Annotated in this window: 40 protein-coding genes, 1 tRNA gene, 1 other RNA gene and 9 pseudogenes (1 of these 51 running past the window's edge); 16 read left to right on the top strand and 35 right to left on the bottom strand. The window is 49.0% G+C overall.

The features are described from left to right. The 3 genes and pseudogenes from JCM15908_RS14355 to ssrA all read left to right on the top strand — a co-directional run. A pseudogene (locus JCM15908_RS14355) lies at positions 1-2,307 on the top strand (DUF4922 domain-containing protein); it begins 1,475 nt to the left of the window's first position. A gap of 86 nt (positions 2,308-2,393) precedes the next feature. Further along, positions 2,394-3,698, top strand: coding sequence for an MFS transporter (locus tag JCM15908_RS05395; protein WP_025002577.1), 1,305 nt, complete (start codon positions 2,394-2,396; stop codon positions 3,696-3,698). Positions 3,699-3,899: 201 nt separating this feature from the next. Beyond that, positions 3,900-4,300, top strand: a transfer-messenger RNA (tmRNA) gene (ssrA, locus tag JCM15908_RS14350). A gap of 189 nt (positions 4,301-4,489) precedes the next feature. On the opposite strand, the gene JCM15908_RS05390 is transcribed toward ssrA, so the two are convergent. From JCM15908_RS05390 to rlmN, 10 genes and pseudogenes are all read right to left on the bottom strand, one after another. Continuing rightward, positions 4,490-4,566 (bottom strand) — tRNA-His (locus JCM15908_RS05390). Positions 4,567-4,656: 90 nt separating this feature from the next. Beyond that, a complete protein-coding gene (secG, locus tag JCM15908_RS05385; RefSeq protein WP_025002576.1) occupies positions 4,657-5,043 on the bottom strand; it encodes a preprotein translocase subunit SecG in 387 nt (128 codons plus the stop codon). Between the two features lie 8 nt (positions 5,044-5,051). Then, entirely contained in the window at positions 5,052-5,837 is a 786-nt protein-coding gene (locus JCM15908_RS05380) for a DUF8458 domain-containing protein (protein WP_025002575.1), read from the bottom strand. 24 nt (positions 5,838-5,861) lie between these two features. Beyond that, positions 5,862-6,325, bottom strand: a pseudogene (locus tag JCM15908_RS12495) (LptE family protein). A 55-nt stretch (positions 6,326-6,380) separates the two neighbouring features. Beyond that, positions 6,381-7,610 carry a sigma-54 interaction domain-containing protein gene (locus JCM15908_RS05370; RefSeq protein ID WP_025002574.1) on the bottom strand — a complete coding sequence of 410 codons (1,230 nt, stop codon included), beginning with the start codon at positions 7,608-7,610 and terminating at the stop codon, positions 6,381-6,383. Between the two features lie 480 nt (positions 7,611-8,090). Beyond that, entirely contained in the window at positions 8,091-9,092 is a 1,002-nt protein-coding gene (locus JCM15908_RS05365) for a lysylphosphatidylglycerol synthase transmembrane domain-containing protein (protein ID WP_025002573.1), read from the bottom strand. Positions 9,093-9,266: 174 nt separating this feature from the next. After that, complete coding sequence (locus JCM15908_RS05360) at positions 9,267-10,403, bottom strand: PdxA family dehydrogenase (RefSeq protein ID WP_025002572.1); 1,137 nt, start codon at positions 10,401-10,403, stop codon at positions 9,267-9,269. Between the two features lie 174 nt (positions 10,404-10,577). Then, complete coding sequence (locus JCM15908_RS15370) at positions 10,578-10,916, bottom strand: DUF4837 family protein (RefSeq protein WP_051530763.1); 339 nt, start codon at positions 10,914-10,916, stop codon at positions 10,578-10,580. Next, positions 10,901-11,521 carry a DUF4837 family protein gene (locus tag JCM15908_RS14095; protein WP_159101311.1) on the bottom strand — a complete coding sequence of 207 codons (621 nt, stop codon included), beginning with the start codon at positions 11,519-11,521 and terminating at the stop codon, positions 10,901-10,903. The genes JCM15908_RS15370 and JCM15908_RS14095 overlap by 16 nt, the downstream gene beginning before the upstream one ends. Beyond that, a pseudogene (gene rlmN, locus JCM15908_RS12485) lies at positions 11,508-12,547 on the bottom strand (dual-specificity RNA methyltransferase RlmN). The gene JCM15908_RS14095 and the pseudogene rlmN overlap by 14 nt, the downstream one beginning before the upstream one ends. A 653-nt stretch (positions 12,548-13,200) precedes the next feature. Between rlmN and JCM15908_RS05335 the strand changes: the two are divergent. Continuing rightward, positions 13,201-13,779, top strand: coding sequence for a leucine-rich repeat domain-containing protein (locus JCM15908_RS05335; protein WP_025002570.1), 579 nt, complete (start codon positions 13,201-13,203; stop codon positions 13,777-13,779). 284 nt (positions 13,780-14,063) lie between these two features. Then, positions 14,064-15,545 carry a hypothetical protein gene (locus JCM15908_RS05330; RefSeq protein ID WP_148295530.1) on the top strand — a complete coding sequence of 494 codons (1,482 nt, stop codon included), beginning with the start codon at positions 14,064-14,066 and terminating at the stop codon, positions 15,543-15,545. Positions 15,546-15,755: 210 nt separating this feature from the next. Here the strand turns inward: JCM15908_RS05330 and JCM15908_RS12480 are convergent. Continuing rightward, positions 15,756-16,258, bottom strand: a pseudogene (locus JCM15908_RS12480) (NimIJ family nitroimidazole resistance protein). Positions 16,259-16,561: 303 nt separating this feature from the next. On the opposite strand from JCM15908_RS12480, the gene JCM15908_RS05320 reads away from it, so the two are divergent. After that, positions 16,562-16,867, top strand: a complete 306-nt coding sequence (locus JCM15908_RS05320; RefSeq protein WP_025002568.1) for an MGMT family protein — start codon at positions 16,562-16,564, stop codon at positions 16,865-16,867. Positions 16,868-17,345: 478 nt separating this feature from the next. Here the strand turns inward: JCM15908_RS05320 and JCM15908_RS05315 are convergent, their stop codons facing one another. The 5 genes and pseudogenes from JCM15908_RS05315 to JCM15908_RS05295 all read right to left on the bottom strand — a co-directional run bounded on the left by JCM15908_RS05315 (position 17,346) and on the right by JCM15908_RS05295 (position 26,243). After that, a complete protein-coding gene (locus JCM15908_RS05315) occupies positions 17,346-17,696 on the bottom strand; it encodes an MmcQ/YjbR family DNA-binding protein (RefSeq protein WP_025002567.1) in 351 nt (116 codons plus the stop codon). A 65-nt stretch (positions 17,697-17,761) separates the two neighbouring features. Then, positions 17,762-20,349, bottom strand: a pseudogene (gene clpB / locus JCM15908_RS12475) (ATP-dependent chaperone ClpB). A 325-nt stretch (positions 20,350-20,674) separates the two neighbouring features. After that, the gene (locus JCM15908_RS05305) at positions 20,675-23,467 is read right to left on the bottom strand and encodes a response regulator (RefSeq protein WP_234396384.1); all 2,793 of its coding nucleotides are present in this window, start codon (positions 23,465-23,467) and stop codon (positions 20,675-20,677) included. Positions 23,468-23,762: 295 nt separating this feature from the next. After that, positions 23,763-23,921 carry a hypothetical protein gene (locus JCM15908_RS14795; protein WP_159101310.1) on the bottom strand — a complete coding sequence of 53 codons (159 nt, stop codon included), beginning with the start codon at positions 23,919-23,921 and terminating at the stop codon, positions 23,763-23,765. Positions 23,922-24,926: 1,005 nt separating this feature from the next. Continuing rightward, positions 24,927-26,243, bottom strand: a complete 1,317-nt coding sequence (locus JCM15908_RS05295) for a UDP-N-acetylmuramoyl-tripeptide--D-alanyl-D-alanine ligase (protein ID WP_025002564.1) — start codon at positions 26,241-26,243, stop codon at positions 24,927-24,929. A 294-nt stretch (positions 26,244-26,537) separates the two neighbouring features. Between JCM15908_RS05295 and JCM15908_RS12470 the strand changes: the two are divergent. Beyond that, positions 26,538-27,574: pseudogene (locus JCM15908_RS12470) on the top strand (YeiH family protein). Positions 27,575-27,699: 125 nt separating this feature from the next. Here JCM15908_RS12470 and JCM15908_RS12465 read toward each other — a convergent pair. After that, a pseudogene (locus JCM15908_RS12465) lies at positions 27,700-28,627 on the bottom strand (hydrogen peroxide-inducible genes activator). Positions 28,628-28,982: 355 nt separating this feature from the next. Here JCM15908_RS12465 and ahpC point away from each other — a divergent pair. After that, entirely contained in the window at positions 28,983-29,549 is a 567-nt protein-coding gene (gene ahpC, locus JCM15908_RS05280) for an alkyl hydroperoxide reductase subunit C (RefSeq protein WP_025002563.1), read from the top strand. Positions 29,550-29,668: 119 nt separating this feature from the next. On the opposite strand, the gene JCM15908_RS12460 is transcribed toward ahpC, so the two are convergent. From JCM15908_RS12460 to JCM15908_RS05265, 4 genes are all read right to left on the bottom strand, one after another. Beyond that, positions 29,669-30,256 carry a DUF4249 family protein gene (locus tag JCM15908_RS12460; RefSeq protein ID WP_234396383.1) on the bottom strand — a complete coding sequence of 196 codons (588 nt, stop codon included), beginning with the start codon at positions 30,254-30,256 and terminating at the stop codon, positions 29,669-29,671. Between the two features lie 260 nt (positions 30,257-30,516). Beyond that, positions 30,517-31,482 (bottom strand): TonB-dependent receptor, encoded by a 966-nt coding sequence (locus tag JCM15908_RS15070; RefSeq protein ID WP_234396382.1) that lies wholly within the window; start codon positions 31,480-31,482, stop codon positions 30,517-30,519. Beyond that, positions 31,431-32,540: a hypothetical protein gene (locus tag JCM15908_RS15065; protein ID WP_234396381.1), complete on the bottom strand. Its 1,110-nt coding sequence runs from the start codon at positions 32,538-32,540 to the stop codon at positions 31,431-31,433. Before JCM15908_RS15065 ends, JCM15908_RS15070 begins: the two co-directional genes overlap by 52 nt. A 119-nt stretch (positions 32,541-32,659) precedes the next feature. Continuing rightward, positions 32,660-33,979 carry a hypothetical protein gene (locus JCM15908_RS05265; RefSeq protein ID WP_025002562.1) on the bottom strand — a complete coding sequence of 440 codons (1,320 nt, stop codon included), beginning with the start codon at positions 33,977-33,979 and terminating at the stop codon, positions 32,660-32,662. A gap of 342 nt (positions 33,980-34,321) precedes the next feature. On the opposite strand from JCM15908_RS05265, the gene JCM15908_RS05260 reads away from it, so the two are divergent. Continuing rightward, on the top strand, positions 34,322-34,639 hold the full coding sequence (locus JCM15908_RS05260; protein ID WP_025002561.1) for a heavy metal-binding domain-containing protein: 318 nt from the start codon (positions 34,322-34,324) through the stop codon (positions 34,637-34,639). Positions 34,640-35,169: 530 nt separating this feature from the next. Here JCM15908_RS05260 and JCM15908_RS05255 read toward each other — a convergent pair. The 6 genes from JCM15908_RS05255 to glpA all read right to left on the bottom strand — a co-directional run bounded on the left by JCM15908_RS05255 (position 35,170) and on the right by glpA (position 42,691). Continuing rightward, positions 35,170-35,922, bottom strand: a complete 753-nt coding sequence (locus JCM15908_RS05255; protein WP_025002560.1) for a hypothetical protein — start codon at positions 35,920-35,922, stop codon at positions 35,170-35,172. 31 nt (positions 35,923-35,953) lie between these two features. Continuing rightward, positions 35,954-36,700 carry an MIP/aquaporin family protein gene (locus tag JCM15908_RS05250; RefSeq protein WP_025002559.1) on the bottom strand — a complete coding sequence of 249 codons (747 nt, stop codon included), beginning with the start codon at positions 36,698-36,700 and terminating at the stop codon, positions 35,954-35,956. Between the two features lie 173 nt (positions 36,701-36,873). Next, a complete protein-coding gene (gene glpK, locus JCM15908_RS05245; protein WP_025002558.1) occupies positions 36,874-38,361 on the bottom strand; it encodes a glycerol kinase GlpK in 1,488 nt (495 codons plus the stop codon). A 114-nt stretch (positions 38,362-38,475) separates the two neighbouring features. Next, positions 38,476-39,729, bottom strand: a complete 1,254-nt coding sequence (glpC, locus tag JCM15908_RS05240) for an anaerobic glycerol-3-phosphate dehydrogenase subunit GlpC (RefSeq protein WP_025002557.1) — start codon at positions 39,727-39,729, stop codon at positions 38,476-38,478. Between the two features lie 28 nt (positions 39,730-39,757). Then, positions 39,758-40,981: a glycerol-3-phosphate dehydrogenase subunit GlpB gene (gene glpB / locus JCM15908_RS05235; protein ID WP_025002556.1), complete on the bottom strand. Its 1,224-nt coding sequence runs from the start codon at positions 40,979-40,981 to the stop codon at positions 39,758-39,760. Positions 40,982-41,077: 96 nt separating this feature from the next. Next, positions 41,078-42,691 carry an anaerobic glycerol-3-phosphate dehydrogenase subunit A gene (glpA, locus tag JCM15908_RS05230; protein ID WP_025002555.1) on the bottom strand — a complete coding sequence of 538 codons (1,614 nt, stop codon included), beginning with the start codon at positions 42,689-42,691 and terminating at the stop codon, positions 41,078-41,080. A 621-nt stretch (positions 42,692-43,312) separates the two neighbouring features. On the opposite strand from glpA, the gene JCM15908_RS14580 reads away from it, so the two are divergent. The 4 genes from JCM15908_RS14580 to JCM15908_RS05205 all read left to right on the top strand — a co-directional run bounded on the left by JCM15908_RS14580 (position 43,313) and on the right by JCM15908_RS05205 (position 46,611). Further along, positions 43,313-43,570 (top strand): hypothetical protein, encoded by a 258-nt coding sequence (locus JCM15908_RS14580; protein WP_148295528.1) that lies wholly within the window; start codon positions 43,313-43,315, stop codon positions 43,568-43,570. A gap of 369 nt (positions 43,571-43,939) precedes the next feature. Beyond that, complete coding sequence (locus JCM15908_RS05215; protein WP_025002552.1) at positions 43,940-44,725, top strand: DeoR/GlpR family DNA-binding transcription regulator; 786 nt, start codon at positions 43,940-43,942, stop codon at positions 44,723-44,725. Positions 44,726-44,795: 70 nt separating this feature from the next. After that, positions 44,796-45,950 carry a hypothetical protein gene (locus JCM15908_RS05210; RefSeq protein WP_025002551.1) on the top strand — a complete coding sequence of 385 codons (1,155 nt, stop codon included), beginning with the start codon at positions 44,796-44,798 and terminating at the stop codon, positions 45,948-45,950. Further along, complete coding sequence (locus tag JCM15908_RS05205; protein WP_025002550.1) at positions 45,943-46,611, top strand: NigD1/NigD2 family lipoprotein; 669 nt, start codon at positions 45,943-45,945, stop codon at positions 46,609-46,611. Before JCM15908_RS05210 ends, JCM15908_RS05205 begins: the two co-directional genes overlap by 8 nt. Positions 46,612-46,680: 69 nt before the next feature. On the opposite strand, the gene JCM15908_RS05200 is transcribed toward JCM15908_RS05205, so the two are convergent. From JCM15908_RS05200 to holA, 8 genes and pseudogenes are all read right to left on the bottom strand, one after another. Then, positions 46,681-47,568: a DNA-methyltransferase gene (locus JCM15908_RS05200; protein ID WP_025002549.1), complete on the bottom strand. Its 888-nt coding sequence runs from the start codon at positions 47,566-47,568 to the stop codon at positions 46,681-46,683. 4 nt (positions 47,569-47,572) lie between these two features. Further along, positions 47,573-48,349 (bottom strand): type II restriction enzyme, encoded by a 777-nt coding sequence (locus JCM15908_RS05195; RefSeq protein WP_025002548.1) that lies wholly within the window; start codon positions 48,347-48,349, stop codon positions 47,573-47,575. Next, positions 48,336-49,157 (bottom strand): type II restriction endonuclease, encoded by an 822-nt coding sequence (locus JCM15908_RS05190; RefSeq protein WP_025002547.1) that lies wholly within the window; start codon positions 49,155-49,157, stop codon positions 48,336-48,338. The genes JCM15908_RS05195 and JCM15908_RS05190 overlap by 14 nt, the downstream gene beginning before the upstream one ends. Continuing rightward, positions 49,141-50,118, bottom strand: a complete 978-nt coding sequence (locus tag JCM15908_RS05185; RefSeq protein ID WP_025002546.1) for a DNA adenine methylase — start codon at positions 50,116-50,118, stop codon at positions 49,141-49,143. Before JCM15908_RS05185 ends, JCM15908_RS05190 begins: the two co-directional genes overlap by 17 nt. Before the next feature lie 440 nt (positions 50,119-50,558). Beyond that, a pseudogene (locus JCM15908_RS12450) lies at positions 50,559-51,463 on the bottom strand (dihydroorotate dehydrogenase). A 41-nt stretch (positions 51,464-51,504) separates the two neighbouring features. Continuing rightward, on the bottom strand, positions 51,505-52,275 hold the full coding sequence (locus tag JCM15908_RS05175) for a dihydroorotate dehydrogenase electron transfer subunit (RefSeq protein WP_025002545.1): 771 nt from the start codon (positions 52,273-52,275) through the stop codon (positions 51,505-51,507). Between the two features lie 346 nt (positions 52,276-52,621). Further along, positions 52,622-53,092 carry a helix-turn-helix domain-containing protein gene (locus tag JCM15908_RS05170; RefSeq protein WP_025002544.1) on the bottom strand — a complete coding sequence of 157 codons (471 nt, stop codon included), beginning with the start codon at positions 53,090-53,092 and terminating at the stop codon, positions 52,622-52,624. Between the two features lie 814 nt (positions 53,093-53,906). Next, on the bottom strand, positions 53,907-54,932 hold the full coding sequence (holA, locus tag JCM15908_RS05165) for a DNA polymerase III subunit delta (RefSeq protein ID WP_025002543.1): 1,026 nt from the start codon (positions 54,930-54,932) through the stop codon (positions 53,907-53,909). Between the two features lie 185 nt (positions 54,933-55,117). On the opposite strand from holA, the pseudogene JCM15908_RS12445 reads away from it, so the two are divergent. The 3 genes and pseudogenes from JCM15908_RS12445 to JCM15908_RS05150 all read left to right on the top strand — a co-directional run bounded on the left by JCM15908_RS12445 (position 55,118) and on the right by JCM15908_RS05150 (position 57,493). After that, positions 55,118-55,566 (top strand): annotated as a pseudogene (locus tag JCM15908_RS12445) (type I restriction enzyme HsdR N-terminal domain-containing protein). A gap of 165 nt (positions 55,567-55,731) precedes the next feature. After that, the gene (locus tag JCM15908_RS05155; protein WP_025002542.1) at positions 55,732-56,565 is read left to right on the top strand and encodes a DnaJ domain-containing protein; all 834 of its coding nucleotides are present in this window, start codon (positions 55,732-55,734) and stop codon (positions 56,563-56,565) included. A gap of 184 nt (positions 56,566-56,749) precedes the next feature. Then, on the top strand, positions 56,750-57,493 hold the full coding sequence (locus tag JCM15908_RS05150) for a peptidylprolyl isomerase (RefSeq protein WP_025002541.1): 744 nt from the start codon (positions 56,750-56,752) through the stop codon (positions 57,491-57,493). Positions 57,494-57,671: the final 178 nt, after the last annotated feature.

Genomic DNA, 57,671 nt, shown 5'->3' with positions numbered 1-57,671 from the left:
TGCCAACGGAAAGGAGGAAGAAGGAGGTCGCCTCGACCGTTTTTTTCGTTTGCAGTTAGCACAATGGCAGGATGCCGCACAAAGATTCGACAATCTCCAACATGTACAGGTGCGACGGCTGAACAACCTCAGCGTGCAGTTCAATCCGGAACGGATTGTCAGCACGGGAGCAAAGACAGATAAGGCTGCGATTGCACAACGACCATGCTTCCTCTGTGCCAAAAACCGGCCACAGGAACAGATGGTACAGCCTTTTGATGATTGTTTTGACATTCTCGTCAATCCATTCCCCATCCTCCCCCTCCATTTCACCATTCCGGCACGACAGCATCAACAGCAGGCCATCCGGGGCTACTACATGGAGATTCACCGACTACTGGCTGCCTACCCCGACCTGATGGTATTCTATAACGGGCCAAAGTGTGGGGCCAGTGCACCTGACCATCTGCATTTTCAGGCAGGAACGAGCGGTATATTGCCTTTGCAGAAAAACTGGACGCAATTCAGCAAGCGTACAGAGACGCTTTGGCAGCTTAACAATGAGGAGTACATCGCCCGGCTGACGGACTACTCCTGCCCCGCCGTCGTCGTCAGAAGCCGCAGCGAGCAGACCGACAGTCTGCTGTTCCAAAAGGTTTATGATGCCCTGCCGATGCAGGATGGCGATACCGAGCCAATGATGAACATTGTGGCATGGCGCGATGGGAGCGACTATATCTCAGTAGTTTTCCCACGCCGCAAGCACCGTCCCGACTGCTACTATGCCGAGGGCGATGAACAATACCTCGTCAGTCCCGGTGCACTGGATATGGCGGGACTGACCATTACGCCCCGACAGACCGACTACGAACGTATGACGGCACAGCGACAGGAGGAAATACTGCGTGAGGTTACTCTGACCGAAGAGCAGATGACGGCCTTTACCCGTCGCCTTTCCTCCAAAAACAGAACGGAAACAAGCCACGAACCGACAATAACGGTCGGCATAGTGAGTGCCGACGAGCTGCATTTCCGCCTCAATGAAGCCTATACCGTCTCCCCGTCTCCACTTTCTCCACTCTACATGCTGCAACAGCAGGCCATTCTTCCGACCTCCTCTCACACCGTAACCTTTGCTGACGGACAACTGCAATGGGACGGGAAAGCCTATACAGAGCTGTATTTTGCTCCCCAAACGCCCGATGCCTCCTTTACAATTGACGACGTAACCATCGGTGTCAACTTTCATTGGGAGCGGAAAGAGGCACAGACTTTCCTCGGTGCACTCCGGCTGACGGTGGCAGACGGAAAGGTGCTTGCCATCAACGAGCTTCCTGTAGAAACCTATCTGACAAGTGTCATTTCCAGTGAAATGAGTGCGACCTCATCGTTGGAGCTTCTGAAAGCCCACGCTGTGATTTCCAGAAGTTGGTTGCTTGCCCAAATGGAAAAGCGGAAATCTCCCAACAGCTCTACTAACAAGAAAGTATCCATTATCCGAACTGACGACGAACTGACCCGATGGTACGACCGCGAAGACCATACACGTTTTGACGTCTGTGCTGATGACCATTGCCAACGCTATCAGGCATCACCAAAGCGGCCAATCCACATGTTGCCGAGGCAATCCTACAGACCCGGGGCGAAGTAATATATGCCGACGGAGCTATCTGCGATGCCCGTTTCAGCAAGTGCTGTGGCGGTGCAACAGAAGAGTTCCAGTATTGTTGGGAGAATATACGGAAACCTTATCTTGTCGCTTTCGCTGACAGCAAATCGGCAACTCGCCTACCCGACCTTGCCAATGAGGAAGAAGCACGCCGTTGGATTCTCGCTGCTCCTGCTGCTTTCTGCAACACCCATGATGCCAAAATATTGCGGCAGGTACTCAACGACTACGACCAAGAGACACTGGACTTCTACCGATGGACGGCAGACTACACCCAAACAGAACTTTCCCAACTCATAGCGAAGAAGACTGGTATCAACTTTGGCAGCATTGTTGACCTCATTCCACTTTCGAGAGGAAAGAGTGGGCGTATCTATCGCCTGAGAATCGTCGGTTCAGAACATTCGCTCGTCATTGGCAAGGAACTTGAAATCCGACGTGCGTTAAGTACATCGCACCTTTACAGCTCTGCCTTCGTAGTAGAAAAAGGCAATGTTGTTGATGGTATTCCCCAGTCTTTCCACCTCACGGGAGCTGGATGGGGACACGGTGTAGGCCTCTGCCAAATTGGTGCAGCCGTAATGGGCGAACAAGGCTATCGGTACGACGAAATCCTTCACCACTATTACAAGGGCGTAGACATCAAGGAAGCATATTAGGCAAAAGACCACGACAGACTTAACACCTCCGGACGACTGGAGAAATAAAACCGTTCTGGAGTCCCGAACAAATAACAACAACTATAATGGCAGAAGAAATCATCAACGGAATACCCATTCCCAACTGGCGCAAGAGCCATTGGTTGTGGCTGCCCACGCTCTATCTGACGCGTGGACTACCTTATGTGGTGGCCCTGTTGGTGTCGTTGGTGTTCTTCAATCGGATGGGGCGGTCGAACGGGACAATAGCCCTAAACACGTCGTGGCTTCTGATTCCTTTCATTCTCCGCCCTTGGATAGGACGCATAGTGTCTGCCTACCTGTCTAAAAGAGTTTGGATTCTGCTAATGGAAGCCATTATCGGACTGGGATTGGTGGGCATCAGCCAGGCTATATCATCGCCTCATTGGTTTCTCCTTACCATGCTTGGATTTCAAGGAATAGCCATTGCCGGAGCCTTACACGATGTGGGCATATCCCGTTTTTTCAATACGTGTATGAAAAAACAACACAACCACAGAATCTCCAACGTTTGCGTGCTCTGCTATCTCTTATCTATAGTCTTCTTTTTGGGCGTTCCTGTCATGGTCGCAGGTAACTTGGAAGTGCTCAACCGAGGTGTCCGCACATCATGGACAACCACTTTCCGCCTGTTGGCAGCAGGTCAGTTTCTCCTCCTCATCTACCATGCCATTATCCTGCCACAGCCCAAAGACAAGCCATCCATACCACTGCGGAACGGACTGACAAGACGCTGGTGGCGCGAAACAAAGGCAGGATTCATGGCACACCCCCACTATCTGACTACGCTGACATTCCTTTCGCTCTACCTGATACCCGAAGGAATGTTTCTGCGCATTGCCCCTCTCTTCCTGATAGACCCCGGAAGCAATGGCGGACTGAGCCTATCGCCTCAGGAATTAGGTCTGGTGCAAGGGTCGGTCGGAGCTTTCTCACTCATCTTTGGCTATTTTTTCGGCGGGATGGCTATATCGCGCTATGGGCTAAGACGATGCCTTTTCCCTATGACGGTAGCCCTCACAGTGCCCAAACTGCTGTTCATCTACCTTAGCTACAACTTTGTCTCCACCCTGTCCATTATTAATATATGTGTCATCATAGAACAATCGGGACTGGGCTTTGGGATAATGGCATACGGAACATTCCTCACATCATTCACACAGGGAAAGTATTCCATCTTCAAACATTCACTTGGAATGGCTATTGCCGCCTTTTCGCTGATGACATCGGGATGGTTTACGGGCTTTTTACAGGAACAAGTGGGCTACCGCCACTTCTTCGTCCTCGTCGCCATTGCCAATATTCTTCCATTTATTGTAGCCTACCATACACAGGCCTGTCTTGAGACAGAAGCCGGAAAAACATCTTAGCCTACTGCCATCATCATTTTCCGGGTATTCCGCTTTGTCCATACCAAATATGAAATAAATAAAATAACACGCCGATTATTTGGTAATTACGAAAAGATGGGCTATATTTGCAAACCAGTTTTTAAAAAACTGACAGAGGAAGAAATATGTACAAGCAGGAAGAACTCCTCGCCCAACATTCTGAACTCCTCTATTCATCATGGGCTTGTTTGGATTTGACGGCAAGACGAGATGGTACGTAAGCACGCGGAGCGTCGGTGGCTGGCTCCTTAATCTCAGTTATCAAAAAATTAATTGGCGAAAACAATTACGCTCTCGCTGCCTAACCGAAGTACAGTAGGTTACTGGCTTTATCCGGCTATTAGATAGTTGGACGAGACATTGCTCCGAGGATGTTGTTCCGAATCCGGAGATTAAGCGATGCAGGTTAAATCGGAAATAGTTCGGCTGTGCCTCGCCGGTCGGATGAAATTTTAGAGGATAAGACATCGGTTGGTGGTTCAGGTCTTGCCGATGTACGAAAATCGAAGGCTGAAATAAACGTGTAGAAAGCGTATGGTTTCCTTGTGCGGACGTGGGTTCGACTCCCACCAGGTCCACTTCTTATTACTCTGAGCAAGAGATAGTACGAAGAGAAGAAAAGCATAATTGCCGTAACTTGTATAAGTTACGGCAATTATTTGTTTTTATCTGTTCTGTCTCAGATAACTTGTAACAAGTATTCTGCCTTTTTCGGAAGAATACAAACAGGCGAAAATCCTTTATTTTTCGGATTTCCGCCTGTTTTTCAATGGGGTGGAAGGTGGGACTCGAACCCACGACATTCAGAACCACAATCTGACGCTCTAACCAACTGAACTACGTCCACCGTATTACTTGCTCTTAAAAAGCGAGTGCAAAGATACGGGTTTAAGTTGGTTCTTCCAAATAATTCCCGTACTTTTTTTCGTCTTATCCGTTATTTTGCCGGAGCAGATGGAGCTGCCGGAGCTTTTTGAGCACCACCTTGAGCAGCAGGAGCAGCCTGCTTCTGCTGACTTGCACCAAAGTTAGGCAAGTTGTTAGGATTGGTTGTACTGCCTTCGGTAGCGGCCTTCTCTATAACACTCCCGTCAGTAGTAGCAGAAGGAACAACGTATGCCGTAGCCACGCTGATAACTACCATTGCAACAGCCAGACCCCATGTAGCTTTCTCTATAAAATCGGTAGTCTTACGAACGCCCATAATAGCATTGGAAGACGAGAAGTTAGAGGAAAGGCCACCACCTTTTGATTCTTGAATCAATACAATGCCAATCATCAGGATGGCTGCAATGACGATAAGGATTATTAATAACAGGTACATTTCGTGTATTATTTTTTATTATTGTTTATTATCAATTTCTCCAAAAAACGGATTTGGTCTGCAAAGTAACGATTTTTTTTCGGATATACCAAATTTAATCGCTGAATTATTTCCAAAGCCTTTGAATATCTTCCCTGTTTGATATAGATACGTGCCAAGGTCTCGGTAAAGTATCCAGAATCTTCGCTTTCGGCATCTTCAACCGGCTCTTCCAACTCCGGTTCGTATTCCGTCTCTTCCTGAAGGGTCATCTTTCCCCCTTCCTTGATAATAAAGTCATCAATAAGACTCTGACCTTTCATTTCCGGTGCATCCTGCTCCTGTTCGTTCTCTGTTTCCAACAGATAGGCCACATAGTCTACCGTGGCATCGGCAGGCGTCGGCTTCCGATGCTTTTCTTCAGGCTTTGAATCGTCTTTGGGAATCTGCTCAAGGAAACTGTCTATGAGCGATACGGTACGGTCGGAAGTCTTTTCTGCGTTCTTTTCAGGCTCAACTGACTGACGAAGTGGAGACGCAGACGACTTTTGCGACTTGGACTCACGCTTCGGCTGTGGACGTAACTGGTAGTGGGCGGCTTCAACAAGATTGAAAAGTACCCGGCGGTCGGTAATATAGACCGATGCACGGCGCAGTTCCTCGTCGAAGGTTGAATCATGGAGCAGGAAAAGATTCTGCAACAACAGTAACCGTGCCGGCTGATAATAAGGATAGAGCGCGAGAAGGCTCCGGAGGTCGTAAAGGGTCTCCTTGTTCAGCTCTTCGGGATGATTAATGAGATACGCTATATCCATAATTTGGGCAATGACTATTAATGATTACCAGTTGGCAACCGTGGCATTGAAGATTTGATCGGTCAAATCCTTGACCATCTGCCGTACAAGCTCTTCCTGCACGCTGTTCAGACTCTTTGTGCTCTCATAGCTTGCGGTAGCCGTAAACTCTCTTTCAAAGTCTTCGTTATGATTGGTATTGTTGACGAACCGTACGCTGACCGTCATTGAAAGCTCGGTCTGGGCGGAATATCCTTCGCTTGATACGCTTTTGTTACGTTGCTGATACTGTGTAATCTCGCCTTCTATCTTCATGTCTCCATTGCGTTTCACCTGCTGGAGACGCGTATGATTGGCAAAGATGTCTTTCAACTCGTTGTTGAACATCGGAGCATCGGCCCCCAGACATAGGTGGCACGGATAGGAAAGTCGGCTATCTGTATGGTATGTACCTTGGTATAGTCTATGCTTGCCCCGTTAAACTTGTAGCTGACCGAGCAGGAAGCCATGCAGAGAAGGCAGACGGCACAGGCAAAGCCTGCCCCTTGCAAGCGAATGAAGCGTTTAAGCATTGTCAAGTCCATACAATTTGATTCTTCTGTATAAGGTTCTGTCGCTGATACCGAGTTCCTGTGCGGCTTTCTTCCTGTTTCCGCCGTTGCGTTCAAGAGCTTTCTCTACCATCTGCTTGCCCACATCGTTGAGATTGAGGGTCTCCGGCTCGGATATTTCTTCAGCCTCGGCATCTTCTACCAAATCCACCTGCCGCTTTATAGGGGCAGCCGGCAGCGTGTTCGACGATTTGGAGGGAATGGGCTGAAAGCCCGCCGCCCCGTTCAGCTGCCGGCTCTCTTCCAGCTGCTTGCGCACGTTGTTGAGGTCGCGCCGCAGGTCGCTGACGTTTCCGCGCAGCTCGTAGAGTATCTTATAAAGAATGTCGCGCTCGCTTTCGTAAGTGTGGCTGCCCCCTGCTCCCTGCACGACTGCCAGCTGCGTCGTCTCCATATCCCGGGGAATGAAGTGCGTCAGCATCTCGGCCGTAATCTCGCGCTGCTCACTGAGGACAGACATCTGCTCGGTTATGTTCTTCAGCTGGCGTACATTGCCGGGCCACTTATAATGGAGCATTATCTGCTTGGCATCCTCTGCCAACGTTATTTTAGGGAGACGGTACTTGTCTGCCATTTGCAGCGCAAAGAGGCGGAACAGAAGCAGAATGTCATCGCCGCGGTCGCGAAGTGGCGGCATCTGAATAGGGATGGTATTGAGACGATAGAACAAATCTTCGCGGAACTTCCCCTCGCTGATGGCCTTGCGCATGTTGACGTTGGTTGCTGCCACGATGCGCACGTCGGTCTTGCGGATTTCCTGACCGCCTACGCGGATGTATTCGCCCGTTTCCAGCACGCGCAGAAGACGTGCCTGCGTAGCCATAGGCAGCTCCCCCACTTCGTCAAGGAAGATGGTGCCCTTGTTGGCAATGCCGAAATAGCCCTCACTCTCGCCAACGGCACCCGTAAACGAGCCTTTCTCATGTCCGAAAAGTTCGCTGTCAATCGTTCCTTCCGGAATGGAACCGCAGTTGATGGCAAAGTATTTCTCACGGCGGCGGGGTGAATTGTCGTGTATGACACGCGGAATAATCTCCTTACCGACACCGCTCTCTCCGATAATGAGCACGGAAAGGTCGGTCGGTGCCACCTGCAGGGCGACATCAAGGGCACGGTTCAGTCCGCTATGGTTACCTACTATATTGTAGCGTTGCTTGACGCGTTGGAGTTCTTTATCGTTCATTATGGCTGACAAAATTACCGATTTATTTCGAGAAGTCTGCAATTTTGGCAGTTTTTAACAACGACTGCGCGAGTCCGGGATAAAAACAAACTCTCAGGCTGTGGGCAAGAAACACTATCGTATCCGCACACCATACCACACTTCACAGACAACAAACGCACCATCCTTTAGGATATAATAGATAATGGCAAAATTACCAACCGATGGTAATCGAATTACCAACCGATGGTAATCGGATTACCAACCGATGGTAATTCAATTACCAAGCGGTGGTAATAAACTCCGGCCAAAGAGGTTATCTACGGCATCCCGCTTCCTGATTTCTCTAAAGACTTTTAGGGACTAAACGGATATATTCTCCCCGTTATGCTATATGCGTTCCGGCTTCTTCCGACTTGCCTGATCCTACCCGCAGGCATGGCAACGGAACTTTCCCCCAACTCTGCAAACGACGAACGGGGATACACAGGAAAGCCTACTTTAACTGTGTCGCTTCTCCAACTTTATCAGCAGCAAGCCGATGGCAGTCCATATCAGCTCGCGGATGCGGACAATGAGTGCGACGAAGATGCCGGCACTCGCAGTCAGCCCCAAAGCCGAAACCGACATCAGGAAACCTCCCTCCCGGCCGCCCAGCTGCAAGGGCATGAAAAAAAGCATATTGGCAAAGAGCGTCGTAAAGGCTATGACAAGAATACAATCAATATAGTTGACACTTGGAAACAACACCAACAGGATGAAGAACACTTCCAACGCGCTGCAGATACGGCAGAGCAGCTCGCTCAGGACAACCAGCACGAAAGTCTTAGGGGTTTGGTTGTGCAGGGCAGCTATCTGCTGGTCTATCTTTCCCAATTGCCCGGAATGGGCCTCAATGTATCCCCGTGCCCATCTCCTTACGCCGGGAATGTGGCGCAGAAGGTTCATCGCACGGACGGCAAGTCCCTTTCTGTAGCCCGAAAGAAAGAACCATATCGCTGCCAGACAGAAAGTTCCGACCAGCGACAACAGCGTGCCCATCAGCAGATTTACGGGACGCGTGAGAACAAAAAGCGCACACGAAAGCAACCAGAACCAAAAATGGCTGAATATGTGTGTCATCACGAAGAGCAATACCGACGAGGCGGCTCGCTCCGTGCCTATCCGCGGAGCAAGCTCCATGATGCGGTAAGGCTCTCCGCCCATCAGTCCGCCGGGAGTGGCATAATTGAGCGCAAAGCCCGACACGGAAATCTTGTAGAGCCACCAGAACGGTATCCTCACACGTACTGCCCCCTCCGCCTTTTCCTGACTGCGGATAATGATATACCATGAAGCCGTATTGAAAATGTAAAGGAACGCCCAAAGCGCGACAACGGCAAAGAACCAGTAGCCGGCATGCTGCAGTCCCTGCCACACCTCGGCAAAGTCGAGCTGCGTAACCATGACCACGAGCACGACAATACCGAAGATAAAAAAGGCGTTCTGATACTTCTTGTCCATAGCAATATCCCGATAGCAGTCCCGGAAACGGGAAAGTGTCATTGAAAATGTATCTTCCGCAGAGACGGATGCCCCCGCTTATCCGACAGACCCGATAAATGGAAGCAGACAGACGGGAGCATCTGTCCCTACAGTTACGTAGTTTCTGCGTGCGGAGAAGTCCGCGCGGCAATTCTATTCTCCGCTCTTCTGCTCCTCACGGTGATTGTTGCGCGGTGTGCGGTCGTCTCTGCGCTTGGGTATGGCGAAACGCACCTTGTCGCTTTCGTCCCGTTTCTCCTTATAAAGCTTGGGCAGCGGATTGTCCATCGGCTCGTCATATTCTTCCCGGTGGCGGAATATGTCAATGGCAAGATAGATAGCATGGCGGAGGGGCTGCTCGTCTGCAATGCCCTTTCCGGCTATGTCGTATCCTGCGGAAAGTTCCGGGGCGGTGCGGACAAGGGGAAGTCCTGCCAGATAGTTGACACCGTCGTTGCAAGAGAACGAACGGAACGGTGTAAGGCCTTGGTCGTAATACATTGCCAAGACTCCGTCAAACTGCTCTACGGAGAAGTCGCCGAAGAACTTGTCTGCGGCATACGGGCCGAACGCCTGAACGCCATTCTCCGACAATTCTTCTATGGCAGGGAGAATGACTTCCTGCTCTTCAGAACCCAACAGACCGTTATCGCCTGCCTTCGGATTGAGGGCAAGCACGGCTATACGTGGATTGGATATGCGGAAATCGCGGCGCAGTGCGTTGAAGAGCGTAGTGGCTTTCTGCCTGACGCTCTCTGCCGTGACAGATTCTGCCACCTGCTTCAGCGGCAAATTGCGCGTTGCGAGTGCTACGCGCATCCGCTCGTTGACCAATAGCGACAGTCCCTGCTCCTCAACCTCAAGATGGTCTTCTATGTAACGGCTCTGCCCGCTGAAATGAAACTGCTCGTTGTTGTCCATCGGAGCTGTAACCAAGACGTCGTAGGCTCCCTCACGATAGTCGGCCAAGGCACGGTCGATGGCTTTCAGTCCTGCCGTACCCGATTCCTCGGTAGGCTGTCCGAGTTCTACCTTTATTTCCTCGTCGAACACGGGCAGGAAGTTCACCCGTCCGTCCTTCACCTCCGACGCATCCGCCACAATGGTAAAATTGGCTTCTATGCCGAGCGCGTTGCGGTGATAGGTCGCAACTTTGGGCGAGCCATATATTATAGGTGTGCAAAGCTCGAGCATCTCCGGCTCGGCAAAAGTCTTGAAGATGAGTTCATATCCTATGCCGTTGGTATCGCCGTGTGTGATGGCTACGCGGATTTTTCTATTTTCGTTCATTGTTGTTGAGTTTATGTTGAATGGACAGAGACCTGTCCTATTTGTTTAATATCTTATCAATGTTAAAGACTGCCGGTATAAGAACCTCTTTCCCAGCCCTTTGCCAATCGGAAGAATATTATCCGATAGTCCTCCACTGCCGTTTCAGAATGACGGACGGAACCTATCCATTTCCTACATGTTGGGCTTTTGAATGGTGTAGAGGGCCGCTTCCAGCCGTCGGAGGAGGTTCCGCTTCTTGCTCCCGGGAGCGAACAGGAAAGCCTCAACAACCAACTGGCGGTTGCCCTTGGCAAGTTTCGTGGGCAGATAGGCTACGAACGGCCCACCCATGACATCGTTCCGCATCTCCCACAAGCCACGGTAAGTGGTGGACAATCCGGGCCTGACCTCTTCCCGCTCCACTATCGCTGTCGAGACGTACATTCCGGCCCGTTCTCCGGGAATGTTCCGCTGCATCACGCTGTCGCGCTGCTGCCGGAAATTCTTCTCCTTATTTATAGTATAGAGCATATACTTGCCATTCCCGTATTGGCATTGTTGGATAGCCAAAGGAAGTCCTGCTCCCGTTTACTTGAAGTCATATCGGCAGGAACGAGCATCGAAACGCCGAATGTCTTCCGTATCTTCTGCATGGCTTCCTCATTATGGTTTCGTTCCAACTGCTTCTGTATTCTATTCAGTTCTGCCCGGACAAGGAAATTAGTCAGCCGATAGCCGTTTCTTGCCAAAAAGCGTCTCAAATGCTCCATGGAAGGTGTGGTAATGCGGACAAAAGTCTGTGGCGAAGCAAAGACATCCTGCTTGCTCTGCAAGGCGGTCGTCCTGTACTGCCGTGCGTTCACATCCACTTCCACGATGTTCCGTGCCAGTCGGGCTATGCCGTTCAATCCCCTTTTGCCGGTATGCGACACGTCCATCTGCGGTTCGTCCTGCGGCAGTCCCGACATAGGCTCTGACAGAAGCGAATCAATGATTTTACCAGTGTCGCCCACCAACAGAACCTCATAGGGCCGTCCGCCGCTGTCGGGGAGTCCATTGCCCTGCCGACAGGCTGCTGCCGTCAGGGCAACAATAACCGGCAACAGCAGCCGGAGAAGTGGTCTACGCCCTGACATCGCCTGTTTTCTTCGCCGTAGAGAGGAGTCCGCAGGCAGCATAGATGTCCTGCCCCCGGCTCGCACGTATGGTGGTGAAGATTCCGTGCCCCGTCAGGTAGTCGCGGAAGGTCTCCATCTTCTTCTCGTCGGCCTCATGCAGCGGCACGTCCGGTATCTGGTGGAACCGAATCAGATTGACACGGCAATACAATCCCTTGAGCAGCTTCACGATTTCCTTGGCATGGGTCATCGAATCGTTCACTCCTCCGAAGACGATATACTCGAATGAGAGGCGACGCTGATGCGAGAAATCATAGTTCTTCAGCAGTTCTACCACCTCGGCTATCGCCATTCCCCGTTCGGCAGGCATCAGTTCCGCACGCTGTTCAGGTATGGCAGAGTGCAGACTGACGGCTACATGGCAGTCGCTCTCTTCAAGAAAACGCTTCAGCTTCTTCCTTATGCCGACACTGCTGACCGTGATGCGCTTGGGCGACCAAGCATAGCCATACTGCGCTGTCATGATTTCCGTTGCACGGAGCACGTTGTCGAGGTTGTCCATCGGTTCGCCCTGCCCCATGAAAACTATGTTTGTCAGCTTGTCGCACTCGGGCAGGGAATGTATCTGATTGAGAATGTCGGCCGCACTGAGGTTTCCCTCAAAGCCCTGCTTACCCGTCTGGCAGAAAAGGCAGTTCATCTTGCAGCTACCTGCGACGATACGCAGAGCGTGGCACGGTCGTCGTCGGGAATATAGACCGTCTCCACAAACTTTCCGTCGTCGGTTGGGAAAAGATACTTTATTGTTCCGTCTACAGAACGTTGTACGTCGATGGCCTCCCTGCAACCTACCGTATAGCTTGCCGAGAGTTTCTCGCGGTTAGCTTTCGAGATATTTGTCATCTCGTCAATCGACTTCACATGCTGTCCATAGAGCCATTTCGCCATCTGCCCCCCCGTGAAGGCAGGCATGCCGAGCGACTTGGCAACTTCTTTCAGCTCTCCAAGTGTCATCCCCAACAAGGATTTCTTTTCAGCTTCCATTCTCGTTCTCAATGCTTTGTTGCTGCAAAGATAACTAAAAAATACATAACACCCGTGGTTTCCTCCTCATTTTTACACCTCCTCCCCCACATAATAGTATCTCGTAATCCGATTACAAGTCTATAATCTTTCTAGCATAGAGGCAAAAAATAATGCGGACAAAAACAACCCTTATATTAGATAAAAGCCTTTTTATACTCAATACTCAAAGATATGAAACTCCTTGCATTTCGGCAGAACAGAATCTGGCAGGCAGAGTTTTTTATACTTTTCTTTAGAAAAAAAATCTTTTACTTGATATTTTACAAAATAATTTGTACCTTTGTCTTATCAATAATGACGCAAGTATTATATCTACGCCATCTTAAAGACCGAGATTTACTAAATTTATTTTCTTAAATTATGCAGCCTATGAAAAAAAAGAAAGTTTTTCCGAAAGGAAATTGCATCTCCCCTTCCCCTGTGCGTCTGACTTTTTTATCTTTTTGTATAATGCTGCTTGGAGGATTATCTTCATGCTCAGATAATGAAATAATCAGCCCATCCATTCCTCCACACCCTCGCCTAAATAAGTCTGACAGCCTGATTATTACAAAAGTACATGATGTCTTAGGTAGTTATGGAGACGGATGGAACAATGCAGACACAAGCACATGGAACTTCATGTTGGTTGGGATTTGGACAAAGAAACTAACGAATATCGCGTAAAGGAACTGGTTTATTCTGGCTCAGGAAGTGGCAAGCTTCCCCAAGACATAGCAAAATTAACAAAGCTAAGGATTTTATGGATTACTGACAATAACATTTCGGGCACTATTCCTAAAGATATTGGTAATCTGACAGACTTGGAACTATTAGGTATATATCAGTGCCCTATGTATGGTGAAATCCCCAAAAGTATTGGGAAACTCAAGAAACTGCATACACTTTGGATTTCAAAAACTAATATAAGTAGTAGTATTCCAAAGGAAATAGGAAAAATGAATACCTTGGAGAAGTTAGACCTGTCGGACAATCAGCTGACTGGTGAGATTCCTACCGAGTTAAAAAATGTACAACATATTAATTCCATTGAACTTTCAAGAAATCATTTATCAGGCAGATTTCCTATAGAAATTCTGCACCCCAATATGATTTTCTATTGTGAGAATAATGATATTACAGAACTTCCGTTTGATATTTGGAAAGATGAGTTACCAGCTGTCCGCCAGTGCTTCATGGAAATCGGCTAACAGGTATAGTTCCAGAGTGGGTAAAAGAGACTAAAAAATGGAAAAAACTAAGCTATTATGTTGATAATCAACAACAAGACTACGGATATAAGTAAAACTTAAATATCTATTAATTATGAAAAAAATTTTATTCGTATTAATGAGTCTTACTATGTTATATGCATGCGAAGACTACGGAGTAGTGGACAATCCTAAATATGGAGGTGGTCCCGAATTGGGTAAAACAACAATGCCTATTAGTGGTTATATGCCATTGGAAAAGTGCGAAAGATGTATCTTGGGCAATGGCTACAAGACACAACTTCCTTGGGCACCCACCTGGTTCATCTTCTTCCATACCGGAAAATATAAGGAAGGATATCAGAGAGGAAGATGGTTGGAAAATTCTCTATTCATCTGTCCAAATAATAGGACATAGGAGAATACAAGACATAGCTGACCCACATTCTAACTACCTATTATTATATAATCGATACTCTGGAATATTGAAAGGGTTCGTCTATATAGATAAAGCCCTTAAAAACAATTATGCTTATTGGGTACTATCCATTCCCCAACATACGACACTATTCAATTTCTCTGGAAAATTTGCTTTGCCAGCAAACAGTCCAGACTCTCCTCAATCTATTACGCTATCAAATATCACTACAAATAACCTTACCCATGGTTTTGACTCTGGCTGGAATTGTTTCATGACAGAACTATCCTATGACGCAAACAGCATGTCTGAGACTTTGGACATTTATGGATACGCCATGAACATCTCTGATATAAAAGAAAAAGGAAGCCTTGACATAAACTCTAAAGGAACAATAGTAACATCTTCACAGAGTAATCCCTATTCTAAAAGTATTAAAGGTGTTGCGTCTATGGTTGGCGATGCTGCAAAGGACTGGATTACAAGCGATAAAGGAGGAAAGAAATATATAAGTGCCAATTTTTGGAATAAAATAGCAGGAAGTGTAGCAAAAGATGGCATATCAGCTTTGATAAACTTCGGTATATCAAAAGTTTTTAGATCTTTTTTAAGTACTACAAATACAACAAACTATGATTTACAATTTTCTACGACTGGCAGTGTTCAGCTAACAGGAGAAATTATATCAAACTCATCCGGCCAAACTAATCCAATTCAAGGAATACCATTAAACAGCATTGGTGAATGCTTAGGGGTTTGGAATCTTGCAGAAACACCAAAATGTATAGAAAGTGCAAGTGGAGAATTATATGGTGTTGAAAATTCATATGGTTCTACAGGATATCTTTATGAGTTTGAACAACATCCTTTATATAAAATTATCAGAAACCCTGCGCTTAAAACCTATATGTACGATAATATTTGCGTAGTCAATTATGATTGCAACGAATGGTTTCACCCTTTGCGGAAGGGCACAGAAAATCGTGCATGGAATCTTAAAACATCGCATCTTAAGGACTTTCTTTATGCTGACTCAACAGTGAAAATATATGAAGAAGTTAATAAATATCTTTTAATACTACCAAACACTTTACCTGATGCTACCTCTACGAATAATGTCCCCTCTATCTATTATCCTACGTGCAAATATGACACAAGTGATAATATAGCATTTAGAATAGAAAACTACTTGTATTTAAATAATCTTTCTATTCATTCCTCAAAAACTTTTATCCCTGTTCATACTTATGGAGACAACTCTGCAAGGCCATATAGGTGGACTTATAATGAACTGGTTCAAGGAGGCTATATACAATATAAGGATTATAATAATTATAAACCGGAATAAATAGTCCTATGGATATAAGAAAGAGTATCATAACGTTGTTTCTAAAATCCAACCTACAATTTCATTAACATTCTAACAACTCAATATTAAACAGCCATATTTTAGCAAACTAAGCTTCAATATTGGCTGTTTAATATATTCTTAATTAGATTTTAGAATGTGCATTTTATTTCTTAATTCCCCACCATGCGGTAAACATTTAGTTGTCAGCTACTTTTTAAAGTAATCCTTCGTTCTCACCAGCTCAATGGCTTCCTTGCCCGTAAGATGCTCTATGTCGAGGCAAATCATTGACATGTGCGCAAGGCTTTTGGCTATCTCCTTTTGCAGAGACTCCTCATCGTCGGGGTTATACCTGTTGCCGAGCATACGGGCGGTGCATAGCTTCTCGTCGGCATCATCAATAATGCGGATGCGGCCGAAGACTATCACGCTGCGAAAATAGGTAGTGTACTCCTCACCGTGAACCTCGTCCTTGTCGATGACGCAGAAAGAGCCTTGCCGTGGCGGCGTATGGCATCTACCTTGTGGCCTGTCAATGCGCTGTGGAAGTAGATTTTGCCGTCAGCGTAGACGTAGCTGATGGGCACCGCATAGGGATAGTCGTCGTCGCCAAGCAGGGCGAGTGCGCCTGCGGTGGCACGTCGGAGGATGCCGATGCTTTCCTCTTGGGATAGTTGCTGGCGTTTCCGCCTCATTTCTCTGAACTGCATATATTCTTTGTTGTTTGTTTTTAGAATCCCGTATGGTGTTTTTTCTCACTTCACTTTGTGAAGAAGGCCATGCAAAGATAACACATTTGTTTCGTTCCGTACGCCTTTATCCCATTATTTCTGAACGATTTCGTTTTCAAATCAAAACAACGGCATGTATAATATACGGGGCTTCTGGTCCAAATCAAGGCAAGTCCATATCTTATCACCCGTAAAATAAAAAAGATTTTTCTACCTTTGCACCGTCAGAAGAGGAAAGACGAATGTGCAAGACGACAAGACATTGACAGAAAAGAGCAGAGCATGGCAGTAGACATAAATCTTTTCAGACAGGAGGTTTACAGCATTGTGGCATCCATTCCCCGTGGACGCGTGTTGACTTATGGGCAGATAGCATGGCTCGCGGGACATCCCAACCACTCCCGACTGGTAGGAAGGGTGCTGCATGGGGCGACGGAGGCAGAAGGACTTCCCTGCCACCGTGTAGTAAACAGTGCCGGGCGCACAGCCCCCGACTGGGCAGAACAGCGCAGACTGCTCGAAGCCGAAGGCATCACCTTCCGTGCTAACGGCTGCGTAGACATAAGAAAGTGGCAATGGAAACTCTAAGTCCCGTCTCCATTGCCATTTTCTCTCTTCGTAATTCCCTCCATTCGGGAAGGAGACGATGAATGTTCTTCTGTTTTCCATGCCCCTGTCCGTCCCGATGCTGATACAGACGAAACCGGCTAAACTTTCCAATCGCCCCGCCTCTTACAATGAGAGAAGGGGAGCACTACGCACGAATCCTGCTCCGCCCCCGTTGGCAGAGAGGGACTGACAACACGCCGTATCCGATATTTGCAGCCGTCTTGGAGGCAACAAGGCGTGAGTCCGGCAACAGGGCACGGGCGTGCAACATATAGGGTAAATTCACTCTCTGCCCTTCAAGGTATTGGGACGACAAAACGAAAGCGGCACTTTCGACTTGCGAAAGTGCCGTTTTGACACCACGAAACCGCCACTTTGACTCGGTCAAAGCGGTGGTTTCGCTGAATGATGGTGAACAGTCCTTATCAAGGCAGTGCCACGGGCTGCCCTCCCGAAACTATTTTTCCAGTAAATCCCTTACCCTCCTTGGCAGTTTGGAACGTACCGTCCGATAGGACTGAAGGATAAGCTCCCGCACGAAATCGTCGCCAAGGTGGTCAAGGCAGAGGTCGTTCCAGTGAACCTTGTTAAGATGATAGGCCGGACGGACGGCTTCGTTCTGCTCGCGCAGCGCAGTGCCGGTCTCGGGCAACAGCTTGACCGCACAAACCGGCTCGGGTGCCTCCAGCCATATATGGAGAAATATCTTTCCTCCTATTCTGAACACCAGCCAGTCGGGTCCGTAGGGCATGTCCTCCGTGGCACCCGGCAAGGCAAGTGCAAAGTCTCTGACTTGTTCTATGTCCATATCTTAAAGATGATTTATGCACGGCTTCAGGGAAAAGCCGGCCGTGCGGACACGGCTCTCCTCCGTTAGTTTCTGAATACGAGTCCGTCGCCGAAGCTGTCGACGATGACAGGCTTATCGCGGTTGACCGTGCCCGAGAGCAGCGACTTGCTGAGGTCGTTCAGCACGTATCGCTGAATGGCACGCTTGACGGGGCGTGCGCCAAACTCCGGGTCGTAGCCCACCTCGGACAGATAGCCGACGGCAGGATCGGTCCACTGAAGGTCGAAGCCCTGCGGAGCAAGCATCTCCCTTACCCGGTCAAGCTGCAGGCGGACGACACCGCCTATCTGCTCCTTGGTCAGCGGCAGGAACATGATAGTCTCGTCGATGCGGTTGAGGAATTCGGGGCGGATGGCCTTCTTGAGCATGTCCATCACCGTGTCCCTCGCCCTGCCGATGACCTCTTCGCGGTTCGTCTCGTTGAGGTTCTCGAACTGCTGCTGTATATACTGCGAGCCGAGGTTGGACGTCATAATGATGATAGTGTTCTTGAAGTTCACCGTGCGTCCCTTGTTGTCGGTCAGACGCCCGTCGTCCAAAACCTGCAAGAGGATGTTGAAGACATCGGGATGCGCCTTCTCTATCTCGTCGAAAAGCACGACCGAGTAGGGCTTGCGGCGCACGGCTTCGGTCAGCTGTCCGCCCTCGTCGTAGCCGACGTAGCCCGGAGGCGCACCGATGAGGCGGCTGACGCTGAACTTCTCCTGATACTCGCTCATGTCGATACGGGTCATCATGGTCTCGTCGTTGAAGAGATAGTCTGCCAGAGCCTTTGCCAGCTCGGTCTTGCCCGTACCCGTCGTACCGAGGAAGATGAAGGAGGCGATGGGCTTCTTCGGGTCTTGCAGTCCGGCACGCGAACGGCGCACGGCATCGGCAACGGCGCAGATGGCCTCGTCCTGACCAATGACACGCCTGTGAAGTTCGTCCTCCAAGTGGAGCAGCTTCTCGCGCTCGCTCTGCATCATCCGCGTTACGGGGATGCCCGTCCAGCGGCTTACCACCTCGGCTATGTCGTCAGCCGTTACCTCCTCGCGCACCATAGCCTGTCCGCCCTGCGTGGTCAGCAACTGCTGCTGAATGTTCCGGATGTCGTCTTCGAGCTGCTTCAGCCGCGAGTAGCGTATCTCGGCAACGCGCTCGTAGTTGCCCTCGCGCTCGGCACGGTCGGCCTCGTACTTGAGGTTTTCCATCTCCTGCTTGTCCTGCTGTATTTTGTTCACCAGACTGCGTTCTCCCTCCCATTTGGCACGGTAGCTGCGCTCCTGCTCCTTGAGTTCGGCAATTTCCTTGTCGAGCTGGGCTATCTTCTCGGTGTCGTTCTCGCGCTTGATGGCCTCGCGCTCTATTTCAAGCTGTTTCAGCCGCCGGGTTATCTCGTCCAGCTCTTCGGGAACGGAATCGCGCTCCATTCGCAGCTTGGCAGCGGCTTCGTCCATGAGGTCGATGGCCTTGTCGGGGAGGAAACGGTCGGAGATATAACGTTCGGAGAGCTTCACCGCAGCAATGCAGGCATCGTCCTGAATACGCACCTTGTGGTGATTCTCGTAGCGTTCTTTCAGTCCTCGGAGGATGGAGATGGCATCGAGTTCGTCCGGCTCGTCCACCATGACGGTTTGGAAACGGCGTTCCAGTGCCTTGTCCTTCTCAAAATACTTCTGATATTCGTTCAGCGTCGTCGCACCGATGGCACGCAGCTCGCCACGCGCCAAGGCCGGCTTGAGAATATTGGCAGCATCCATCGCCCCCTCGCCACCGCCTGCCCCGACGAGGGTATGAATCTCGTCGATGAAGAGGATGATGTTTCCGTCGGCCTTCGTTACTTCCTTGATGACGCTTTTCAGCCGTTCCTCAAACTCGCCCTTGTACTTCGCTCCGGCGAGCAACGCGCCCATGTCGAGCGAATAGAGCTGCTTGTCCTTCAGATTCTCGGGTACGTCGCCGCGGACGATGCGTCCCGCGAGTCCCTCTACGATGGCAGTCTTTCCCGTTCCCGGCTCGCCTATCAGTATAGGGTTGTTCTTCGTCCGTCGGGAGAGGATTTGCAACACACGGCGTATCTCGTCGTCGCGTCCGATAACGGGGTCGAGTTTTCCTGCCCGGGCATCTTCCACGAGATTACGGGCGAACTTTGAGAGCGACTGGTAGTTCTCGTCGCCGCTCTGGGTCTGTACTTTCTGTCCCTGACGGAGGTCGTTGACGGCTGCTGCCATGTCCTTTTCGGTGCAGCCGGCATCCTTCAGGATACGGCTGGCAGTTGATTTCACGCTGAGAAGGGCGAGCAGCAGGGGCTCGATGCTGACGAACTCGTCGCCCAGCTTCTGCGAGATGTCCATTGTGCGCTGCATCACCTGATTGGAGTCGGACGAGAAATAAGGTTCTCCGCCCGAAACCTTCGGCAGATGGGTGATTTCGCTCTGAATGGCGTTCTCGACGATTTGCCCGTTTATTCCGAGCTTCTGGAAGACGTAGTTCGTTACGTCTTTGCCCTTGTCCATCACACCTGCAAGCAGGTGCAGCGGTTCAATGGTCTGCTGACCGTTGCGCTGTGCCGTACTGACTGCGCTCTGAATGGCTTCCTGAGCTTGATAGTAAATTTGTCGAATGTCATTGTTTGTTCTCCTTTCTATTCTTCCTTGTGCCCTCTAACGGCAGAGCCAAGGAAGCATTGGGGTTTGTTTTATGTTTCCGTCAGATAAAGGTCAAATGATGTGCCTATGAAGAAAACAATGCCAAATTGGCAGAATTGCGTGCCAATCTGTCGTTTTCAGGGCAGGTACGGAGACTGTCCGAAAGGTGTTGGAGTTCTTTTTCAGCACATTGGAAAATCCCCAAGAAACTCATTTGCAGCTCCTTGGGGATATTGGTCGGTATTGATACCGTTACAATAAAGATAGATAGGCAGATTCATGGGAACACATCAGGCGGAGACTTTCTTACTTTTCACGCTTTCTGTATTCCGTAGGTGTTATGCCGCACACGTTCCTGAAGGCGCGGACAAAACTTGAATAGAAATCAAAACCGCAAAGATCTGCCACCTCATTGAAAGACATCTGTGGATTATCGTCAAGCAGTTTCTTGGCTTTCCTGATTTTCACGCGCTGAATATAAGCCACAGGGGTGCAGCCTGTAAGGGCAACCAGCTTGCGGTGAAGTTGCCGGCTGCTCATACACATGTCTGAGGCGACGAGCGAAACATCAACATCCTTGTTCTTTCTAATCTGCATATAAATGGTTGCCGAGAGCTTCGAGAGGAAGCGCAGGTCGGACTCGTCCGGCTGGTCTGTTTCTTCTATGGTGCTCTCCTTCTGTTCCATCAGCTCCTGTGCAAACTTTTCACGCAAGATTCGCCTGTTATCAAGCAGCTTCTCGACCCGCATGCGCAGCTCATCGGCATTGAACGGTTTGGCAAGATAGGCATCCGCACCTGCCTCTATACCCCGTATGCGGTCTTCTTCCGTAATCTTTGCCGTAACGACGATGATGGGGATATGGTTGATAATATCGTTGCTGCGTATCTGCCGGCACACTTCCAACCCGTCCATACCGGGCATCATCCAGTCGGTAATGATGAGATCGGGCACCAGTTCCTGCGCCTTTTCCAGTCCTTCTCTTCCGTTAATGGCGTAGGAGACGGCGTAGTCATCGGCAAACTGCGAGCCGATATAGGCGGCAATGTCGCTGTTATCCTCGATAATGAGCAGCCGGCATAGATTGTCTTCGCCTTCGCTGTCGGCAAGTACCGCCTCGCTTTCCAGCAACAGAGGCGTGTTCTCAGCCGTAGCGTCGTAGTCTTGAATAATGACCTTTGAACCATTCTTATTTAATTTAATGGGTACGCTGATGTGGAAGGTAGTACCTTTGCCTATTTCGCTCTCTACTGCAATCTGTCCACTTACAGCGTCCATTATCTGTTTGACGAGTGCCATCCCGACGCCTGTCCCGATAGATTTTGCCTTGCTTTCTGCCTGATAGAACGGCTCAAAGACATGCGAGACTGTTTCCTTGTCCATGCCTTCGCCAGTGTCAGCTACGTCAATGCGCAACTGCCCGTTCTCGCTCCATACCGATATGCTTATCTCACCATATTCGGAAGTGAATTTGAAAGCGTTGGAAAGCAGATTGTTCAGCACTTTGTTCACATAGTCGGGCACGAAATCCATCTCCACCGCTTCCTTTCCAATAAAATTAAGGTCAATATTGCGGTTGCGGGCATAGTCGCGATAGGTCTCCACTATCATTTTTATATGCATTGTAATATTGCCGTTGCGCCAGTCGGGATTGCCTGCGGAAGACTTTATCTTGGAGATGTCCAATAGCTGATTGATGAGAGCAAGCAATCCCTTCCCCTGTCTTTCTATCGTCTTCATCTTGTCCCGCACCTCTTCCGTGGCATTGACTTGCAAGTCGTGGCTCAATCCGAGAATAACGGTGAGAGGTGTGCGGAACTCGTGCGTGATGTTGGTGAAGAAATTCTCACGCAAGACAGACATTTGCTTCAACGCCAAGTGGTTGCGGCGACGCATGCGCTGGATGTAGAGGAGCAGCGCAAGTAATATGGAAGTGATGAGAAGCCCGAAGAGCGCGATACGGCCTATCCATCGTTCACGTAGCAATTCCTCCCTGCGTTCTGTCTCTAATTTGGCCCGATGTCTGTCGGCAATGTTGCTTTGAAGGGTCTCTATCTCGAAGAGGTTACGGGCATTGAGCAGGCTGTCTTCCTGCGCTACAGCCTTCCGATTGAGCACGAGAGCCTGTTGGTAATCTCCCTGCTGCTCGCATAGCTTGGCCCGTATGCGGTCTATCTTCGGCAGGTATTCCCTTGCCGATATGCTCTTTGCCGTTTTCTGCGCCCTGTCAAGCTGTAGCCGCGCGCTGTCCGGCATCCGTGCGTTGACGTAGGCTTCGGCAAGGGCTATGGCAGGCTGCATCCACAGCCACAAATCACGGTCAGTATGCACAAGGGCCATAGACCGGCGATATTCCTCAATAGCTTTTCCATAGTCGCCCCTCAACGCATACAGTCTGCCGTAGTTCATGTATCCGTAAGCCTTTCCGGTATAGCTGTTTGCCAATTCGCTGTGCCGCATCGATTCTTTGTAGTACACCCATGCCGAGTCTATCATTCCGCGACGCTCGTAAACAATACCGAGGTTCGACAGGTCTACATTCATGCCCAAATGGCTGCCCAACCGTGTTTCTACCGCAAGTGCCTTGCGCAGCATTTCGTCGGCCTTTCCGTAGTTGCCGATGGAAAGATATACGTTACCGGCACCGTTGTAGCCGATAGCACGGCATTTGAGCATCTTCTCGCTTATCTCATCGTCCGGGTAGAGCAGACTGGTTTCCACGGCACGCAGGTGATAGTCAAGGCCGTCATAATGGAGTCCCAGCCGCCGGTAGTTCACACCGATATCATTCAGTGCACTGGCCTTCATCAGCGTGTCGTCAAGCTGTTCGGCAATGTCAAGCTGCCGCTGATGCGCCTTTACAGCATCCGAATAGCGACTCGCTGTCTGGTAGCCGTGCCCGAGTGCAGCCAATGCTGCCATCTCCCGACAGCGGTCGCCTGCCTTTCGGTACTTGATAACAAAGAGCATCAATGAGTCTACATTCTTGGTATGATTGGCAGTTGTATCAAGCTGCAATCGCTGCGCATCGGTATAAGCAGGGGATGCCGATTGCTTCTCTCCGCAAGAAGAAAGCATCGACGACAATGTAAAAAGCACTCCTAAGATACTTAAGAACAAGTGATAACCTTTACTCCTATATTTTTTCAAAGGATTATGAGAGAACTCCAAAACGGTTTTGCAACCGTTTTTATCGTGTTGCATCAAGGTTAGGTTTTTATGATTGTCCATGAAAGATGGTATTCGCTATTTGGGAAGCCATTCGACAGTCAGGATAATAAAGAAGTATAGCCCTTTTTCGCGGACTTGCGGCCTTCACAGGAAACATGCCATTACATTTCGATATGGAAGCAACATCCATCACATCTCCCTTCTTTCGCCATGCGTCCACTTCTCATCCTTGCAATAATCCTATTGGAGAAAGGTTGCCTGCCGGTGAAAATCTCCCCTCCTCCATCTTGTCGTCCAACAGCAATATGCCGTAGGACAGCAGTTCGCTTTGGAGATTGGGAAACATGACCACAGGCTTTCCTGCATCCATTACCTCTGCCATTCTTTTATCACCCTGCAAAGATAGTAAAGACTTCCATAACTTCCAAAGGAATACAAACAAAACTTCCATCATGCAGCAACTATTCTTCTTATTTGCCCTTCATGCGACCTCATTGCCCAGACTCCCAAAAACAACGGTAAAAGTCAGAAAAACAGCTTTCAGAAACAAAAAGACCCATTTGTTAAAATAGACAAATATATCATTTATAAAATGCTAATTTACAATACTTTACAGGCTTTCCGTGTCCGATATTGATAGGTTGGCAAAATGCAAAATGTCCGATTTGGAAACATTTTTGTCCGATTTGGAAATATAGTTTTGGGCAATTCACCCTTAATTTTGCAACAGATAATAATATAAATGCCACAACTATATGATACAACAAGAAAACAACAGGCAGACCAAAAGACAACGGGGAAACATGCAACTCTCCGCCTGCAACTTCCTGCTGTCGCACACCGGCCAAAGGAAATTGGTTCACAAGTCCGACCGCGGTGGAATAAGACAGGGGGCAATCCGCCACTCCGGAAAGCCACCACCACATAATTCAAGGGAGGAACAACTCACAACAAGACTTGTTCTACCAATAATCTGACAGGACAAACAATTGAGGAGCAAACCAATAATCAACATCACAAATAAGGTTCTATACTAAAACACAGCTTCCTCACTGCCTACCGGATTTACTCCAAACCTTGGATTATAGAATGTAAGAACAAAGACCGTAAGCATCATCGTAAACCTATCAGGTTTCAGGTGCACCTGTCTTTGTATAGGCCGAAGTCATCAGAACAGAATACCCGCTTAGGTACGGCCACAGGATTATCCTGCGCAGTATGAACAGAACACTTACATTCACCACCACGCTTTCCTGTGGCGACATGCCTGAAAGTGTATACTTATGAGAAAAGGTGGGCGTAGTCAACTTCATTGTCAACTACACCCACCTTTTTATATATTCGATACAGACTTCCAACTTTCTCCCTTTGAAACGTTTCCCAGACCTTAGAGAACCTCGGGAAGCTCGAAAAGCCGGATACTGTTACTTCCTTTGACAAGAATATAATAGTCGGAGAACTGCACGCGCCGAAGTTCTGCCTTCACCTCCTCCACATCCTTGAATTTCCTGTATGACGTCCGGGTCTTTCCAAACTCCTCACCTACCAGCCATACATTCGACAGTCCTGTGGTGGCAAGGTGATCAACCACCTTCTGATGTTCCGCGGCAGAGGAATCTCCCAACTCGCGCATGTCTCCAAGAATAGCCATCTTGTTGTCTGCCTCCATCAGGCGGAAGTTCTCAATAGCTGCTGCCATGCTCGAAGGATTGGCATTATAGGCATCAATTATCAGCTTATTGCGTGTCGTCTCTGTCAGTTGCGAACGGTTGTTGGTAGGCGTATAAGTCTCCAAAGCATGGCAAATCTGCTGCGGAGACACACCGAAATGGAGACCAATGGCAATGGCCGCCAACATATTGTCAAGGTTATAGGCACCTATAAGGTTCGTCTGCACCTCGTAAAGATTGGATGTTGGATGTTGGGTATTGAGAGATTGCCAAGCGAATTTCAGGAAAGGCGCGCAGCTGACGACACTCCCCCGAACATCTGCGGTATCGTCCTGACCATACGAAACAATACGGTCGAACTCGCGCTGCCCTGCCATTTCCACAAGGTCTTCATTGCTTTCATTAAGGAAGAGCAGACTACCGTGCGCCTTCATAAAGTCGTATAGCTCGCCCTTTGTCTTCTTCACGCCCTCAAAACTCCCGAAGCCCTGCAGGTGAGCACATCCCACATTGGTAATCAGCCCGCAGGTCGGCTCGACATACTCCACCAGTTTCTCGATGTCCCCGGGATGCGATGCCCCCATCTCTATGACGGCAATCTCGTGTTCAGGACGCAGTCCGAAGAGCGTACGGGGCACTCCCACGTCGTTGTTGAAGTTGCTTTCCGTATGGTGAACGTTGTATTTCTCAGCCAATACTGCCGAAATAAGTTCCTTGCTCGTAGTCTTTCCATTCGTCCCGGTAATGCCGATGACAGGAATATGGAACCTGCGACGGTGTTCGCGGGCCAGTTCTTTATAGGTAAGGAGGGCATCCTCAACCAAGATTATGCGGTCGTTGCCTTCCCCGGCATATTCCTTTTCGTCTACAATGGCATAGCTGCAACCTTTCTCAAGGGCCGGCTTGGCAAACTTATTGCCATCGAACGACGCTCCCTTCAGGGCCAGAAAAATACTTCCCTCGGGGCAATTGCGGCTGTCGGTAGTAATGAAAGGATGCTGCTGATAGAGCTTATAAAGTGATTGAATATCCATGATGACTATATTTTTATTCTAAGGGCAAAGGTACTATAAATCGGAGACACTCCAAAAGGATAATCCTTTTTTATTCCCACATCCACAATTTCTACAGCCGTCGCTTGTCAGTCAATACCACTGACGACTCCATTCTACCACACGGAACGCGATTCACACGGCAAGGAAAACAGCCTGCAGGCTGCATCCGCCTTTTCTTTTTGTTACGAATATGCGGCTTTTCAATAGTTTTTAGTAATTTTGCATACAAATAGAAGCCTATCCGACAAAGCGTTTTTATAATAAATCAGAAATATGAAACTAACAGAACAGCGCAGCAGTATGCTCCACGGTGTATTGCTGATTACTTTGTTCGCCTGTGCAGCCTTCTACATTGGCGACATGAACTGGGTGAAAGCCCTCTCCCTTAGTCCGATGGTCGTGGGCATTGTCCTCGGTATGCTCTATGCCAACAGCCTCCGCAACAACCTTCCCGAGACGTGGGTACCGGGCATAGCCTTCTGTGGCAAGCGCGTGCTCCGCTTTGGCATCATCCTATATGGGTTCAAGCTGACCTTTCAGGATGTTGCCGCCGTAGGGCTTCCGGCCATTGTCATTGACGCCATCATCGTAACGGGCACCATTTGTCTGGGCGTAGTCATCGGCCGGCTTCTGAAGATGGACCGCAGCATAGCCCTGCTGACGGCCTGCGGCAGTGCCATCTGTGGGGCGGCAGCCGTACTCGGCGTCGACGGCGCCATCCGTCCGAAGCCTTACAAGACAGCCGTCGCCGTAGCAACGGTCGTTATCTTCGGCACGGTTTCCATGTTCCTCTACCCCATTCTCTACCGTGCCGGCATCTTCGCACTGCCTGCCGACCAAATGGGCATATTTGCCGGTTCGACTATCCACGAGGTTGCACACGTAGTCGGAGCAGGCAACGCCATGGGGGCAGAGGTGAGCAATTCGGCCATCATCGTGAAGATGATACGCGTGATGATGCTTGTTCCCGTGCTGCTGGTCATTGCCTTCTTCGTAGCCAAGGACGTAGCCGGACGCGACGACAATGCCACCAAGGGCAGCCAGATTTCCATCCTTGGTTTGCCATTCTCTTCCTTGTCGTCATCGGGTTCAACTCGCTCAACCTTCTTCCCGAAAGCGTTGTGTCGTTCATCAACACCCTCGACACCTTCCTTCTCACGATGGCCATGTCGGCACTCGGCGCAGAAACCAGTATCGAAAAGTTCAAGAAAGCCGGCTTCAAGCCCTTCCTGCTCGCTGCCATCCTCTGGTGCTGGCTGATGGGAGGAGGCTACTGCCTTGCCAAATATTTCGTACCCGCATTACTGTAAGTCCATACAGACAGTGCCGAAAGGGGCCGTCAAGAACAGAACACCAACAAGGAAAACACCCATCCCATATAGTCCAAGACCATGAGATGGGTGTTTTTTCGCCCCATCGGCAGCCTTTGCAACAGCTACACCAAACGTTGCCGGCTCTGCTGCGCCTTCAGCATGTCTTCGGGAAGACACTCCCTGATACGCTCCAGCACCGTCTGCAACATCCGATGGCGGACAAAGCCGGGCGATACAGCCATTACAATCTCGCGAGTCGGAACAGGATGCGCAAACGGACGGACGAGCCGCTGCTGCTCCCCGGACAATTGCGGAATGGCAAGCTGCGGAATAAACGTAACGCCCTTGCCCTGCTCTACTATGCGCATGAAGGTTTCGATACTTCCGAGGCGGTAGCTCAACTTGCTCTTGGCCGCTGCCTTCAACTGGCAGAACTTCACCAACTGGTCGCGGAAACAATGCCCTTCGTCCAACAGCCAGAGATACTCTCCCGACAGGTCGGCAGGCCTGACATAGTCCTTCACGTACAACGGTTCTCCCTCCGCCACGTAAGCATAGAACTGTTCGTAGTAAAGGGTATGGCACTCCATATCCTCCCATCCCTCCACCCGGGCAAGTATGCCTGCGTCGAGGTCGCCATGGCGGATGGCCCGTTTCATGTCCTCCGTCTTCATCTCCCTTATCCGGACGTCCATCTCGGGAAACTCCTTCATCAGCTGCGGAAAGAAGCGCGGTACAAGATAGGGAGCTATTGTCGGCAAAACGCTATATAGAATGTTCCTGCAAGCGTCTGCTTCTCCTCTTCTACCATCTGCTGCAATTTTCTTGCCCTGAGAAGCACCTTCCACGCCTGCTCTATCACTTTCATGCCTGCCTTGGTGGGCAGTATGGGCTGCCGTTTCCGGTCGAAGATTCTTACCCCCAGCTCGTCCTCCAGCTTCTGTATCATCGAGCTAAGGGTCGGCTGCGTTACATTGCAGTAGTCGGCAGCTTGGCAAAATGCCGCAGACGGTAGACGGCCATCACGTATTCCAGTTGTTGCAGTGTCATAATCTTGTTTTCGTATAACCTTGGTGGTGATGGCAAAATTAAGAAAAAATCGGGAAATACCGCTGTTTCTCCTTCGCTTTCTCGCTGTCGTCAAGCTAAAATCATCACTTCCCGGTAGGCAAATAGCACTGCAGAAACAGAACTATCAAGCCTGTCGCGTCTCATACAATTCTGATAAAGACATCTCCCACTACAGTTTTTCATTAAATCACAACACCCTGTCAAACAGGCTATTACACCCCGATATAGATTTTGTCTATCGTCCTATAGCTTTTATCTCTTGGCTGCCAACAAGAGTATATATAACTTTGCAGCATCAAACAAAGCAGAACAACAAACAAAAAATAACAGAAATATGGAACCTATCATCAATGCACGCGTACCCGAGTTTACCGTTCAGGCCTTTCAGGATGGACAGTTCAGAACCGTATCCCAACAGGACATCGAGGGCAAATGGGCCTTGTTCTTCTTTTATCCTGCCGATTTCACCTTCGTGTGCCCCACTGAACTGGAAGACCTCGCAGACCATTACGAGGAACTGAAAGCCATGGGCGTAGAGGTATTCTCGGTCAGCACCGACACCCACTTCGTACACAAGGCATGGCACGACGCCTCCGAGACCATCAGGAAGATTCACTACACGATGCTGGCCGACCCCACTGGCGTCCTCAGCCGTGGATTCGGAGTATACAAGGAAGACGAGGGCGTAGCCTACCGTGGCACATTCCTTGTGAATCCGGAGGGACTTGTGAAGATTGCAGAGATACAGGACAACAGCATCGGGCGCAATGCCGAGGAACTGGTACGCAAGGTTGAGGCAGCCCAGTTTGTAGCATCAAGCGACGGCGAGGTATGTCCGGCAAGATGGAAGAAGGGCGGAAAAACCCTGAAACCGAGCATCGACTTGGTTGGAAAACTGTAATTCATCCGACACACTGGTAGTCGTAATTAGGTAAATTTATGACTCTTGCCCGACAGGACAGCTCCGGCTGACTTGCCGGGCTTTCTCTTTTCGGGAAAGAAAGAGCAATGACAGAGCTACTATTTCCCATGAACAATGGGCAGCCGATAGTATCTCGCACCATAGCCCAGCCAATATCCCAACGCACCATTGACATTGGAAGGCAGATTCTGCATGGCATTGAACATCGGGTTACGCCCTTCCGAGTTGTAGTCCTCGTATGCTTTCCAAAACCGATAGCCCACAGAGTCAATATGGCAGAACTTGATGCGCACCACATCGCCCTCATCGAAGTAGGGCGAAGGCTGTGGATGGACAAGGTTGTTGCGCCCATTGTTTACCGTTACCTTGGCATATTCACCGATAGCCCTGTCGTTGAAAGTACCCAAATAAGCCCCACGCATAGTATAAGCAGAGCTGTCTGTATTGATGAAGAACCTATAATAATCAGTCTGCCGTGGGTCGTCGTGAAAAAAAGCTTTCACCGTGTACATAATGCTATCGCCATAAATGGGACTGACGGAGAAGCTGTCAATGTCTACAGGTGTCGGTATGGTAGTCTCGGCACAGGCATGGAACTGCCCGTAATCCACCTGTAGGATATAGGTCTTGCCCGTTTCTCCACGCAAATCGGAAGTAGTGTAGATATAGAGGGTAGTATCGCTCATCGTACATGCCCGTCAACACTACTTCCTTGCTTCCGTCAGAGACCGCTACCCTCGCCCACTTGACGATAAAACGGTCGAGCGAGTCAATGCTTTGCTTCCGCTTGCTGATAGGAACGGTCGTCATCAGCTGCACGACTGGAAACCTTCCACCATCTATCCACCCTCAACAACGAGCCGGGGAGCAGCTTCCTCTATCTCGGTAGAATAGCAGGACATAAGAAGAACAGGGACAAGGAGAAAAAATAACCAAGTACGCATGATTAGAATTTTACGTAATAACTAATGGAAGGAAGAAACGGCATATAGCGCGGAAGAAAGTGCAGGGCTGAATAAGAGTATTCATCATGGGTAAACTTCAACCGCCAAAAGAGGTCATTATGCCGACAATTAGCATTATAAATAGAAAGATTGATGCCGCTCTCCCGTCCATTACGCTGCCTGAACTTGTAATTGGCAGAAACATCAAGGCGTATGTAGGTGCTCAGACGGGCACTATTGTGGTCAGCGAACTGCGAAATAAGATTCCCGTTCTGCAAGTAGAAGTAGCGGGGAGGGGTGAACGGTGTACCACTTGCCCACACCAATGTCGCCCCCAATGCCCATCGGCTACCGAGACTCCATGTTGCCACAGCGTTAAACTCATGAATCCGTTCGTGACTGGCAGGATATGTACCATTGAGCAAGGTGCTGGGATAGTGGCGCAATGCCCTTCCCAGCGAATAACTGAGCCAACCCGTAATGCGGCCCGACCGCTTTTCGAGCATCAGGTTAAGCCCGAAGTTCTCTCCCCTCCCCCTGACAATATTCTGATTGAGGTCGTAATCGGCATAGAGGAGGTCTATCGGTGTGCCGATATACTCTATCTGATGGTACAGCCGCTTATAGTAGAGGGCAACCGACAATTGTAAAAGCTGACGGAAAAGTCCCGTCCTGTACTCCGCTGAGAAGCTATAAGCATACTGGGGACGCTTCGAAGCATCGGCAGACACCCAAAATTCCGTCGGCAGACTGATGGATGAGAACCCCGTCTTATGGAGGTACTGGTGCTTAACATCGGCTGTCAGACGGAAAAGGCCGCATCGTGGCGACCATAACAGGGCGAGGAGTGGGTCAGCACCAAGATATGTGCTGCCACGGAAACGGTAGTAACTGCCACGTGCTCCTGCTAAGACATCTACACGGGAAACCAAGGAAAATTTATAATTGCCCCACAGCGAACCCTCCACGCATGTTGCCGGATATCTGAAAGAGTATGTGTCTGTACGTCTCCCCTCACACTCGGTGCCTGCGGATGGATATGATGAACTGCCCAGTCAGTGCCTATAGAGAAATGGTTGCCTCTTATGCTTGCCTTGTAACCATAGTCAAGGATAGAAGAAGGCAGATAAACGGAGAAATCACTCTCCTCCAGTCGGAATCGGTTTCGATAAGTGGTAAGGTACGCCGTTTGCATGAGCGTCAGCCCGTTCTGCTTCCGCTCCCAGTTGAGAGAAGTCATATAGTTTCCCCATTTTAGCCGCGCATCGTATTGATAACCGCCCTCGTCGTAGCTTACAACGTCGTTGCCGCTATAATAGTTCAGCCATAGCGTGTTGCGGTTATCGGGATGGTAGAGCCACGTCAGGTTGGCATCGTAGAACGAATACTTCAACACCGTACCGTCTACTTTCAGCCATTGCCCGTAGAGCAAATTCATATAGGCGGCCCGCCCCGAAAGGAAGAGTGCCGACCGCTGTCCCATAGGTAGACGGAGCGTCCCCTGCGAGGAAATGAGTCCAAGCGAGAAGTCGCCCCCTGCCTTCCCGGGAACACTGTCAGCGTGCTGCATATCAAGATAGCCACCGAGCCTGTTGGAGGCCGAGGCTGAGAAGGCCGAACTGGAAAAGCGGAGAGTGGAGAAGTGGGAGGCGTTGAAGACGGAGAACAGACCCAATATGTGCTGCACATTATAAAGCGGCACTCCGTCAATACTTATGTCGTTGTGGGAGTTGTCGCAGCCCTGCACGTGGAGCCCGGCATCCATTTCGGTATTGGTCTGAACGCTCGGCAGGAGTTGCGTATAGTGAATAGGGTCAGCATTTCCCAGTATTTTCGGCATGTTGTCAAGGAACGACAGGTCAAGGCTAAGGCTGCCGAGACTATCGCGCTTCAGCTTGCTCGTTACCCGACGGGCTATCACCTCCACATCGGCAAGCTCCTGACTACGGAGGGTATCGCTGTTTTGGGCAGGACAAAGCAGCGGACAGAGTAGGGCAATCAGCAGTCCTGTGATGTTCCGTTTCATAACATGAGTGGGTATGGAGATGGAGTAAATAATGCTATTCACCGACGGCAACCAAACAATGGATGTCTGCCCGGCAGGCAGACATCCATTGCATATATTCCGATATAGACGGACAAGGCTTAAAAACTGAACATCCGCTTGAAGGAATCAATCAAGTCGGTAGCCTCGTCGAAGATGCTTCGGAAAGCCTGCTTGGTGAAATACTGGTCGAAACCATAGGAAGAGCCGTCGCTGAACTTGATGACGGGCTGATAAGACCAATATTTTGCACCGCTACCATAGTAGTCTCCATCCTCGAAAGCACCCAAGAGAAGATTGGCACTGCGCTTGTCGCTGCCATTGTAGAACACACCGAGGTTCAACCGGTCGTTAGCCTTGTCAACTTCTTTCTTGAACACTGGCTCGTTGGTGTACACCTTCTCATCGTCGTCCATAGCCTGAATGGCATCATAGAATCGGCTTCCGTCGTCGCAAGTTCCCTTGATTTGGAGTTCGCCAAGCAAATCAATGGCCATATTAACCGTACCTATGCTGTTGACGCGCTCGTTGCTAATGTTACCGTTGGCGGTTGCCGTCGCCGTCAGAAGGGTCTTGCCTCCCGACTTGATTTCAACATCGGCAGCTGCCGTGCCCGGCCCTTTGTAGAACGCACGCTTCACGTTGACCTCATAATTGTTGACAATGGTCTTACAGGTAACTTCCACATTGTCTGCCGAAAAATCAAGTTCGCCCTTAGTAGTAAGGCTTGTATGCACATCAACAGAGATTATCTGCTTGCCTGCCTGCGTCAGTGTCAGACGCACGTTCTCCGGCACAACGATGGTATTCTCGTAGGTGGTTATGGTCTTGTCGTAGTCATCGCCATTATAATCATAGTCGTAGTCCTCCTGATTGAAATACTCCGAACGGACGCGCGTGGTCTTTCCGCTCGTAGCAAGAGTCAGGATGCACTGGCTGTTGTTCTGATCAAGGAAGCTGAACTGAAGGTCGTCGGCATCGGAAACACGTACCCACTTGCCGTTCTGGACATTGAAGTGGCCCGTAAACTTCGATGCGTCTATCAGCCGGGCGTAGTCCTTGTGTATGGTAGAGCGTGTAGAGATAGTCGTTGTCAGCGTTTTCAACACATCATCTGCCCACTTGTTGACGTCCTTCCACGCACTTTCGCTCATATAGTTGCGGTCAAGGTGGTGGGCAATCTGGTCAAGATTCCTGAAGTCGTTGGCATTTATCATGCCCAGTGCCTTCTTGCCTGTAACTTCGAGCTGGTGCTTCTGCTCCTCAGGCGTCATGTCTTTGCTTACGTCATCTTTCTTTCCGGGGTCTACCGGCGTGGGGACATCAGGTTCGTTAGAGTTGTTGTCGGAACCGCAGCTGATGGTTCCGAGTGTCAGACTGGCTCCCAAGAACATACAGCCCAGTAACTTCATCTTTTTCATGTTTATTGTTTTTATTAATTAAATTATCTCCTTCTTCCGCTGACCTTATTATATACAGGCTGCTTCCCAACCTATTCCGACAGCTTATCTGCCTATCTCCTGATAGCAGAAGTAAAAAGAAACGGTACAAAGATAAGCAATAAAAACAAGCCATAATAAAAAATAACATATATTAACCCGATACTATCCTACTGGTAAGGAAAAGCACAGAGAAAGCAAAACCAACACACCCCTAAAAACATGCTGCCGACACGATGATGTAAAGAAAAGGAAAGACTTTTGCCCCTGCATCACAATATATTTGCCTTCTCAGCGTTTAGCCATCACTAAACAATAGAAATTATGCTGATAACAACAACTCCCACCATTGAGGGACAGACCATTTTGGAATACAAGGGCGTGGTAACGGGCGAGACTATCATCGGTGCCAACTTCGTCAAAGACTTCTTTGCAAGCATCCGCGACATCGTGGGCGGACGGTCAGGCTCTTACGAGCAGGTGCTCCGCGAGGCGAAAGACACTTCCATGAGCGAGATGATACAGCGCGCGCAACAGATGGGTGCCAACGCCATCGTGGGCATTGACATCGACTACGAGACCATCGGACAGGGCAACTCCATGCTGATGGTGGCCTGCTCGGGCACGGCTGTCAGAATCTGACTCCTGCCCTCTCTCCCTCTGCCGATAGTCCGCCCACTGCCACCGTACCGTGAGGAAGAACTGAAAACGGACTACATACACATCCAACGGGCTTTGCCTCTTGGGCGATGTTTTATGTGCTATTAACAGACAAGCCCGTTTCGCAGTGCGAAACGGGCTTGTCCGTAGTGCGAAAGTGCCACTTTCACGGTGCGAAAGCGGCACTTTCGCTTTATGATTTCCATACGGCTGATTATCAGTGTCTTGCAATCGCATCTTTTTCTCAGCCACACAAGGATCGGAAACACGATGTTCAGGCAAGCAGACCGGCATGTCCGAACCTGCCTCTACCCAAGGCCGTAGGGGCAGAGAGGACGGAGAACAGGAAGGGGCTTCCCCTATCGTTCCACGACAGGCGCAATATCAACCTCTCTTCCAACGAATATCTCCCGACAGCCACAAGGAGTGGACTGCCGGGAGACATTATATACAGCCGGCTCTATGCCGGAACTGCTCACGAAAAACCATATCCTGAACAGTCTGCCGCCGCACTACAGGTTCAGCAGGTTGACGGAAGCGCAGAAGTAGCCTTTGTTGCTCTCCGGGTTCCACATGGCCGTTGCCGTAACCGGCATGGGATGATTGCCCACTTTCAGCTTGTAGGTAACGTTCAGACGGACGTCGTTGATGCCGGCAGACTTTCCGTAGAACGTAGCGTGGCTGCCATCTTCAGGATTGAGGGCGAACGCTCCGGCAACGGAAGGAGTAACGACAAAGTGCTCGTCCTCATAGACCTTATACGATGCCTGCACGAAGGAAGAATAGAGATTCTTCTCGTTCAGGGCACCGCGGTCGCGTCCTGCCAGAATGGTAGACCAAGAGAGGGTGAGCGGAAACTTCTCGCCGAAGTTGTAGCTGACGGTTGCATCAATGAAGTGGCCGGTGTTGCGGCTGTTGTAATTGAAGATGCGGTAGGCCTTGTCGTTGGCGTATATTCCGTCGGAGAAGTTGTATATGTCCCACACCGATGCGCTGAAGCCGCCGTTGGTATAGGATACGTAGTAATCGAACTCCTTATAGTCGCCATTTATCTGCATACCTCCCCACAGGCCGAAGCGGAAGTGATTGTTGTTGTCCGAGATAGCTACTTCGTTGTCAAGTGTCAGTCCCTTCGATACTTCAAGGCCTCGCCAGATATGCGTCGTCTCCAAACCGGATACCAAATGGAGCTTCTGGGCGTTCGCGTTGAGCGACAAGGCAACGGCTGCAATCAGGGTGCCGAGTCTTAATAGATTCTTTTTCATGTGCTTATGGTTATAAATTAACGGATTGAAATTAGACTGTCAGCAGGTAAGCACCGCAAAGGCCGGCGATGACACCACCCACGATAGGGCCGAGAACGGGAACCCACGAGTAGGCCCAGTCGTTGTCGCCCTTCATGCAGATGGCGTGGGCGATACGCGGAGAAAGGTCGCGGGCAGGATTCATGGCGTATCCCGTAGTACCTCCGAGCGACATACCGAGGGCGATAATCAGCAGGGTTACAGGAATCGGGCCGAGGGCGGCAAGACCGAACTTGAAGTGTTCTGCGTCGCAGCAGTTGCCCTTCGTGCTGAAGCAAATGATGATGAAGACAAGTGCCAGAGTGGCAATGACCTCGCTAAGGAAGTTCATGCCGTAGTTGCGGATGGCGGGAGCAGTGCAGAACGTGCCGAGCTTCGCTGCATCGTCGTCGGTTGCATCGTAGTGGTCCTTGTAGAAAATCCATACCAAGATACCGCCCAAGACACCGCCTATCATCTGACCTGCGATGTAGGCAGGTACAGAACTCCACGGAAACATGCCTGCAACGGCCAGACCAATGGACACGGCCGGGTTGAGGTGAGCACCCGTATAGGGGCCTGCCACCAATACGCCCATGCACACGGCAAGACCCCATGCAATGGTAATGACAATCCATCCGCCGTTCTGTCCCTTACTCTTGTTCAGCGTAACACAGGCACAGACACCGTCTCCGAACAATACGAGCACTAAGGTTCCTATCAGTTCCATCATGAACTGAGTCATCATAGAATATTCCATACTTCTTTTTGTTTAGGTAATTAGTTGTTTTTCTTTTGTTGTAGTTGGGGAGTTAGAGGAGTAGCAGGAGACAGGAGAAGCTACGCCCACGGTTCTGCCGTGTTTTAGAATGATAATAAAAGCTGTTGGCATAACTCCCTTCAGCCCCTTCACTCCTATAATCCCTAATGTCCTTATTTGTTTGTCAGCGTCCTGCCGATGGCGTCTGCCCATCCCTTCTTGGCCTTTTCGATGTCTTCGCTGTCGGCTACTGGCTCGAAGGAACGCTCTACCTGCCACTGGCTCTTTATCTCGTCGATGTCTTTCCAGAAGCCTACTGCCAGACCTGCCAGATAGGCAGCACCGAGCGCGGTGGTCTCAGTAATCTTCGGACGGACTACCTTTATGCCGAGCAAGTTGGCCTGATACTGCATCAGAAGGTTGTTGCGCGATGCGCCACCGTCTACCTTCAGCTCTGTCAGAGGAGCCTCCATGTCCTTCGCCATAGCCTGTGCGATGTCGTAAGTCTGGAAGGCAATGCCGTCGAGGGCGGCGCGCGCGATATGGGCACGGGTCGTTCCACGGGTGATACCCACCATGGTGCCGCGCGCATACTGGTCCCAATAAGGAGCGGCAAGGCCTGTCAGAGCCGGCACGAAGTAAACGCCGCCACTATCGGGAACGGTAGCTGCAAGTTCCTCTACCTCCGACGAGGACTTGATGAAGCCCAAACCGTCGCGCAGCCATTGTACAACCGAACCACCCACGTAGATAGATCCTTCGAGAGCATAGTCTACACGGTCGCCTATCTTCCAAGCGATGGTGGTCAGAAGGTTGTTCTTCGACACTACTGGCTTGCTGCCCGTGTTGAGCATAACGAAGCAACCTGTTCCGTAGGTGTTCTTGATAGCTCCCGGCTCTATGCACATCTGGCCGAACAAGGCAGCCTGCTGGTCGCCGGCAATACCGGAGATTGGCACCTCGTGGGCGAAGATGGTAGTCTTCGTATGACCGTAAACCTCTGAGCTGGACTTTACCTCCGGCATCATGGACGCCGGAATGTCGAGAAGTTTCAGCAGGTCTTCGTCCCACTTAAGGTCGTGGATATTGAAGAGCATCGTGCGCGAGGCGTTGGTTACATCCGTTACATGCACTTCTCCACGGGTCAGTCGCCATACCAGCCAAGAGTCTACATTGCCGAAGCGGAGCTTTCCCTGCTCGGCACGCTTGCGTGCTCCCGGCACATTGTCGAGAATCCATTTAATCTTCGTCCCACTGAAGTAGGCATCTACGATAAGCCCCGTTTTCTCGCGGATTTTGTCGGTCAGGCCCTGTGCCTTCAGCTTGTCGCAGTATTCGGCCGTACGCCTGTCCTGCCAGACAATGGCGTTGTAGATAGGCTCCTCGGTGTCAACGTCCCATACGATGGTAGTCTCTCGCTGATTGGTAATGCCGATTCCGGCAAGGTCAAGACCGTTAATGTCAATGGCAGAAATAGCTTCCGCGATAACCGAAGCCTGAGAAGACCAGATTTCGTTTGGGTTGTGCTCTACCCAACCCGGCTGTGGGAAATACTGGGTGAACTCTTTCTGAGCAACAGACTTTATCTGTCCGTTGTGGTCGAAAACGATGGCTCTGGAACTGGTAGTCCCTTGGTCGAGTGCTAAAATGAACTTTCCCATATTGGTAAATCTTTAGATTAATATAAAATGTAATTAGGTTTTATTTTGTTGTCGGGGTGGTGAGAGGGATTGAAGCCGACGGAGGGATAAGTCCGGCAAGAAAGGCTTACGGCTTCAGGAGTTCAGCTTCATGGTGGCTTCAACGTCGAGTGCGTCAGCTAAAATGGAGATTGGATTCTTCACTTCGTAGCCTGTCGACATCTCAATCTGCCACTTGCAGGTCTCGCAGTCGGTCGTTACGCAGTCGGGATTCAGCTCCTTGATTTGCCGGAAGAGGCCCGAACCAATCTGCTGCGAGCGTTCGTAGTTCTCTTTCTTGAACCCATACGTGCCGGCAATACCGCAGCATTGCGAATCGAGCATGATGAGTTCCATTCCCGGAATCATCTTCAGCAGCTCCGTGCTGTAAACTATCCATCCCATCTTCTCCATGTGGCAGGCAGAGTGGTAGGCCGCACGCATCTTGAAATCCTTTCGGAAAGCGAGCTTTATCTCGCCCTGCTCAATGAGCCGATAGAGGAAGCGCGTGGCAAGAGTCAGTCCTTCCCGAACGTCGGCAACGTCTATGTCAAGTAGATGTTCGTACTCGTCGCGCATCGTGAAAGTGCAGGTCGAACTCGTCGTGAGCACCGTGCGGTGGTCTTCCTTCACTGACTTGCGGATGGAACTGACGTTCACCTGTCCCTGCTTCCGGGCCTGTCCGCTCAGTCCGTTGGCTATGAGGGCGACGCCGCAACACTTCTCCTTCTCCAAGAGATGGACACCATAACCGACCGCATTCATGATTTTCACCAAGTCTTTGCCCAACTGCGGATAGTTGTAGTTGACGTAACAGCCGTGGAAATAGCTGACATGCTTCTTGTAGCTGTCCTGACTGGCAGCGGCATTGCGCTTGTACCACGTCTCGAACTTCTGGCTGCTGTATGCAGGAAAGGTGCGGTGCTTGTCCACGCCCATCACTCCGTGGAGCACGGCCTTGACGGGCGACAGACCCAAAGTAGTGTTCACGATAGGTGCGACCATGTTGGCCATCGTCCCGACAAAGTCGGTATTGGCAAGCATCATGTCGCGGAGGATGGGCCGATGCTTGCTGTACGTGATTCGCGACGCCTGAATGATGTCGGCAATGCGCACGCCCGACGGGCAAGCAACCTCACACCGCTTGCAGTTCAGACACATTTTCAGTGCCTCGTCAAAGAACTTTTCGTCCTTCAGACGGTAGCGTTCCTGATCAGGCCCCGAATGTTTCGGCCCCGGATAGTTCGGTTCTACGGCAGAAACAGGGCAGTATGCCGTGCAGATAGAGCACTTCAGGCACTGCTCAAGGTTGTTTCCGCTGATGTTCTTTAGCTGTATTCTTTCTGCCATAATTACTTCCTCTCCATGATTATTTCAGCTACCCGAAGGCCGTCAAGAGCGATACGCCCGTTCCGTCGGCCTGCCTGATGCTGTTGTGTCCGCTCAGCACAGAGCCGACAGCGTACAGATTATCTATTGTATTGCCATTCTTGAAAGTACGGAAAGCCTCATCGGTATGCACACCGTACTCCATATAAGGCTGAGCATCGAAGAGCGACTCCCTCGTCCAGTCGCCCCGGTTGCCGGAGGCATCGACGTCAAGTCCGAAAACCGGCTCAAAAACACCTTCATAGTTACTCTTCAGGCCGTGGCTCATAAACGAACCCGAGGCGAGAATGAACTCGTCGGCATACAAAACCTCGTCGGGGAGATGCTCGGTCGTAATGGAAACGAGGCGGCCGTCCTTGAATTGTCCGCCGTTGGCAACATCGCCGACAAGCATTGTACCCCCCAACTGAGCGAAAAGACGCTTCAGCAAGACAGCTGTACGGACACCCGAAACCGACGGGGGCAGGGTGGCGACATACTGAACGGGCCTCTTCACCCACGCCTTCAGGTCATCAAGGCTCTGCCCGTCGCTGAATCCGAGCACGGCAGGAAGCAACAGCACGTCGGCATTGCCACTGATGGCATTGATGCGGTCGGCCACCTTGCGCAGGCTGTCCTTGTCTACCAACACCTTAGCTATATTGGTGGCACGCATCTCCGTAGGACTTTTGCGTGCACGGGAAAGCTCATCTGTGGTGAACGACTTAACCTGACAATCAACTCCCAGTGCCTTCAGACTGGCAGCGAGAAACTGGGTAGGAAAGTCGAGAAAGCCCTGAATATTCAGAATTTCGGCCCGTTTCCAAGGCAGAGAGGTGCCCGAGGAGCTGTGCACAAAGCCTCCGATGGTCAGCCAAGCAGGCTTCATTGCACCAACTGGAGACAGCCGGTAATGATTGGCAATGGCGTCGCCGCTGACGCTGATGCCAGCCCTATTGAACAGCCGCTTTGCCTCGGCAGCGAGCCTCTGCACGCCAGACTTGCCCAAACGGCTATAGGGATGCTCCGGCCCGAGTTGCCCGACGGCATCGAGCGGATGCTCCACTACCTCCCCACGGGCATCATAGCCGAGCAGGTCGAAAGACCCGGAATGGAAATGGAGGCTGCTTTGTCCTGCCGAGACAATACAGACACGCTTCCCGGCATTTGCCAGCGCGATGCCGGCAGTAAGTCCGCTAAGTCCTCCTCCTATGATTATAATATCGTATTTCATTGTCTTTGAACTTTGAGATTTGAAGTTTGAACCTTCCGCCAGACCTGCCGCGTATATCCGGCCCGGCAGGCTGGGCTAATCGTCAATTGTCAGCCGTCAGTCATCAACAGCCAACCGGTCAACCCCGCACAGCCCTCCATAGATGGTGGCAGTCAGCTGCGACTCGTCGAGGGTGCTGCCCCAAGCTACGGGACGCATGCCTTTCCACCGCTCGTTGAGAAACGAGCCAAGGTCGGCAAGAGCCTCACGGGCTTCCTTTCCCGTCTCGCACATCACCCCGGCAGCCCTACAGGCGCAAAGCTCGCCCTGACATGTGCCCATGCCGACACGGGTGCGACGGCGCAGATTCACCAAGTCGTGAACATGAAGCTGACTGATGGCATACTTCACCTCGCCCACGCTGACCTCCTCGCACTCGCAGACGAGGGCGCGGTCTTCCGCACGCTGTTCCTCTATCTCGCGCACACGGTTTCCCTGACGGCCGCGTGCAGCATTGTGTGCGGTGGAATAGAACTTCCCCGGCCTGTCGCCGTCGGTTCCGCCCGTACCCGGAAGCGGGGCCGTCGCCGTCCTGCAGGGCTTGGATACGCCCAGCTTCTTGCAGGCAAGGTCGGTAGCCATCTCCGCCATCAGGCGGTAGGTCATCATCTTTCCGCCCGTAATGGTAATCAGTCCTGCCAGTCCGTCGCGGCTTTCGTGGTCGAGACAGACTATGCCACGGCTGATGCTGCGCCCCGAGGGGTCGTTGTCGGCAGCGACAAGAGGGCGTACTCCGGCGTAGGCGCGGAGAATACGGGTAGAGGCCAGAGCCGGAGCGAGCTTCTCGCCCTCCTTAATCAATATGTCCACCTCCCCGGGAGTAATCTCCAGATTGTCCACCGTATCGTAACCGACACGGTCGCTCGTCGTACCTATCACGCAGACAGCATCGTCGGGAACAAGAATATCGGCATTGGCAGGCTTGCGGCAACGGTTGATGACCATATTGTTCACACGGTGCCCGAACACGAGCAGCGTACCCTTGGCAGGGAACATATTCACCGTAACGCCTGCCATCCGGGCAATGGAGTGTCCCCAGATGCCGGCAGCATTGATAACGAGCCGTGCACGCATCTCGCTTTCCTCGCCATTGTGATTGTTGCGCACGCGGACACCACCGACGCGCCCGTTCTCCTGCAATATGCCCACCACCTCATGGTAGCTCAACACATCGGCACCATGGGCACGTGCGTCGAGAATGTTGGCAGTGGTCAGATGGAACGGGTCTACCGAGGCGTCGGGAACGCGGACAGCCCCGATGAGCGACGGATTGACCGACGGCTCTATGCGGCGCGCCTCCTCCGGCGAGATGATGTCGGCACGGATGCCGGCACGCCGGCAGGCTTCGACAAATGTCCCTTGGAAGCTGATGTCGTCTTCCGGCAGGGTGATGAAGAGACCGTCGGTCTCCTCAACGCAGTGCCGGGCTATCTTGCGGAGAATCATATTCTCCCTTATGCACTCGGATGCCGACTCTGAATCGGTAACGGCATAGCGCGCGCCACTATGCAAGAGTCCATGGTTGCGACCCGTAGCCCCATTGGTGAAGTCGAACTTCTCCACCAAGAGCACACTCAGCCCCCGCATGGCACAATCGCGGGCCGTTCCGGCCCCGGTAATTCCGCCACCGACTACAATCACGTCGTAACACTTGCTGATATTTCTATCCATAGTTGGTTTTGCTTAGGTTCTTGTTCTAACCATTATGTTTTTGTCTTGAAACATAAAACAAGCCTTTTGCTTTCATTTCACAAGAACTTGTTTATTTCCGAAACAAAGGTACATTTTATTCCGAAACGTTGTATCGTTTATTTGATTATTTTAACAAAAAAGTCTAAAACAGAATATTTCAGAAGAAAAATAGAACAGAATATACCCTTTAGAGTGTCTTTTTAGTCTCTTTTACACAAGGGAAACAACCCAACAAAGCTATATTTTCCCATGCAACACCATAATAAACAAAGAGACGAAAGGAATGGAAGAGTTTTCAAAACCGCCCGTTTTCTTTCGCTACGAAAGCTAATATGAGTTTCATTTGAATCGTTTTTAGCATTAGAAAAGAAAGCAACGACCACGGATTTATGCCTTACGGACAACACCTTCGTGTCGTTTTGTCATCTCGGAGAAGGCGCAGGCGGTCATCCAAGCAGACACCACCAGATAGGAAGGCTTGTCAATTAATTTAGCAAGAAAAAGCATCCTGTCCTGTCGGCAAAATAGAACGAAAATGCCTCAAAGCCAACAAAATAAAGCCTGAATATGCTCTTCGGGTAACGGAAACAGCACTTTCGCATGGTGAAAGCGGCACTTTCAGGTCGCCAAAGAGGCTTGCCCGTTTTGCCAAAAAGCCTTGTCCGAACCGTAAATCCGGCCCAAAAAGGCCATTTTTCGGACATTTTTCATGCAAAGACAAGCCAGAAAGAACACACAATCAGCCGTAAACCACTATCTCTCAAGCACTTAACAAACTACCGCGAGAATCGTTTATTTGAAGCCAAACGGACATTTGATGGATTTCAAACGATTCTCGCGAAGGTCTTTGTAAAATAAAATCAACCCCAAGGTACGCCCCGGCAAGCATCCGCCTCCCCCTTATCAGGAACAGCCGCCCAAACATCTCTGCCTGCAGCCCCGGCAATTCCGAAACGTCAACTTCACCTCCTTTAGCCGGCAGAGACGCCGCCGGCACCCCTGCATCTACTGCGCGCGCTTCCCCACTTGCCAACAAGCAGCTTTCAGTTCAGGTCGGAAACGAAAGCCGAACGGTTTTTTCATTATTTGTTAATGTTCTGTTAAACCTACAATCAGTCCGTATAATGTCAAGGAAAATCTATAACTTTGTTCCAAATACGACCCGTTTCAGGCTTCTTCGGAGCAACAATTCCACGATGCCGGACAAAGTATCTTAATCTGAGCTATATGACAAAAGAAGAAAGACATAACGCCATCTTGGAGCAACTCCTCAAGCACGACCCCGTATTGGTATCAGACTTAGCAACGATGTTGGAGGTTTCGTCGGTTACTATCCGCAAGGACCTGACCGAACTGGAGAACGACGGCAAGCTGTACAGAAGCCACGGAAAAGCTATTGCCATCAATCCCTTCACCAGCAACCGCTCGGTCAACGAGAAGGAAAAGCTCGCCCCGGAAGAGAAATACGCCATTGGCATAGAGGCTGCCAAGCTAATCAAGCCCAACGACTCCATCATCCTCGCGTCGGGGACGACCGTTCAAGCCTTCGCACGCTGCATCCAGCCCGTGCAGAACCTTACCGTCGTATCGGCTTCCCTGCAAGCCTCGCTGTCGCTTGCCAAGAATCAGGACATCGACATCATTCAGCTCGGAGGCGTCATGCGCCACAGCAGCGAGTCGGTAGTAGGACCCTACAGCGAGCAGTTTCTCAACGACTGCTCGTCGAGCAAGCTCTTTATGGGCGTAGACGGCATTGACTTCGACTTCGGATTCACCACCACCGACATGCGCGAGGCACACCTCAACCAAAAGATGATGCAGGCAGCACAGAAAACTATCGTACTGGCCGACTCGTCGAAATTCGGCCGACGGGGATTCGCCAAGATTGGCAACATGGAAGACATCGACGCCATCATCACCGACTCCAACGTCAAGCCCTGCGACGCACGGCGCATAGAAGAGCTGGGCATCAAGCTGATAATAGCCGAGATGAAGTCGTCCATACAGGCATGACGAGAGCCGCCATACACCAAGACAACAACACGGCCTTACCGAAAGGGAGGTCTAAAAAGACACATAAGTTATGAAAACACCATCCGAATTTGATGACATCCGCCCGTTTGACCCGGACGAGCTGCCTGCCGTATACGAACGCTTGCTGGAAAACAAGCAGTTTCAGGCCGTCGTACACTTCCTCTATCCGAAGATTCCCATAGAGGTGGTGGCACGGAAGATGCGCCAGTGCAAGACCAGCATGGACTTTCAGCTGACTTTCTGCTACACCTTCCTCCGCGATTTGCTCAAACGCATGAGCAAGGGGTGCGACATGGACATCTCCGCCATAGACAACACGCGCTGCTACACCTTCATGAGCAACCACCGCGACATCGTGCTCGACTCGGCACTGCTCGACAAGCTGCTCATTGATGCAAAGTTCTCGACCACCTGCGAGATTGCCATCGGCGACAATCTCCTGTCCATGCCGTGGGTACTTGACATCGTACGCGTCAACAAGAGCTTCATAGTCAAGCGCGGACTGATGGCACGCGAACGGCTGGAGTCGAGCATCAAGCTGTCCCGCTACATGCACTACGCCATCAGCGAGAAGCATGAGAACCTGTGGATAGCGCAGCGCGAAGGACGGGCCAAGGACTCCGACGACCGCACGCAGAAGGCTATCCTGAAGATGCTCACCTTGGGTGGCGAAGGCAGCGTACTGGAGAAGCTGCAGCAACTGCACATCGTGCCATTGGCAATATCGTACGAATACGACCCCTGCGACTATCTGAAAGCTGCCGAATTTCAGGCAAAGCGCGACAATCCGGAATGGAAAAAAGGACCGATGGACGACGTTATCAGTATGCGCACCGGCATTATCGGCCTGAAAGGACACATCCACTACCATGCTGCTCCGTGCATTGACGACTATCTCGAAGGCCTGAAGGAGGAGAATATGCCGACAGGACAGCTGCTGGAAACTATCTGTGCGCACATCGACCGGGAGATTCACCGCAACTACCGCCTCTACCCCACCAACTATATTGCCCTTGACGAGCTTGAAGGCACGGCCCGCTTCACCGACCACTATACGGAGGAAGAGAAGCAGAAATTCGACACCTACATCAAGAGCAGGCTGGCAAAGATAGAGCTACCGGGCAAGGACGAGGACTTCCTGCGCGAGCGGATGCTGACCATGTATGCCAACCCTACACGCAACTATCTGAAGGCGAATGGTTAAACGGACTGTCCTCGGCCTTTCGTTGGCAGCAGCTCTTGCCGCCTGTACCAACGAACCTTACAAGAGCGGAGATACGGACTTATCGTATCTCCGTACAGACTTTGTCGTGGCGAAGACCGACGGAAACAGCCGAATCACCACCGCCATTACCGACGACGGCGATTCCCTCCTCCTGTCTCCCCCAAAGACAGCAGAATGGGCTACTGCCCCCGACTCTGCCTATCGCGCCCTGCTCTACGGCAACAGGAGGAGCGGAAACACGGAAGTGGAGGCGGTGGGCATTGCACAGGTACCCGTACTGGTTCCGCAAGCCTCCGTCCCAGATTCTTTGTCGCTCAACGATCCACTCGGCATGGAAAGTGCATGGGTGAGCAAGAACAAAAAGTACATTAACCTTGCCCTCATCCTGAAGACAGGCAAGGCATCCGATGCCAAAGCCTCAAGGCAGCGGATAGGCTTGGCATGCGACTCTATTGTTCAGCATGGCTCTTCCTACACCTATTATATTAGGTTGCTGCATGGTCAGAACGGTGTGCCGGAGTATTACAGCACAAAGGTTTACGCAAGTATTCCGCTGTCGGAATTTCACGCCAACAGCCGCGTAGAGCTATCCATCCCCACCTACGAAGGGATGACAACCCGTACCTTCTCCGTCAAATAGTCTTCCCGGATATTTGTTCCTCGGGAAGATGATTGCCAATCATATACGACAAACACTACGACTGCAAGGTCAGCAACAGGCAACAAAAGGCAGCCGGCCATACGGTGCCGTCTCCTCCCGTGCCTGAATGTCCCCGATATGGACCTGCCGCAAGTCGGAAATATGGCCTATGAGGTCTGCCCGCCGGGCGGAATCCTCTATTTCCTCGCGCCGGGCCTTTGACATCCGGCAAAAGTCTTCCTCCTGTTCTATGCCTGCAAACCGTCTGCCACAGAGGTTAGCAGCAATACCCGTGGTACCGGAACCACTGAAAGGGTCAAGAATCCAGTCGCCCGGGTCAGTTGAGGCAAGGATGATGCGTGTCAGAACGCTAAGAGGTTTCTGCGTGGGATGCTTGCCCTGCGACTTCTCCCACCGCCCGATGGCAGGCAGACGCCACACGTCCGTCATCTGCTTGTCGTCGTTGAGCTGCTTCATCAGGCGGTAGTTGAACTTATGCGGCACCTTGGGTAGCTTGCGCGCCCAAATGATGAACTCCGTCGAAAAGGTGAAGAAGCGGCACGAGATGTTGCAAGGGGGATTGGTCTTTTGCCACGTAATAACGTTCAGAATCTTATAGCCCAATTCTGTCAGGCAGTTTGCTACTGAAAAGATGTTGTGATACGTCCCACTGACCCATATCGTCCCGTTGTCCTTCAACTTATCCCTACAGAGCCGCAGCCACTCATGGTTGTACGCCATCAGCTCGTCGGTGCTCCTTCCCTTGTCCCATGCCCCCTTGTCTACGCACACCACCTTTCCGCTTTGCAACGATATGCCGCCATTGGATAGGAAATAAGGAGGGTCGGCAAATATCATGTCAAACTTGAAATCAAACTCCTGTAGCAGCCGGAAGCAGTCGCCATGGGCAAGGAGGAAGTCGGAGGAGGGGGAGGAATAATACGTAGAAACAGGCATATTTTTAAGACTTTATTCTATAACGCCCTGACTGGACTAACTTTATACTATTATAATCGTCTTTATCTGTAAACTCAAACTGCCATATATAAAAGATATTCTCACCGTCAATTACTCGCTTTTCAAAGAAAACTGGAAAAACTTTCTTTGTCCTTACATGTTGGCCCCATTGACGAAAAGGATAATATAATTGTCTTATTATAACATTGGTTGCAGAGAAGTTTTTTGCTTCAACGAGAACTATAGAATCTTTCCCTTCGTATCCTGCATCAACTTCTGTTTGTACACTTGAAACTTCTAAGTTATTTGTTCCAACACGAAACTTAAATTCAGGGGTGTATTTACGACCTCTTATTGTCAGAACTAACGAAGTATCGTCCATAAATGTTCTAATCAAAGAATTTGCATAGGCATAGTCAAGATATTGCATTTCAGAATCTCCCACATTAGAAGTCTCTAAAGTAAATTCCAGCTTACTATCATAATCTATTATATCCGTGGTAATATCAGGTATATCTACATATCCCTCGCCCCTAAGAATGTAGTACTCTCCATTATGTTTTGGCAATATGAATAATTTATTATCCACAAAGACTTTAGGTCTATCTTCCCGGGTATCTTGTTTACACAATATTCGAACTTCCTTATCATGCGTCTTTGTAAATTCCTGACATGATTTCTTAATATTATTCGCTGAAAGGACAAAAGGTTTCTTATCAAAATTATGATTTAAGATATTGTTATCTTTAAATATCTTATTCCAAGCCTTATCTGATGCCATTGATAAAATCTTTTATATTAGTTAAGTTATAGATACTTGGTATAATCCCATACGCTTCTTGGAGTTTATTCTTTGCAGACTTCCATCCCACTCCATCGGTAATCCATACAAACTCAAAGCCGGATACAGCATTAATCTTAGGTGCTAAGTCAGAATAAGAACGGGCAACCTCATTCAGCTTAGAGCCTCCTCCACTATAAAAGTTTACCTCTATGAGATAAGTTTTGTGCTCCTTCTCTATTACAAAATCAAAACGTTTCTCATCATCCCCAAGAGCCTGAGTTACGGCTGACCATTCACGAGAATAAACTTCTTGCCGATATTCAATACCATTCTCTCTAAAGATTTTAGCAATCATACTTTCCATAACGTGCCCACTACGATTTTTGCGGGCATTACTATCTAAGCCCGTTTCTATACCAAATACATAGTCCACAAGGTCTTTAATTTTTCTTTCGCATAGAACTCTTGCAAGACCTGTCTGGCTCAAGTATTCCATAACCCCGTCTACGCTATCAAAAAAACGGTCAAGTATAATATCCTTCCCTGTTGAGCTTAGAACAACCTTTTTACCACCACTTCTGACAGCTATCAGAATATCCATTACTCTAAAGGCCGTCTTATCTCTGTTCCAAATAGCCTCTACGCTTTTACGAAGGTCTGTAGCCCCAATAAGACTATTAAGCATACAAAGACTTAGCTTTATATCATTAACGTTGCCTTCTATTTTCTCAAAATCACAAAAGAAGTCAAGCGTCTGATTCGTCTCTCGAAGTTGGGACATAAATTCTTCAAAGTTTTTTTCCATATTTCGCTCTATCTTCAGCTATTAAACTTGATTGACTATTTCCGTCACTAATAAATGGATATACTTTCGTCGTAGGGTAGTTATGTACGAGAATCTCCGTCAACTTTCCACGTTTCTTTGGATTAGCGTTTACACTACGAGCAGCCCAAACTCGTTCTATATGGTAATCTTTATAAAGTATATCAAAGAAATTATCAACTTCTTCCTTACCTTTTCCATCAGAGTTGCTAAGCATGAAAGAATAGCCTGCCTTATCCACTTTGTCACAAAACCTTTTTAGTCTGACTTGCGCATCATCGTTAAAAGGTTCTTTTGTATAATCATTAAAATTTGACGTATCACTTAATGGGCGATATGGAGGATCAAAATAAAACAATGTTTTCCCTATGGCATAGTTGATTGTTTCTTCAAAATCTCCATTGAGAATATCAACTTTTTGCAGGACTTCGCTATCTTTCCTAATAGTTTCAGAGTCGCAAATCATCGGATTTTTATATTTTCCAAAAGGAACATTGAAAGTCCCGGACTTGTTTACTCTATACAATCCATTAAAACAAGTTTTGTTTAAGAAGAAAAATTTAGATGTATTCTCTATTGGCGAAAGATTCTTACGGTTATACTGCGCACGTATATCTAAAAAGAAAGCCTTCCGCTCCTCTTCTGTCTTAATGTCCAGATAGTGGTTTTCAATATCTTTTAAAGAACAAATAAGTTCTTCCGGGCTATCCCGTACAGTAAGATAACATGTGATGAGGTCTGAGTTAATATCACTTATTACGGCATGCGTTATATTGGGATAATGTTGCAGCATGTGAAAAAGCATTGCCCCTCCACCAACAAAAGGCTCAATATAAGTTACGTTTTCCCATTTATCCAAATTAGTAGGAAGCAGTGGAATAAGTTGGTCTATCAACTGACCTTTTCCTCCAACCCACTTGATAAATGGTCTTGCTTTATTCAGTATATCCACTTTCCATTATATTTATTATACAAAGGTCTTTAAAAGAGAAGACAATACCAAAGAAAGGAACACCCTTTAAGTTTCATGATCAAAAAAGATCATTCAAAGGCTAAGAATAGAGGATAAATAAACTAAATTGAGAACGTCAAATAATGGGCAGAATACAACTTTCTTGGGTTTCAAACTTTATCCATTACCTTAGAGAGAAGCTGTTGCTCTAAGCCGTCAATAGCCTATCGGCATACGTTGCTGTCAGGCTATCAACTGATTTAACATTTTACATGTTCATTATCAGATAGTTATCAATCCTTGACAGAATGACAGGAAAAATATGAAACTCAAAAACATAGATAATAAACGTCAAGTTATTATCCACCTCTTGGCTTCAGGACAATTCGCTTACCAAAGTCTCTAAACGTATCTAAGACGAATAACCATCATTACACACAGCCGATAATCTCGCTGACCGATTGGCAACCATGACGGTCGAGCCAGTCATTGATACCGTCGCGCACCTTTATCGTTATTTGTGGGTCAAGAAAATTGGCTGTACCTATCTGAATAGCCGTGGCACCTGCCATCAGAAACTCAATGGCGTCCTCAGCCGTGGAGATACCTCCTAACCCAACAACAGGAATTCTGACGGATTTTGCCACATCGTTCACCATACGGAGGGCAACAGGCTTCACGGCTGGGCCACTCAAACCGCCCGTGCGAATACTTAGCTTCGGACAACGATGCTCTATATCTATCGCCATACCCATCAGAGTATTAATAAGCGAAACAGAATCGGCTCCCTCATCCTCACAGGCACGGGCAATACTGGCAATATCGGTAACATTCGGAGAGAGCTTTACTATCATCGTCTTGTGGTAATGCTGGCGTACAGCCTTGACAATGGTTGCAGCACCACCGCACGTAACGCCAAACGCCATACCGCCTTCTTTTACATTCGGGCAGGAGATATTCACCTCTATTGCGGGAATCCCCTCCAAGCATCAAGCCGGGCAGCAGTCTCAGCATACGCCTCGGGGGAGTTGCCACTGACATTGACAATCATATTGGTATCTATATTCTTTATCTCCGGATAGATATGTTCGATAAAATAATCCACTCCCTTATTTTGCAGTCCGACACAATTCAACATTCCCTGTGCTGTCTCCACCATTCGCGGATAGTCGTTTCCCTCACGTGGATGAAGTGTCGTGCCCTTTACGATAATACCACCTATTTGATTGAGAGGAACAAAATCCTGAAACTCCAAGCCGTAGCCGAAAGTACCGCTTGCTGTCATTACAGGATTCTTAAGAAGTAAATCATTTATCTTTACATTTAGATTTGCCATATATTGTATTTTATTTTACAAATAATTATATACTACCGCTCTTACCATAACAAACGGTTAACATCAAAGACAGGCCCCTCCTTGCAGACACAGAGATTGCCTACGGTTGTCTTCTCCACACAACAGAGACAAGCTCCCACTCCGCAAGCCATCATGTTCTCCAAAGAAGCCTCACAGCGAATACCAGCTTTCCGGGCAAACTTAGCTACAGCAACCATCATGGGCTTAGGTCCACAAGTAGAAATTTGGTCGAAATGCTCTCTTTGCAAAACGGGATGATCGGTAACAAATCCCTTTTCTCCCACACTTCCATCTTCGGTAGTAACATGAACCGTTCCCAATTCCCTGAAAGCATCCATCTCCAAGAGATCTTTCCCCGTCCGTGCTCCTAAAAGGAATATGGGTTCGGACTTCATTTTCCTTATATATTTACCGAAATAAAGCAACGGAGCAACACCTACTCCACCTCCTACCAGTAAAAACCTCTGGTCAGAAGCAGTTGGCATGCTAAAACCATTGCCCAATGGGAACATACAATTCAGCTTGTCGCCCGTATTCAAACATGCCATTGCATGCGTACCCTCTCCGATGGCAGCTACCAAGAGCCATAGCTCATTACGCTCGGTATCAACATAATTGATAGAGATGGGACGACGGAGGAATGTAAAAGAGGACTTATCTACACGCACTTCTACAAATTGCCCCGGCAACATGGGAGGTAATGGAGAGCTGTCGGTCAACTTGATAAGGACATGCTTATCGTTAAGATGCTCCAAAGAGGAAACAGTAAGGTCTTTGATAAATTTCTTCATCTGATGTATCATAATAAGGATTGCAAAATTGCAAGCGGAACAAGGGAGTATCCATATCCGAATACAAAAATATAAAAAATACATCAGCCATGCAACATCTCAACTACATTTAACTTGCTAATATAAAGATTTAGGGATAGATGACAATCCATAAAATGAAGTACAGCCGAAAACATTGGACACAACGCATAGAGAGCTGCACCAAATCCGATAGTTCCGTTTCACAAACAACGCAAAACAAAAAGCCAAGCATGATATAAATATCTCAACCAATAACTTATTGGCTAAAGACAGGTGGAGGTCATGCCTCTTCAACTCGAAACAATGCCCACTTCGCTTTTAATAACTATTTTTTGGGTACAAAACTTTCCCAAGTCTGATCATCAAAGAATATACGAATCTCAGTGATACTTCGTTGTGGTTTGTCAATATATTTCACATCAGCATGCCCTATATTATTGGTTGTCTTTCTCACACTATAATCAGAAACACTTTCAGAAAGACGAGAGGATAGGGGAGCATTGTACCGCTCATCACCGCCAAACTCAAAAGCTCCCTCATTGATTGATTGCTTAGTATTATCACCACTATCCATAGCTGTAGCCTGCTCCTTAAACATAGGGCCAGAACCATACATCAACCACTCAAGATTGATAGTAGTGAATTTTCCTTTTATAGCTTCAACCGTATTAAGAGTAGGTTTCGTCCGACCATTGAAGATGCTACTCAATGACGCGGTTGAGATTCCAATGAAATCCGCAAAGGTTTGTTGGGTCATGTGTTGACTCTCCATGAGCTGCTTAATTCTATCCTTCATGTCTAAAAGTACTATTTTTGAAGCAATAAGCTTCTTCTTATATTATTTTACAAAGGTAAAGCAAATAATTCAAAATTCCAAATAAAAAAGAAAATATTCAGGTCTCTAACTTTTCTGTTTTTATATCAAAACACAGAACCCTGCAATTTACAAATGTGAGTAATTTATATTTGTATATACAAAGATAAAATATAGAAACATAAACTGCTATAGTCAACCATTGAACAATTTAACTTAAATCACTCATATACAGATAGTTAATGTTTAATTTATGAATGTAATTTTACCAATATACACACCAAAAGAGAAAATTCACCACTATTATCACATGAAATACGTCTATAAAAACTATAAACTTGCTAATATATAGTATTTTACAGGTATTATCCCAATCCGCATATCTATTCGTCTTGCTTTTTGAATAAGAATATTTAGGTTTGGATATATAAACACGGGGCGACTTGTGCATATTTTTCAAACAAAATAATCTCCATTTGCTCTTAACATATCTTCTTTTGGTTTTACTTTCAAAACTAAAACTTTACAATGCTGAACGTTAACAACACCAAAACAAAAAATAAGAGATGGTGAAAAGTTCTATATTTCCCATTTTTCGCATATTCCTGAACGAGTGATTAATCAGACGAAAATATGCAAATTTTAGAGCATTAAAAATTAGCTAACTTCCCTATTCTTAGACTTTTAAGCCCTGAAAATCCGTTTTTGGGAATTGCTAATCTAGAGAAAAACAGGGCTGAAATTGGTATTTTTCGATAGATTTCGAGCAAATAAACAGCCCGAAATCTCTAAGTTTTTAGTGTAAAATGAAAAAAATAAGCTCTTTCATCAGTTCTCCTGCACTCGTATTTGGATTATCCAATCCTTTACTCTTCGCATCGGTGTCCCGAATCTTTGAAATTATCTCCATTGTTTTACGGGCAGAATATCTTCTCGATCCTATAAAATAATCTTTTGCTCCCCAGCTGGAGCGTAAATCCAAAACCTTAGCAACATCGTTTTCCGACTGCTTTTGGGGAGAATAATGGACTATCATCAGATTTTGAAAAAAAGAAAACAGCAAAGGGAGAAAAGAATAAAGAGAACCAGCCTTTGGATTTTTGTCAAAATAATTGATAATCTGATTTGCCTTAAAAATATCCTTCCGAACAATAGCATCACGCAGTTCAAAAGCATTGAAATCTTTGCTTACCCCAATCTCCTTTTCTACCACTTCTGGAGTTATACGAAGATTGTTTTCAGAAAGCGAAAGAACCACCTTGTCAAGTTCAGAAGTTAGTCTACTCAAATCGGCACCAACATGATCAGTAATCATTTGGCACGACTTCGAATCAATGGAAACACCTTTTGGCTTCAGATAATTTTGAATAAAGTCTTCCAACTGATATTCTCGAATCTTCTTGCTTTCAAATACAACCCCAACCGCTTGGGCCAAAGGCAACACTTTCTTGCGCGCATCTATTTTCCCGTTTTTATGGCACCATACCAATATAGTAGAACGAATAGGATTCTTCAGATACTTCTCCAAAGCGTCCAATGTGCGAATGTTCTGTGCTTCCTTTACAATGATAACCTGATATTCTGCCATCATTGGATAGCGTCTTGCCATATCAGCAACCTGTACGGCCGTAACATCCGCCCCGAAACAAATGGTCTGATTGAAGTCGCGTTCCTCAGGTGTCAGTACATTGTTGGCAATATAGTCGGATATCCGGTCTATGTAATAAGCCTCATCACCCATCAGAATATAGATGGGGGAAAACTTGCGCGCCTTCAAATCCTGCATGACGCTTTGAAATGTTGTACCTTGCTTTGTAGACATTATCTTTTTTATTAACTTTGCACAAAATATGAGTCGAATCCTGTATAAGGAACAAACTCCCATTCTACACCTTATATTATATATGCAAAGTTAATTGAAAAGGAATAGAAAACAAAATTTTCATAGCAAATTCCTTGAACACCCATTCAAACGAAAATCCACCTTATTATATATAAGGCTTCAAAATGATACAACTCAACCTCCCCCAATATAAAATCAACATTCAAGAGACGGACGGGAAAAAGAGAATATTCGACATTCTCCGCCGGAGATTTGTCGTCCTTACTCCGGAGGAGTGGGTACGCCAACATTTCATCCATTTCTTGGTCGAACATAAGGGCTATCCCTCTACCTACTCGCCAACGAAGTTGCCCTGCAAGTGGGAGACAAGACGGTCCGGGCAGACAGCGTGCTTTACGACCGGGAACTTCATCCCCGGATGATAGCCGAATACAAAGCCCCCCACATTCCCATCACACAGAAGGTCTTCGACCAGATTTCCGTGTATAATCTCCTCCTCCACGTAGACTATCTGGTCGTCTCGAACGGTATGCAGACATACGCTTGTAAGATGGACTATCAGAACATGAGCTACACTTTCTTAGAGGATATTCCGTCATACGAAAATATTTAACAGGCAATATAATAAAAACACAGAAAAAATATATAATACAGACATATCACCATCCCATCTTCGACGTATCATGCATGAATATAGAACATTTGGCATTATCTTTGAAGAACTATAATCAAATCAAAAAAAGAATTACGAACAAGCTAACAGAAAAAAAACAACAAGATGGCAATAGGAAAATGGATAGGCGGAGCACTCGGCTGGGTGCTTGCAGGCGGAAGCGTCTTGGGCGCAGTGGCAGGCTACTGCATCGGAAGCCTCATCGACGACGCGATAGAAGGCGATAAAGGAAAAGGCTACTATGCCAACGACGACACCAACTACCGGCAGGAAAATTATCAGTATCAACAGCCATACGGACAGCGTCCCTTTGAAGAAGACCGCAACTCTTTCCTCTTCTCCATGCTTGTCCTCTCCTCCTACATCATCAAGGCGGACGGAAAGGTGATGCACTCCGAAATGGAGTTTGTACGGCAGTTCCTGCGTAAGAACTTCGGAGAGGCAGCCGTTGCCCAAGGTGAGGATATTCTTCTCAAACTATTCGAGATGCAAAAGCAGCAGGGAGCATTTACATTCAAGGAGACCATCCGCAAGAGCTGCATGGAAATCTCCTTCCACTCCAACGAGGGGCAACGCCTACAGCTACTCAACTATCTCGTACTGATAGCCAAGGCAGACGGTATCGTCAGCCCGGAAGAGACAGCTGCCCTGAAAGAAGTGGCACGCTACATGAACCTCTCCGAACAGGACGTAGAGTCCATGCTCAACCTCGAAAACGGTGCCGACAGCAGAGGCAGCCTTGATGATGCCTACAAGGTGCTGGGCATCTCTCCGGCTGCTACCGACGACGAAGTGAAAGCTGCCTACCGAAAGATGGCCCTCAAGCACCATCCCGACCGTGTGGCAACGCTCGGCGAGGACATCCGCAAGGCTGCCGAGAAAAAGTTTCAGGAAATCAACGATGCAAAAGAAAGGATTTTCAAGGCAAGGGGAATGTAGAAACAGGCAGACGGACTAACAGCATAGGAACATTATCCTACATGCCTGAAAACAAAGTCATTTACCACAGAAAGATGCCCCAGTGTCCCCGAAAGAAAAAACCAAAAAAGTCAGCAAATCATCCCGCCTATACAATCATCAAAAATAGAAACATCCCCATAAGCAAAAGACAACATTCATCATTATGGCAACAAGAATCAAAATAAAGACAACAGAAGGCGACATCACCGTCCGCCTCTACGACGAGACCCCGAAACATCGCGACAACTTCATCAAGCTGGCCAAAGAAGGCTACTTCGACGACACGCTCTTCCACCGCGTCATCAAGGACTTCATGGTGCAGGGCGGCGACCCCGAAAGCAGAAATGCCCCCAAGGGCAAGATGCTCGGAACGGGTGGTCCCGGCCATACCATCCCTGCCGAGTTCGTCTATCCCCGGCTCTTCCACAAGCGCGGTGCGCTGAGTGCCGCCCGTACCGGCGACGAGGTAAACCCCGAACGCGAGAGCAGCGGCAGCCAGTTCTACATCGTATGGGGCAAAACCTATAACGCAGCAGAGCTAAAACAGATGGAGCGGCAGATGGCGATGCAGCAGGAACAGACCGTATTCAACCAACTTGTAAAAGAACATCACGACGAGATAATGACACTACGCCGAAACCGCGACCGCGCAGGCCTGCAAGACCTGCAAGACCGCCTCATCGCGGAAACCAAGAAGATATGCAAGGAAAATGGCAGGCCCACCTTCACCGCCGAGCAGACAGAAGCCTACACCACCATCGGCGGAACTCCTTTCCTCGACAATCAGTACACCGTCTTCGGAGAGGTGGAAGAAGGCTTGGATGTAGTGGAACGAATACAAAACACCGAGACCGACCACAACGACCGCCCGGTTTCCGACATTACAATGAATGTAGAAGTATCGTAAAAAGAAGCGAGAGCCTTTGCCGGGACAGTACCGGTTTCCGGCAGGATTGGCCGTTGTTTTCCGGGCTTCGGGGAGGCCTAAAATTTATATACGGTTAGCGGAAAATTTATATACGTATAGAAATATTTTTCTAACCGCTTCCCCGTAAATTTCTAACCGTATATAAAATTCGCTAACG

The sequence above is a fragment of the Prevotella dentasini JCM 15908 genome (assembly GCF_000614065.1).
GTDB lineage: Bacteria > Bacteroidota > Bacteroidia > Bacteroidales > Bacteroidaceae > Prevotella > Prevotella dentasini.
The sequence above is the reverse complement of the archived record's forward strand: the minus strand, read 5'-3'. Positions and strand labels throughout refer to the sequence as shown.

Bases quoted from the DNA above. Each gene is read 5' to 3' on its own strand.
- JCM15908_RS05360 (WP_025002572.1), bottom strand. From the start codon at position 10,403: ATGAACGAAAATAGAAAAATCCGCGTAGCCATCACACACGGCGATACC.
- JCM15908_RS14095 (WP_159101311.1), bottom strand. From the start codon at position 11,521: ATGTCAGGGCGTAGACCACTTCTCCGGCTGCTGTTGCCGGTTATTGTT.
- JCM15908_RS05150 (WP_025002541.1), top strand. From the start codon at position 56,750: ATGGCAACAAGAATCAAAATAAAGACAACAGAAGGCGACATCACCGTC.
- JCM15908_RS05190 (WP_025002547.1), bottom strand. From the start codon at position 49,157: ATGGAAAAAAACTTTGAAGAATTTATGTCCCAACTTCGAGAGACGAAT.
- JCM15908_RS05195 (WP_025002548.1), bottom strand. From the start codon at position 48,349: ATGGCATCAGATAAGGCTTGGAATAAGATATTTAAAGATAACAATATC.
- JCM15908_RS05315 (WP_025002567.1), bottom strand. From the start codon at position 17,696: ATGGACATAGAACAAGTCAGAGACTTTGCACTTGCCTTGCCGGGTGCC.
- glpB (WP_025002556.1), bottom strand. From the start codon at position 40,981: ATGAAATACGATATTATAATCATAGGAGGAGGACTTAGCGGACTTACT.
- JCM15908_RS05395 (WP_025002577.1), top strand. From the start codon at position 2,394: ATGGCAGAAGAAATCATCAACGGAATACCCATTCCCAACTGGCGCAAG.
- glpA (WP_025002555.1), bottom strand. From the start codon at position 42,691: ATGGATAGAAATATCAGCAAGTGTTACGACGTGATTGTAGTCGGTGGC.
- JCM15908_RS05170 (WP_025002544.1), bottom strand. From the start codon at position 53,092: ATGAAGGATAGAATTAAGCAGCTCATGGAGAGTCAACACATGACCCAA.
- JCM15908_RS15065 (WP_234396381.1), bottom strand. From the start codon at position 32,540: ATGAAACGGAACATCACAGGACTGCTGATTGCCCTACTCTGTCCGCTG.
- JCM15908_RS05265 (WP_025002562.1), bottom strand. From the start codon at position 33,979: ATGAAAAAGATGAAGTTACTGGGCTGTATGTTCTTGGGAGCCAGTCTG.
- JCM15908_RS05330 (WP_148295530.1), top strand. From the start codon at position 14,064: ATGGCTACAAGACACAACTTCCTTGGGCACCCACCTGGTTCATCTTCT.
- ahpC (WP_025002563.1), top strand. From the start codon at position 28,983: ATGGAACCTATCATCAATGCACGCGTACCCGAGTTTACCGTTCAGGCC.
- JCM15908_RS05380 (WP_025002575.1), bottom strand. From the start codon at position 5,837: ATGGATATAGCGTATCTCATTAATCATCCCGAAGAGCTGAACAAGGAG.
- JCM15908_RS05205 (WP_025002550.1), top strand. From the start codon at position 45,943: ATGGTTAAACGGACTGTCCTCGGCCTTTCGTTGGCAGCAGCTCTTGCC.
- holA (WP_025002543.1), bottom strand. From the start codon at position 54,932: ATGTCTACAAAGCAAGGTACAACATTTCAAAGCGTCATGCAGGATTTG.
- JCM15908_RS05200 (WP_025002549.1), bottom strand. From the start codon at position 47,568: ATGCCTGTTTCTACGTATTATTCCTCCCCCTCCTCCGACTTCCTCCTT.
- JCM15908_RS05250 (WP_025002559.1), bottom strand. From the start codon at position 36,700: ATGGAATATTCTATGATGACTCAGTTCATGATGGAACTGATAGGAACC.
- glpK (WP_025002558.1), bottom strand. From the start codon at position 38,361: ATGGGAAAGTTCATTTTAGCACTCGACCAAGGGACTACCAGTTCCAGA.
- JCM15908_RS05215 (WP_025002552.1), top strand. From the start codon at position 43,940: ATGACAAAAGAAGAAAGACATAACGCCATCTTGGAGCAACTCCTCAAG.
- JCM15908_RS05255 (WP_025002560.1), bottom strand. From the start codon at position 35,922: ATGAAAAAGAATCTATTAAGACTCGGCACCCTGATTGCAGCCGTTGCC.
- JCM15908_RS05295 (WP_025002564.1), bottom strand. From the start codon at position 26,243: ATGGATATTCAATCACTTTATAAGCTCTATCAGCAGCATCCTTTCATT.
- JCM15908_RS05155 (WP_025002542.1), top strand. From the start codon at position 55,732: ATGGCAATAGGAAAATGGATAGGCGGAGCACTCGGCTGGGTGCTTGCA.
- JCM15908_RS05370 (WP_025002574.1), bottom strand. From the start codon at position 7,610: ATGAACGATAAAGAACTCCAACGCGTCAAGCAACGCTACAATATAGTA.
- glpC (WP_025002557.1), bottom strand. From the start codon at position 39,729: ATGGCAGAAAGAATACAGCTAAAGAACATCAGCGGAAACAACCTTGAG.
- JCM15908_RS12460 (WP_234396383.1), bottom strand. From the start codon at position 30,256: ATGAGCGATACTACCCTCTATATCTACACTACTTCCGATTTGCGTGGA.
- JCM15908_RS05335 (WP_025002570.1), top strand. From the start codon at position 13,201: ATGGAACTTCATGTTGGTTGGGATTTGGACAAAGAAACTAACGAATAT.
- secG (WP_025002576.1), bottom strand. From the start codon at position 5,043: ATGTACCTGTTATTAATAATCCTTATCGTCATTGCAGCCATCCTGATG.
- JCM15908_RS05260 (WP_025002561.1), top strand. From the start codon at position 34,322: ATGCTGATAACAACAACTCCCACCATTGAGGGACAGACCATTTTGGAA.
- JCM15908_RS14580 (WP_148295528.1), top strand. From the start codon at position 43,313: ATGGTGAAAGCGGCACTTTCAGGTCGCCAAAGAGGCTTGCCCGTTTTG.
- JCM15908_RS05210 (WP_025002551.1), top strand. From the start codon at position 44,796: ATGAAAACACCATCCGAATTTGATGACATCCGCCCGTTTGACCCGGAC.
- JCM15908_RS15370 (WP_051530763.1), bottom strand. From the start codon at position 10,916: ATGCTCTATACTATAAATAAGGAGAAGAATTTCCGGCAGCAGCGCGAC.
- JCM15908_RS14795 (WP_159101310.1), bottom strand. From the start codon at position 23,921: ATGGCAGAGGTAATGGATGCAGGAAAGCCTGTGGTCATGTTTCCCAAT.
- JCM15908_RS05175 (WP_025002545.1), bottom strand. From the start codon at position 52,275: ATGAAGAAATTTATCAAAGACCTTACTGTTTCCTCTTTGGAGCATCTT.
- JCM15908_RS05365 (WP_025002573.1), bottom strand. From the start codon at position 9,092: ATGGACAAGAAGTATCAGAACGCCTTTTTTATCTTCGGTATTGTCGTG.
- JCM15908_RS05320 (WP_025002568.1), top strand. From the start codon at position 16,562: ATGGCAGTAGACATAAATCTTTTCAGACAGGAGGTTTACAGCATTGTG.